This is a genomic window from Desulfobulbus elongatus DSM 2908 (assembly GCF_000621145.1).
Lineage (GTDB): Bacteria > Desulfobacterota > Desulfobulbia > Desulfobulbales > Desulfobulbaceae > Desulfobulbus > Desulfobulbus elongatus.
Map to the genome: position 1 here is coordinate 1 of NZ_JHZB01000019.1, position 57,188 is coordinate 57,188.

Consider the following 57,188-nt stretch of genomic DNA (forward strand, 5'->3'; position numbering starts at 1 on the left):
ATGAACAGCATCCGAAAATAGACTCCGGGCGGAATGGAGGGCCTTCCCTTGCTGGCAAAACACGGGGCGCAGAGCTCTTCCGCCCAAGAGTCGAAACCATCCTTGGCGAGAAGATCGTTGAGCCGGGAGTAAAAGGGATGCCCTTGGCCCTTGGGAAGCTGATGCTGGTTGACCCACATTGTCTGTTGCTTGGGTTTGCGTCTACCAATCGCCATACGGTAATAACTCCTTGTTGTGAAATGATAAAATCAATTTACCGCACATGGGGATTGGGGCAATAGGTTTTACAGGGTTACGGGGTTTTTCAACGGGCTGTTAGAGACTTTAAATGACAAATTTCTTGGAAATCCATGCTCGAATTTGAAGGGAAAAAGGCCGTGGTCACCGGTGCCACCCGCGGTATCGGCCGGGCGATCACCGAGGCCCTGCTGGCAGGAGGGGCTTCTGTGACCGGGATTTACGGCGGCAACCAAGAGGCGGCCGAGGCCATGGCCGGCGACAACGTCCGCCATGGCGAACGGCTGCGGCTTGCCCGGCTCGATGTCGCCGCCTACGCTGCCGTGGCCGCCTTCTTCGCCCAACTGGAAGCGGAGTGGGACACCCTCGATATCCTGGTGAACAACGCCGGCATCCGCCGCGACGCCGTGGTGGCCATGATGCGGGAGGAGGACTGGCGGCGGGTGCTCGACGTCAACCTCACCGGCGGCTACGCCATGTCCAAATGCGCCCTGCCGCTGATGCTCAAGCAAAAATACGGCCGCATCGTCTTCATGACCTCGCCCATGGGCCATCTCGGTTTCGCCGGCCAGGCCAACTACGCCGCCTCCAAGGCCGGCCAGATCGGGCTGATGAAATCGCTTTCCAAGGAGGTGGGCAAGCGCGGCATCACGGTCAACTGCGTCTCGCCCGGCTTCATCGCCACCGAACTGATCAACGATCTGTCCGAGGCCCAGGTGAAGGAATACAGGAAAATGGTCCCGGCGAACCGGTTCGGCACCCCGGCCGAGGTGGCCGAGGCAGTGCTCTTTCTGGCCGGGGACCGCGCCGCCTACATCAGCGGCGCGGTGCTCGAGGTGACGGGAGGCCTGTGATGCCGCCATCGGCCGATCCGTTCATCCTGGACCGCATCCCCCACCGGCCGCCCTTTCTCTGGCTGGACCGGGTGCTCGAAATCAGCGGCGGCACCATCCGGGCGGAAACGACCGTCCGGCGCGACCTGCCGCTTTTCCAGGGCCATTATCCCGACTATCCGCTGATGCCCGGCGTGCTCCTCTGCGAGGCGGTGTTCCAGGCCGGCGCCCTGCTGATCGGGGAATTGATGCGCGGCGAGGAGGTGGTGCCAGGGAGCGGCGTGCCGGTGCTGACCCGGATCATGGGCGCCAAATTCAAGCGAGAGGTGCGGCCGGGCGATACCCTGGACATCTCCGCCACCCTGGTCGAGCGCCTGGGGCCGGCCTGGCTGCTCAAGGGATCGGTCCGGGTGGGCGGCAAGACGGCGGTGCAGGTAGAGTTCGCCTGTGCCCGCAAAGAGGGGGCCTGAATGGATTTTCTCCAGCTTGCCGGCAAAACCATCGTGGTGTTCGGGCTGGCCAACAAAAAATCGGTGGCCTGCGCCATCGGCCGGGTGCTGGCGGAAGCCGGGGCCAGGGTGATCCACGTGGTCCGCAGCGAGCAGCGTGCGCAGACCGCGGCCAATCTCTTTCCGGATAGCCCGGTTTTCTGCTGCGATGTCGAGGACGAGGCCAACATCGTCCGGGTGCGGGACGAGATCGCCGACCGGATCGAGGCGCCGCTCGACGGTATCGTCCATTCCATCGCCTTTGCCAACTATTCCGAAGGGATGCGGCCCTTCCACGCCACCCTCAAACGGGATTTCCTCCAGGCCATGGACACCTCCTGCTTCTCTTTCATCGGCATCGCCAACCATTTCAAGGATCTGCTGGCGCGGCAGGCCTCGCTGGTGACCATCTCCATCTCCACTACCCGCATGGCCGCCGAAAACTACGGCTACATGGCCCCGGTCAAGGCGGCGCTGGAATCCTCGCTCTGTTTCCTCGCCAAGAGCTTTGCCGCCTTCTCCGAAATCCGCTTCAACGCCGTCTGCCCCGGCCTGCTCAAGACCTCGGCCTCGGCGGGCATCCCCAACTACATCGACAGCTATCTCTTTGCCGAGCAGGCCACCCTGCGGAAGAGGGCGGTGCAGACCGGGGAGGCCGCCAACGTGGCTGCCTTCCTGCTGTCGCCGCGCTCCTCGGGGATAACCGGGCAGTGCCTGGTGGTGGACGCCGGCATGGGCATGAACTATTTCGACGCCGCGATCGTCGCCAGAACGGTCGGGTGAAGGAGGCGCCGTGCAGCCGTGGCCGATGCTCGCCCGCCTGTGGCAGATGATCATCCACACCAAGGATGTCTTCCTCTCGCCGACCACGCCGCTGCCGGTGAAGATCGTCCTGGCGCTTGGCCTGCTCTATACCCTGTCGCCCTACGATCTGATCCCCGAGTGGGTGCCGGTGTTCGGGGTGATGGACGACCTCGCCCTGGCCGCCCTGCTGATCGCCTGGGCCAACAGTTTCGAGGTGCCCAAATGACGCGGGACGGAGCGGTGGCGGCATGAATCTGCGTTACAGCCGGGTTTGTCTGCACGAGTTCGGCTATCAATTGCCGCCGGTGGAGCTGTCGTCGACAACCATCGAGGAGCGGCTCGGGCCGCTGTACGAGCGGCTGAAACTGCCGGCCGGCCGGTTGGAACTGATGACCGGCATCGCCGCCCGTCGGCTGTGGCAACCGGGGACCCGGCCGAGCGCAGGTGCGGCGGCGGCGGGTGCGGCGGCCATCGCCAGGGCCGGGATCGATGTTGCCGAACTGGAGTGCCTGCTTTTCACCTCGGTGAGCCGCGACATGATGGAGCCGGCCACTGCCGCCTTTGTCCATCGCGCCCTCGGCCTGCCGCCGGACTGCCTGCTGTTCGACATCTCCAACGCCTGCCTCGGCTTTCTCGACGGGATGGTCATGCTGGCCAACATGCTGGAAATGGGCCAGGTGCGGGCCGGGCTGGTGGTGGCGGGCGAGACCGCGGAAAACCTGATCGACTCCACCCTCGCCCACCTGCTCGCCGACACCACGCTGACCCGCAAGACCATCAAGCCGCTCTTCGCCTCGCTGACCATCGGCTCCGGTGCCGTGGCCCTGGTGATGAGCCGCAGCGACTGCCGCGATACCGGTCACTATCTGCGCGGCGGCGCCTGCCGGGCCAATACCGCCCACAACGACCTCTGTCAGGGCGGCCAGAACGCGGAGCAGGGCACGCTGATGTCCACCGACTCGGAGCAGTTGCTGGAAAAGGGCATCGAGACCGCCGCCGCCTGCTGGCGTTCTTTCCAGACTGCCCTGGGCTGGGACAAGGGCGCCATCGACCGGTTTTTCTGCCACCAGGTGGGCAAGGCCCATGCCCAGATGCTGTTCGAGACCCTCCAGCTCGATCCGGCGCGAAATTTCGAGACCCTGCCGACCCTGGGCAATGTCGGTTCGGTTTCGGCGCCGATCACCATGGCCCTGGGCATCGAGCAGGGCGCTCTGGTGCCGGGGCAGCGGGCCGCGATTCTGGGGATCGGCTCGGGCATCAACGCCCTCATGCTGGGGATCGACTGGTGAGGGAGCACATGGCCGAGCTGGCGGAATATCCGTTTACGCCGCGGTTTTTCGACATCGACGGCCACCGCATGGCCTATCTCGACGAGGGGTACGGCCTGCCGGTGGTCATGGTCCACGGCAATCCCTCCTGGTCCTACCTCTACCGCAACCTGGTCCTCGGCCTGCGCGACCGCTGCCGCTGCATTGTGCCCGATCACATGGGCTGCGGCTTTTCCGACAAGCCGCAGGCCTATCCCTATTGCCTGGCCACCCACATCGATAACCTCGAACGGCTGCTCGACCATCTCGGCATCACCCGTTGCGTGCTGGCGGTGCACGACTGGGGCGGCGCCATCGGCATGGGCTGGGCTGGCCGCCATCCGGACCGGGTCGCCGGCCTCGTGGTGTTCAATACGGCTGCGTTCCGGTCGCACCGCCTGCCGCTGCGCATCGCCGTCTGCCGCTGGCCGCTGCTGGGGCCGTTGCTGGTGCGCGGCTTGAACGGTTTTGCCCGCGCCGCCACAATCATGGCGGTCAACCGGCCCATGCGTCCGCAGATCGCCCGTTCCTTTCTCGCCCCTTACGACAGTTGGCAAAACCGCATCGCCCTGCTGCGCTTTGTCCAGGATATTCCCATGCACCCGGATCATCCCTCCTGGCCCGCGCTGGTGGCGGTGGAGGAGGGGCTTGCCCGGCTGGAGCACTGTCCTATGCTCCTCTGCTGGGGCGGCCGCGACTTCTGCTTCAACGATCATTTTTATGAGGAATGGCGCCGGCGTTTTCCGCGTGCGCGCGCCCACCATTTCCCGCATGCCGGCCACTATGTGCTCGAGGATGCGCTGGCCGCGATCCAGCCGCTGATGGCGGCCTTTCTTTGCCGCCTTGGGGGGGCGCGATGACCGACTGCAATATCGCCGCCGCGCTTCAGGACACGGCCGCCGCCCAACCCGACCGGATCGGTCTGGTCGCCTTGGAAGACGGGCAGTGGCGCGAGTGGACCTTTGCCCAGCTCAGAGACAACTGCGACGGTTTTGCCGCGGCCTTGCACGCCGAGGGTGTCCGCCGTGGCGACCGGGTGATGCTGATGGTGCGGCCGTCGATGGCCTTCGTCTGCCTGACTTTCGCCCTGTTTCAACTGGGGGCGGTGATCATCCTCATCGATCCGGGCATGGGCTACAAGAACCTGCTGCGCTGCATCGGCTCGGTGCGGCCGGATATCCTGGTCGGCATCCCCCAGGCCATCGCCTTCAGCCGGCTCTTTCGTCGGCCCTTTGCCACGGTGCGCAGGCGGATCGCGGTCGGCCGGGTCTGGTGGCTGCCGGGCAAGGCTCTTGAACCGCAACCGGCCGGAACCGGCGACCTGCCCCGGTTCCAGGCCGCGGCAGCCGATCCGGCGGCCATCATCTTTACCACCGGTTCCACCGGCCCGCCCAAGGGCGTGGCCTACACCCACGGCATCTTCCATGCCCAGCTGCGCCTGATCCGCGACTACTACGGCATCGGGCCGGGCGACGTCGATCAGCCCGGTTTTCCGCTGTTCGGCCTGTTTGCCGCCGCCCTCGGCGCCAAGGCGGTGATCCCGGACATGGACCCGACCCGACCGGCCCGGGTCGATCCGGAAAAATTCGTCCGCACCCTGCTGGCGCACCGGGTGACCTACTCCTTCGGTTCGCCGGCGATCTGGAACGTGGTCAGCCGCTATTGCCTGGAAAAGAAGATCGTGCTGCCGGTGCAGAAGGTCCTGATGGCCGGCGCCCCGGTCTCGGGCGAGCTGGTGGCACGGGTCCAGCGCATCCTGCCCGAGACGGCCCTGATTTTCACTCCCTACGGCGCCACCGAGAGTCTGCCGGTGGCCTCCATCGAGGGGCGGGAAATCGTCGGCGAGACCTGGCCCCTGACCCGCACCGGCCACGGGGCCTGCGTCGGCCGCGCCCTGCCCGGCATCGACGTGCGGATCATCGAGCCGGTGGAGGGAGCGATCGGCTCCTGGCAGGAGGTGCGGGAGGTCGGGCCAGGCGTTATCGGCGAGATCGTGGTGCGCGGGCCAGTGGTCACCCGCCTCTATGCCGACAACGGGGCGGAGACCCGGCTGGCCAAGATCGTCGACGGCGAAGGCTTCTGGCACCGGATGGGCGACATGGGCTCTGTCGACGACCAGGGCCGGCTGTGGTTCTGCGGCCGCAAGGCCCATCGGGTGCCCACGGCCGGGGCAATGCTCTACACCATCCAGTGCGAGGCGATTTTCAACGAGCACCCGCTGGTCCGGCGCGCGGCCCTGGTCGGCCTGGGGGCCTGCCCGGAGAGGAAGACGCCGGTGATCGTGGTGGAACCGGAGGGGCCGGTTGGCGATCAGGAGCGGCTGTTTGCCGAACTGCGGGAATTAGCCCAGGCCAATCCCCTGACCGCGCAGATCGAACATTTCCTGATCCACCGTTCCTTTCCGGTGGACATCCGCCATAACGCCAAGATATTCCGGGAACAGCTGGCGGCATGGGCGGCCAAGCGGGTGCAACTGCCCTGCGGGTGATGAGGGCTGACCGTCCGGTCCGGACTGCGGGAACAGGGAGAGGCAATGGCGACTGAGCAGAAAATGCAGAGTGCGACGATGCGGAAGGTGGTGGTGACCGGTGGCGGCGGTTTCATCGGCAGGGCTTTGGTGCAGGCCCTGGTCGGACGCGGCGTCGAGGTAAGGGTGATCGGCCGCACCCCCTATCCGGACCTGGCTGCCCAGGGCGTGCGCTGCATCCGAGGCGACATCCGCGAGCGGAGCACCTTCGAGGATGCCCTGCGCGGTTGCGACACGGTTTTCCACACGGCCGCCAAGGCGGGCATCTGGGGGCCGCGCCAGGAATATTTCGCCATCAACCATATTGGCACGGTGCACGTCATCGCCGCCTGCCGCGCCCAGGGGGTGCCGCGTCTGGTTTATACTTCGACCCCATCGGTGGCCTTCGATCGGGACAATCTCGACGGCGTGGATGAATCGGCTCCCTATGCCAAGCGGCCGCTGTGTGCCTACGCCGCTGCCAAGATTCTGGCCGAGCAGGCCGTGCTGGCGGCCAACGAGTCGGAACTGCGGACCATCGCCCTCCGGCCGCATCTGGTCTGGGGACCGGGGGACCACCACCTCATCCCCCGCCTGCTGGAGCGGGGCCGGGCCGGGCAACTGAAGATCGTCGGCACCGGCGACAACCGGGTCGACATCGCCTTTATCGACAACGTGGTCCACGCCCATCTGCTGGCAGCGGAAAACCTGGGGACGACAGGGAGCGGCGCCGGCCAGGCCTTTTTCATCGGCCAGGAAGAGCCGGTGGCGCTGTGGCAGTGGATCAACGGGCTCTTTGTCCGGCTCGACATCCCGCCGGTGACCCGGAGGGTGCCGCTGGCCGTCGCCTATGGCGCCGGGATGATGCTGGAGGGCATCCATGGTGCGCTCAAAATAACCAGCGAACCCCGGATGACCCGGTTTCTTGCCTGCCAACTGGCCAAATCCCATTGGTTCAGCCACAGGAAGGCGGAACAGCTGCTCGGCTATCGCCCGCTGGTCACCACGGACGAGGGGATCGAGCGGCTGGTGAACTGGCTGCGCAAGGGCGACGATCGACCGGCATGACCGCTCGCTCAAGGCAATCCGGGCGGAAAATAATCTTGGCAATTCACCGGGAGTACGCTATTCTGTCGTGCTTCTTTCAATGCAGGGAAGGACGCGGCATCCCGGACCGGGTTGTCAGCGGATCGCCTGCAAAAAAGGGTGTGCGGACGAGCAACAAGCATAACTGAAAAATCCTATAAATTTTATTTAAAAAGGTTTGACAGCCGAACCATTTTTCAGTAGTTATCCGGACGGAAGATGAACCGTCATTCACTTGTCTGGGCGGGTATTTGCCATATTTTCAGCAATAAGGGGATGTTAGTATGATTTCGGTTGATGTTACGCTGTTGATGCACATCGTCAATATGATTGTGCTGATGTTCGTTCTCAATGCGATTCTCTACAAGCCGGTGCTGGGGATTCTCGAGAAACGGGCGCAAAAGATCGAATCGCTCAACGGCGATGTGGCGCAATTTGAGCAGAACGCCCGTCAGCGGCAGGCCGAACTGGACCAGAAAATGCGGGAAGCGAGCAACAAGGCGAAGAAAGCGCTCGACGGAGCCCGGGCTCAGGCCCAGGCCGCCGGTGCCGAGAAACTGGCCGCCATTCGCAAGGAATCCGACAGCATCAAGGAAAAACAACTGGCCGACCTCCGGGCGCAGATCGAGGGGGCCAGAAAGGAGCTTCAGGAAAATGCCGCGGGTTTTGCCCAGGCAATGGCAGGAAAGATACTTGGAAGGAGTCTGGACGCATGAGAGCTTGGAACACAACACTACTGCCGGTGCTGCTGGCGCTGTTGATTGGTGCGTTGCCGCCCGCTTTTGCCGTGGCGTCCGACGCCCCGGCGGCCGGCGCGCATCAGGAAGTGCAGGCGGCCGCACACTCGGCGGCTGCGGCAGGGCATCAGGTAGCGGCTGAGGGGCATGGAGCTGCGGCCGCCGGGCACGGCGACGCCCATGGCAGCGATCCGCTGTCGCCGGAAAAATTGAAGGACCTGTTCTGGCGGACGGTCAACTTTCTGGCGCTCGTCATCATCCTGGTGAAGTTCGGCGCCAAGCCGATCATGTCGGGTCTGAGCGGCCGGCAGCAGCAAATCCGGGAGGAACTTGCCGATCTCACCGCGCGCCGCGACGAGGCCGAGCGCTCCTACCATGAGTTCGAGGCGAAGCTGGCCGGCATGGAAAAGGAGATGGAGTTGATCGTCGAGCGGGCCATTGCCCAGGCGCAGGTGGAAAAGGAGCGCATCCTGGCGGATGCGGAGAAGGCTGCGGACGATATCAAGCGCCAGGCGGAAGCGGCGGTCCAGGCCGAACTGGAAGACGCCAAGCGGCGTCTCCGGGAAGAGATCGCGGATCAGGCCGCGGCCATGGCGGAGGAGCTGATCGTAAAAAACCTGACCCCGGCGGACCAGGTGGCGATCACGGAACAGTATCTTGAACGGGTGGGTGCGGTACAGTGAGACAGACAATACTAGCACGTCGCTATGCGAAGGCGCTCTTTTCCTTGGGAAAGGAGCAGGGAACAACGGAAGACTACAGCGCCAGGCTCAAGGCGATCGCCGAACTCTATGCCGATGATGCCGCCGGTGTCAGCGATGCCGTGACCAATCCGCTCTATCCGTTGGATGTCCGGCAGAAGGTCATGGCCAAAATCGCCGAGTCGGTGCAGGCCGACGCCATGCTGACCAGTTTCCTCAAGCTGCTCATCGAGAAGAAGAGGGCGGACATTCTGCCCGACATCGCCGAGGCGATGCAGGCCATGGTGGACAAGGACCAGAATATCAGCCATGGCATCATTGTTTCGGCCGTCGAGCTCGATGGCGGCCTGATGGAGAAGATCCAGGCCACCCTGGAAAAATTGACGGGAAATAAGGTTATACTTGAAACCCAGGTTGATCCGTCCATTATCGGCGGTATTATTGCCAAGGTTGGTGACTTGGTGCTGGACGGAAGTATAAAGACGCAACTGAATGGATTAAAGGAATCTATCAAGGGGAGAGAATAATCAATGCAGATCAAAGCAGAAGAAATCAGCCAGATTATCAAGGACCAAATCGCTGGCTATAAAGCGGATATCGACCTGAAGGAAACCGGTACCGTTCTGTCGGTGGGCGACGGTATTGCCCGCGTCTATGGCGTCGAGAATTGCCAGGCCATGGAACTGCTTGAATTCCCCGGCAATATTTTTGGTTTGGCTCTGAACCTTGAAGAGGACAACGTTGGCTGCGCCATCCTGGGCGACGTTCGCGACATCAAGGAAGGCGACATCGTCAAACGGACCGGTAAGATCGCCATGGTGCCGGTGGGTCCGGAAATGGAAGGCCGTGTTGTCGACGGCATCGGTCAACCGATTGACGGCAAGGGACCGATCACTGCCAAGGAATCCCGCAAGATCGAAGTGTTGGCCCCTGGCGTTATCGCCCGGAAGAGCGTGCATGAGCCGTGCTATACCGGTGCCAAGGCGGTCGACGCCATGACCCCGGTCGGCCGCGGCCAGCGCGAACTGGTCATCGGCGACCGTCAGATCGGTAAAACCGCCCTGTGCGTCGATGCCATCATTGCCCAGAAGAACACCGACGTCCACTGCATTTACGTGGCCATCGGCCAGAAGAAATCGACGGTTGCCCTGGTGGTCGAGGCGCTCCGCAAGCATGGCGCCATGGAGTACACCACCGTCGTCGCCGCTTGCGCGTCCGATCCCGCGCCGATGCAGTACGTCTCCGCCTTCGCCGGCTGCGCCATGGGCGAGTACTTCCGCGACAACGGCCAGCATGCCCTGATCATCTATGATGATCTCTCCAAGCAGGCCGTCTCCTACCGTGAGCTGTCCCTGCTGCTGCGCCGTCCTCCGGGACGCGAGGCCTATCCCGGCGACATCTTCTTCAACCACTCCCGCCTGCTGGAACGCGCCTCCAAGCTGAGCGACGAACTGGGCGCCGGCTCCCTGACCGCCCTGCCGATCATCGAAACCCAGGCCGGCGACGTGTCCGCCTTCATTCCGACCAACGTTATTTCGATCACCGACGGTCAGGTCTATCTGGAACCGAGCCTGTTCTTCGCCGGTATCCGTCCGGCGATCAACGTCGGTCTTTCCGTTTCCCGCGTTGGTGGTGCCGCCCAGGTCAAGGCCATGAAGCAGGTCGCCGGAACCCTGCGGCTCGACCTGGCCCAGTATCGCGAGCTGGCCGCCTTTGCGAGTTTCGGTTCTGATCTCGACGCCGCGACCCAGGCCCAGCTGACCCGCGGTGAGCGCTTGGTCGAGATTCTCAAGCAGCCCCAGTATCAGCCGCTGCCGATGGAAAAGCAGGTCACCATCATTTTTGCCGGCACCAAGGGCTTTTTGGACAAGTTCCCGGTCAATGTCCTCGCCGACTACGAGAAGGAACTCTACAGCTACATCGAGACCAACGAGGCCTCCATTTTCAATGAACTGCGGGAAAAACAGGTTATTTCTCCCGAACTGGAAGAGAAGATGAAGAAGACACTGGCGACCTTTGGCGAAACCTTCAAGGCGACAAAGGGCCTGAACTGAGTGCAGGAGGGGTAGACGCTCATGCCTGGACTAAAGGACGTTAAGGAAAAGATCAAGGGTGTCAAGAAAACCGCGCAGATCACCAAGGCCATGAACATGGTGGCCTCGGCCAAACTGCGCGGCGCCCAGGAGAAGATGGAGCGGTTCCGCCCCTACGCCGGCAAATTTGCCGAGACCATGCGCGATCTTTCCGGTGGCATGGAAAACGGCGATTTGCCCCTGATGGAGGTCCGCGAGGTCAAGAAGGTGGAGATTCTCGTTGTCACCTCCGACCGTGGGCTGTGCGGCAGCTTTAACGCCAATATCATCAAGACGGCTGAACGGCTACGCAAGCAGTATGAGGCCGAGGGAAAGGCCGTCAGCTTTGTCACTGTCGGCAAGAAGGGAACACAGGCCCTCAAGAAGAGCGGCAAGCTGCGGGTCCATTTCAACGATATCATGGGCTCGTTTCAGATGTTCAATGCCCGCGAGATTTCGCAGAATATTACCGAGGCTTTTCTCAATGGCGAAAGCGATCAGGTCGACATCGTCTATGGCCGCTTTCATTCGGTGGCGGTGCAGAAACCCGAGCGGGAGGATCTCTTGCCGATCAAGCCCGTGACGGATGGTGAAGGGACCGCATCCGGTAAGGCGGAAATGTCGGGGTCGTATACCTACGAGCCCGATCCGGGGGAGATCATGGAGGTGCTGCTCCCGCTCTTCCTGAATGTGCAGATTTACCATGCCATGCTGGAAGTGGGCGCCAGCGAGCATGCCGCCCGGATGACGGCCATGGATAACGCCACCAATGCATGCAAGGACATGATCACGCAATTGACCCGCCTGTACAACAAAGCGCGTCAGGCTGCGGTCACCAGCGAGTTGATGGATATTGTAGGCGGCGCCGAGGCGCTCAAAGGATAATCAGGATCTTACAGGCTATTGTACATGTTTAAAGGAGGCCTTCTCAAATGGGTGAAGCACGCATAGGAAAAATTATTCAGGTCATCGGGCCTGTTGTCGACGTCGAGTTCGAGCCGGGCTATCTGCCCGACATCATGAACGCCCTGTTCATTTCCAACCCGGCCATCAGCGACGTGCCGGACAACCTGGTCTGCGAAGTGGCCCAGCATCTGGGCGACAATGTCGTCCGGACGGTCGCCATGGACCAGACCGACGGTTTGATGCGCGGTATGCCGGTCAAGGATACCGGCGGCCCGATCACCATTCCGGTCGGCTCACCTGCCTTGGGCCGGATTATGAACGTCGTCGGTCGCCCGGTCGACGGACTCGGCCCGATCGTTTCCGAGAAGAACATGGCCATCCATCGTCCCGCGCCGGCGTTTACCGAGCAGGATACCGAGGTCAACGTTCTTGAGACCGGCATCAAGGTCATCGACCTGCTGGTGCCGTTCCCACGCGGCGGCAAGATGGGCCTGTTCGGCGGCGCCGGCTGCGGCAAGACCGTTATCATGATGGAGATGGTCAACAACATCGCCATGCAGCACGGCGGTATTTCGGTCTTCTGCGGTGTCGGCGAGCGGACCCGCGAGGGCAACGACCTCTACAACGAGATGAAGGAGTCCGGCGTATTGCCCAAGGCGGCCCTGGTGTACGGCCAGATGACCGAACCGCCCGGAGCGCGGTCGCGCGTCGCCCTGACCGGTTTGACCGCAGCCGAATATTTCCGCGATGAAGAGGGCCAGGACGTGCTCTTCTTCGTCGACAACATCTTCCGCTTCACCCAGGCAGGTTCCGAGGTGTCCGCGTTGCTTGGCCGCATCCCTTCTGCGGTCGGCTATCAGCCTACTCTGGCCACCGACCTCGGCGCCCTGCAGGAGCGCATCACTTCGACCACCAAGGGATCGATCACCGCCGTGCAGTGCGTCTATGTTCCGGCCGACGACCTGACCGACCCGGCGCCGGCCACCACCTTCGCCCATCTCGACGGCACGGTCGTTTTGTCCCGTCAGATTGCCGAGCTGGGCATCTACCCGGCGGTGGATCCGCTTGACTCCACCTCCCGCATCCTCGATCCCAACGTGGTCGGCCAGGAACACTATGCCACCGCCCGCGGGGTCCAGGTCGCCTTGCAGAAATACAAGGAGTTGCAGGACATCATCGCCATCCTCGGCATGGATGAGTTGTCCGAGGAGGATCAGTTGACCGTTGCCCGTGCCCGCAAGGTGCAGCGTTTTCTGTCGCAGCCCTTTCATGTCGCGGAAGTCTTCACCGGCTTCCCCGGCAAGTACTGCAAGGTCGAGGATACGGTCCGCGGCTTCAAGGAGATCCTGGACGGAAAGCACGACGATCTCCCTGAGACCGCCTTCTACATGGTTGGCAACATCGAAGAAGCCGTGGAAAAAGCCGCTGCCCAACGAGCCAAGGCTTGATCACATCGACGCTGAAGCGAGGTAAAGTTCATGGCGCAAATTCATCTGGAAGTTGTCACACCCAATGGTGCCGTGGTCAGTGAGGATGTCGATATCGTCACTGCTCCCGGTGTTGGCGGTGAGTTTGGCGTGCTGGCCAATCATGCCCCCTTCTTGAGCACCATCCGGACAGGGACGCTCAGTTTCAAGAAAGATCGGATGACGAAATATTTGATGGTAACCGGTGGGTTCACCGAAGTATCGAACAACAAGATCACCTTCTTGGTGGAAGGTGCCGAGTTCGGTCAGGATATCGACGTGGACCGGGCACTGCGGGCAAAAGAGCGAGCCGAAAAGCGGCTGGTTCAGATGCAGCAGGCTACCGAAAAAATCAACCGTGTCCGGGCGGAGGCCGCGTTGCAGCGGGCTTTGGCCCGTATCCACACCGCCGAATTGACCCGGCACTGATTTCTCCACTGTCATTTCAATAAAAAAAGCCGCCCCGCACGGGCGGCTTTTTTTATTGGCGGTTTCGTGAAATAAGGGGCTGACGCTCGGTTGGTTTACAGGGTGATGGCGGCGGTGTGGTGGTGGTCAACATAGGCCGCTATACCGGCGGCTAGGTGGGCGGCGATGGCGTCGAGATAGCGTTCGTTCTGGAGGAGCCTTGCCTCCTCGGGATTGGTGATGAAGGCAATCTCGGCCAGGATGGCGGGCATTTCCGCGCCGATCAGGACATAAAACGGGGCCTGTTTGACGCCGAGATCGCGGGGTTTGTAGAGGCCGCTCAAACCGGAAATGAGGTTGGACTGCACAGACCGGGCCAGTCGGGTCGATTCGTCGATCTTGGAATTCTGCATCAGGGTCGACAAAATGTCCTGCAACTCGCCGATGCTGTGGGTCGAGGTGGCGTTTTCCAGCGCCGCAACCCGCATGGCATTGGCATCGGTGGCGAGGTTGAGGAAGTAGGTCTCGATGCCGCTTTTGCTGCGATCTGAATGGGCGTTGGTGTGAATGGAGATGAAGAGATCGCTTTTGTGCGTATTGGCGATGGCCGTGCGCTCCTCGAGCGGTATGAAAATATCCTTGGTCCGGGTCAGCACAACGTCGTAGCGGTAGGTTTCCTTGAGTATTTTCGCAACCTTCTTCGAGATGGTGAGCACAATATCCTTCTCTTTGAGGCCAAAGGCCATGGCTCCGGGATCCTTGCCGCCGTGTCCCGGATCAATCACGATCGTGCGAACGCCGAGCCCCAATTGCTGTGCCAGCGACAGTTTTTCCTGCGATTTGCCCTTTATCGCTGGAGGAGGCGTGGCGGCATCAACGCGGGGGGGACGTTTCTTTTGTTCCGTGAGGCTGACGACGGGCGGCTGCGCCAGTACCGATGCGACGGCAGGCCGCTTGTCTTTGTCGGCGGGTTGAACGGGCTGCGGCCCGACGGGAAGGGGGGCCTGGGCTTCAGCGGATTGTGCCTCCTTGACGACCGCAGTGCCGCCGCGGATATCGACGACGACCCTGAAGGGATCGGTGAGGCTGAACGCCTTGTATTCCGATAAGGACGTGAGATCCAGGATAACGCGTGCGGTTTCGTCGTCAAGCTGCTCGGGCCGGACGGATTTGAGCAGCCCATGTCGCACAGGTAGAGGCTGTCGGAGTTTTGGCGCGATATAGCTCCTGGCGAGATCGATGACAAGCCGGCGAAGCCGTCCGTCGCCCTGCTGATCCAGTACCTGCGCCGTAAAGGCCACAGGTGCGGCGGGCTGGAGGACAATCCGGCAATAATCCTCCGACGCCCAGTATTTGACGGGGGGAAGGGAGGCGAGATGTTGCGGTGCCGGCGATTCGGTAGCCTGCGCCGGTGATTGTGGCTTTGCCGGTTCAAACTTCTTGGGACTGACCTTTGCCCTTGCCTTTTCGACCTGATCCCCCTGGGGATAGAAGGTGATGATTTTGCGATACAGCTCACTGGCCAACGCTTCCTTGCCGGGAGTCATGCCAGCGCATACCGCCGCCTCAAAGAGGGCATCGTCGGCAAGGGTATGGCCGGGATAGAGATCCGCCAATTCAAGAAAGCTGCTGCGAGCGCTTTCCAGGTCCTGCGGCATCCTGAAGAGATCGAACATCCGTCGGTACGTTCTGGCCTCCATAAACAGGCTGGTAGGGCCAAGAACGCCCTTGCGTTCCGACACATGAATGGCACGGAACATTCGGGCGCAGTTGAGCCAATTGCCCCGCGCTTTGCCGAGGGAGTTCTCCTGCTCGAGACGGGCCGCGTATTCCTTTGTCCCCTTGTACCGCTGCTCGGCGGTCAGCGTGTCGGTACGATCGACCTTGATGCCCGCCCTGGGGGCGGAAAAGGCCGACCCTGCGGCGGCGATGAGCAGCAGGACGGCAACGAACAGAAACACCACTCCTCTGGAACGGGTGGAAAGTAGGGGGGCACAGAGCTGCACGGGCATGGATGAAACGTGAACGATGTGTTAATTCGTTGAAAAAATTATCTAATTGGAGCTCCTCCCGCTGGGGGAATACTGACGGGTTCTTAAAATTATCCGCACTATACAGCATTTACACGCCAAGGTAAAAGAAATTGTACTTCATGGCACCCAAAGTTAAAAAAATTTAAACGGAGCCGGTAAAGAGCATGCGACCGGCGCGCCGTTTCAGGAAAAAAAGGAAGGGCGGCCGCTCAACGATTGGACGTATCGAGACCGGCAAGGGCTTGGTAGAGAAGATCGAGGGCCTGTTTGGGAGTCAGCTCGTCGGGGTTGACAGAAGCCAGCAGTGAGAGCACGGGGTGGGACGGCGGCGCAAACAGCGGGAGTTGGCGGGGCTCGTTTTTTTTGCTCTTGCTGCCGGTGGCGATGGCGGGTTGCCCCTGGAGGTTGAATTCTCCTCGTTCGATATTTTTCAGAATCTCAGAGGCACGGGCAATGACGTGGGCAGGCACGCCGGCAAGGGACGCCACTTGGATGCCGTAGCTGCGGTTGGTGGCGCCTTTGACCAGTTTGTGGAGAAAGATGATGGTGTTGTTCCATTCCTTGACGGCGATCGAATAATTCTGGATCCGGGGATTGGTTGCCGCCAGGTCGGTCAACTCGTGGTAGTGGGTGGCGAAAAGGGTTTTGATGCCGACGCCATTTTTCTGGGCCAGTTCTTCCGCCACGGCCCAGGCGATGGCCAGACCGTCGTAGGTTGAGGTGCCGCGGCCGATCTCGTCGAGAATGACTAGACTGTTTTCGGTGGCATTGTTCAGGATATTGGCGGTTTCGTTCATCTCCACCATGAAGGTCGACTGGCCGCGCCGCAGATCGTCCATGGCCCCGACCCGGGTGAAGATGCGGTCCACCAGGCAGATGTCGGCCGATTCGGCCGGGACGAAGCTGCCGAGATGGGCCATGAGGACGATCAGGGCGGTCTGCCGCAGCACCGTCGACTTGCCGGCCATGTTGGGGCCGGTGATGATCAGGATTTCGTCCTGCTCCTGGTCGAGGTGCACATCGTTGGGGACAAAACGACCGGGCTCCAGGGCGCGTTCGATGACGGGGTGCCGTCCCTCGGTGATGGTGAGGGCGCGGTCGCTGTTGATCGTCGGACGGCAGTAGCGGTGGCGGCTCGCCAGTTCGGCGAAGCAGGCGAGCACATCGATCCGGGCCAGCAGGTCGGCCACGGCCAGCAGCCGCTGGTTGTGCGCGACGAGCTGCCCCCGGACATCGAGAAAGAGCTCGTATTCGAGTTCCAGCCGCCGTTCCTGGGCAGTGGCGATGGAGTTTTCCAGTTCCTTGAGTTCAGGGGTGATGAACCGCTCGGCATTGACCAGGGTCTGCTTGCGGATGAAATAGTCGGGCAGGGCTTCGGCCTGGCTGCGGCTCACCTCGAAATAATAGCCGAAGACCTTGTTGTAGCCGACCTTGAGCTTGGCCAGGCCGGAACGCTCCCGCTCGCTGTTTTCCAGGGCGAGGATCAGCTGCTTGCCGTCGCGGAGGAGCACGATGAGGCGGTCGAGTTCGGCGTTGTATCCCTCCCGGATCAGGTTGCCTTCCCGCAGGCTGATGGGGGCGTCGTCGCGGATGGCGGCGTCGATGAGCTGATGCAGGTCGGCCAGGAGGTCGAACTCGGCGGCCATGGCCTGCGCCAGGGGGGAAGTGCAGCCGGTCAGCAGCGCATGCAGCGCGGGCAGTTGCGCCAGTGAGGTTTTGATGGCGGTCATGTCGCGGGCATTGCCGTGGCCGAGCACCAGGCGGCTGCACAACCGTTCCAGATCGTAGACCGAAGCGAGCAGATCACGCATGGCCGTCCTGGTGTCGGGTTGCCGGATCAGTTCCTGGACGCTGGTCAGGCGGGCCTCGATCTGTTCCTTTTCCTGAAGCGGGAACAGCAGCCAGCGGCGGAGCAGGCGGGCACCCATGGGCGTGGCGGTCCGGTCGAGCACGGCGAGCAGCGAGCCTTCCCGCTGGCCGCCGACGAGCGTTTCCGTCAGTTCCAGATTGCGGCGGGAGGCGTCGTCGATGATCAGGTAACCGCCGTGGTTGAGGGGGCTGAGCTGCCTGATGTGGGAGAGTTCGGATTTCTGCGTCTCCTTGAGGTAGAGCAGCAGGGCGCCGGCGGCGCTGATGGCGGCGGTGTAGGCGGCGCAGCCGAATCCGGCCAGATTGGCGGTGCGGAAGTGCTCGGTGAGCGTCACGAGGGCCGAGCGGAAGTCGAAGTGCACGTCGGGCCGTCCGGTTACGCAGAGCTGCCCCAGATGGGCGGTGAGCAGGTCGGTCAAGCCCGTCCACTCCTCGACTTCCGATTGGGCCAGGAGCAGCTCCGCCGGCCGCAGGCGGGTGAATTCGTCGATCAACGGGGCCGGGTCGCTGGCGGTGAAGACGACCTCGCTCACCTGAAACCGGCCGGTGGAGACATCGACCACCGCCAGGCCGGCCAGCATTTCCTTGGCCGATTTGCGGTCGAACGAGGCGGCGCAGACGTAGCAGTCCGCCTTGGCGTCGAGCAACTGGTCGTCGGTGGTCACGCCGGGGCTGACCACCCGGACCACTTCCCTGCGGACAATGCCCTTGGCCTCCTTGGGGTCCTCGACCTGCTCGCAAATGGCGACCCGGTGGCCGGCCTTGATCATCCGGGCCAGGTAGCCGGTCACCGCGTGAAACGGCACGCCGCACATCGGAATTTTGTTGACCTCGTCCTTGGCGCTGCGCGAAGTCAGGGTGATGCCCAGGACCTTGGCGGCGGTGACGGCGTCGTCGAAGAACATCTCGTAAAAATCGCCCATGCGATAGAAGAGGATGGTGTCCGGATACTGTCCCTTGATCTCCAGATACTGCTGGAGCATGGGCGTGATCTTGGGCGGCGCGGCGTTCATGGGGCAGGGGCGGGCATCAGGTCGAGAAAATCCGGGGCGAGCAGGTCGAAGGTCCGCTCGATGTGCTGGGGGATGGTGCGGACCTCGGCGCAGACGGTCATGAAATTGTGGTCGTCCTGCCAGCGGGGCACGAAGTGGAAGTGGAGATGGTCGGCGATGCCGGCGCCGGCCGCCGCCCCCAGATTGAGGCCGATGTTGATGCCGTCCGGGTGCAGATGCCGCCGGAGAATGGTGCAGCAGGCGGCGAGCATGGCCATCAGCCGGCTGTTTTCCTGCGGGGTGAGTTCGGTGAGGTCGGCAAGGTGCCGCCGGGGCGCCAGGAGCAGATGGCCGTTGGCGTAGGGAAAACGGTTCAGGAGGACCACGGTCAGCTCATCGCGAAAGAGAAGAAGCTGCGACTTGTCCTGGACAGCGGTGTCGGGCGGTTCGAACAGGCAGCCCTGCGCCCTGGCCGTCGTGCCGAGGACGTGCTCCATCCGCCAGGGGGCCCACAACACCTTCATCGGGCAAGGGGCAGGGTGACAATCCGGGCGGCGAGTTCGTCGCCGGCCTCGAGAAGGGCATAGGTCGCCGGCGCGCCGTAGGGGCCGGTGGCGCGGAAACTGCCCGGATTGAGAAAAAGGGTTGTGCCGTAGCGATGGCAGGCAGGTCGGTGGGTGTGGCCGGAGATGATGCAGTTGGCTTCGGGAAAGAGGCGCCAGAGCGCGTCCTCGCTATCGGGGCCCAACCGGGCGCCGTGGGTGATGCCAATGGTGAACGGCCCCAGGGAGAACTGCATCTGCTCCGAATGGCGGCTGCGCATGCTCGTCTCGCACATATTGCCGCAGACCGCATACACGGTCCTGCCCCGGAAGGCGTCCAGAACCGGCAGCGCCGTCACGTCGCCGGCATGGATAATGACATCGCAGTCGGCAAAACACGCCTCGACCCGCCGGAGGAACTGGCTGTCGGGCCGGCTGAGATGGGTGTCGGAAAGAACGCCTGCGCGGATCATCAGATATGGTGCGGTCGGTGAGAAGCTGTCATGAAAGGGCAATCTATAAACATTGCCCGGCGAACACAAGAGAAGAGCGCGTTTGCCGGATAATTTTGCCGGCCATGCAGGAAGCAGTTGCAAAAAAAACGGCAGTACCGTAACATGGCGCCTCTTTAAGGAAACCAATTCATAATGAGTGAAGGACGAATCTATGTATACAGCCTCCGATTTACGCAAGGGCCTGAAAATTCAAATTGATGGCGAGCCCTATATTGTCACCGAGTTCGATTTCTCCAAACCCGGCAAGGGACAGGCCCTGTACCGGACCAAGATGCGGAATATGATCACCGGCGTCCAGTTCACCCAGACCTATCGCTCCAACGATAAATTCGATCGGCCGAACCTCGAAGAGCGCACAATGCAGTTTTTGTATGCCCAGGACAACGAATACCATTTCATGGACACCTCCTCCTACGAGCAGATTTTTCTGACCGGGGAGCAGTTGGGCGACAACCTTAATTTTCTCATCGACAACATGGAGGTGGAAGTATTGTTCTTCGGCGACCGCCCCATCGATATCACCCTGCCTACCTTCGTCAACCTCGAGGTGACCGTGGCCGACCCCTGGGCCAAGGGCGACACCTCCGGCTCCGACACCAAGCCCGTGACCGTGCAGACCGGCTTTCAGCTTCAGGTGCCGCCCTTTGTCGAACAGGGCGATAAAATTCAGATCGACACCAGAACGGGCACCTACATCACCAGGGTGAAAGAATAACCCGGCATGCTCTCCCCGAAAGGCCTGCGGCAGCGATCCGACCTGCTGCAGGCCATCCGTTCGTTTTTTCTCGAACGCGACTACATCGAAGTCGACACCCCGCTCCGCCTGCCGGTCCTGATCCCCGAAGCCCATCTCATTCCCTTTGCCAGCGAGGACTGCTTGCTGCACACCTCGCCGGAACTGTGCATGAAACGGCTGCTCGCCCGCGGCTGCGACCGTATTTTTCAGATCTGCCACTGTTTCCGCAAGGAAGAACGCGGCCGCTTGCACCAGACGGAATTCGCCATGCTCGAATGGTATCACAAGGGCTGGGATTACTTCGATCTGATGCGGCAATGCGAGGAACTGATCGGGACCCTGACGCGCATGGTGTCCGGTTTTGCCGGCATTGCCGACGACAACCGCCTGTGCCGGGGAGACAGGCGGGTGACGCTGACCCCGCCGTGGGAGCGCCTGCCGGTTGCCGAGGCCTTTCGGCGGCATGCCGGGATTTCGGCTGCGGAGGCACTCCGCGCCGGCAGTTTTGACGAGGTCCTGGTGACCGGGGTCGAGCCCAACCTGGGCTGGGACCGGCCGACGTTCCTCTACGATTACCCGGTCGAACTGGGGTCGCTTGCCCGCCGGAATCAACAGAACCCGGCGGTGGCGGAGCGGTTTGAACTCTATATCACCGGGGTGGAAGTGGCCAACGGCTTTTCCGAGCTGGTCGATCCGCAGGAGCAGCGGCAGCGCTTTCTGCGGGAGATCGAGGCGGTGCAGCGGGCGGGAAGAACGGCCGGGATGCCGGAGAAGCTGCTGGCGGAACTGGACCTGATCGGCGAAACGGCCGGTATCGCCCTGGGATTGGACCGGTTGTGCATGCTGCTGATGGGCCAAACCGACATCGCCCTGGCCACCCCATTTATTTTTGAGGAATTGTAAGCTCCTTCCTTGTCTTTTTCGCCCCCTTAACTACCATACACTGTAGCAGCAGGGACCACGGCATCGCCCGGCACGCTGATTACCTCGCGCTCGGGCAGCAGCAGTGCGGTCAGACGGCCGCCATACACGGCGCCGGTGTCGATCCCGATTTTATCCGCCGCCCAGTAGGGCTCGGCAAAGACCGTGTGACCGAAGACGACCGGCTTGCCGAGATCACAAGCGCTGGCGAGAAAAGAGTCGCGCGCCCACAGGCACCATTGGGCCGTCTGCTGGCTGAGATGGCGGCCGGGTTGGAGGCCTGCATGCACATAGACGGCGTGCCGATCCTCCCAGAAGAGGGGCAGGCTGCGGAAGAAAGCAAGGTGGTCGGCGGGAACGCGTCGTAGTTTTTCTTCCTGCGTTGCCGATGCCGAGAGGCCATAGCTGGCCAACGTCTGTTCGCCCCCGACCTGAAGGAACAGGCTGCTGTCGCCGCCGGTGAGATACTGATAAAAGAGAAAGTCGTGGTTCCCCATGAGCGGCACAAGCCGGGGATGCCGGGTGCTCAGCGACAGGATGGTGCTCACCACGGCCTTGGAATCCGGCCCCCGGTCGACGTAATCGCCGAGGAACACAAGGGTATCCGCCCGGTGGCACACCTTGCCCAGCAAGTGGATGAGCGCAGTGTGGCAGCCGTGAATATCTCCGATCACGCAGGTTGTTGAGCTTGCTGTCGACATGTTGGTTGATGGCTGAAAAAAAACGCTTTGAAAAAATATGAATAATCAGCAGCGTCAGTTGATCAAGAAATATGTTGATCTCGTCCTCGGTAGGTGGCGTCTCATCGCCAGCAGTTTGCTGTTGGCGATAACCATTGGTTTGGGATACTACATTGTCGTTCCCAAGCTCTACCAGAGCACCGCCTTGCTCAGTTATGAGCAGCAGCAGATCAATCCCGGAAAAATGGACCCGGAGCAGGGAAATGTGAAGCTGCGGGAATCCCTGGCCACGTTACGGGAACTTGTAACCAGTCGCAACAGCCTTGAAAAGGTCATCCTGCAGTTTTCCCTGTACGAGGAGGCAAGGAAGAACCTGCCGATCGAAGATGTCATCGAGGGCATGCGCAGGAATATCGAGATAGAGCCGGCCAAGCAGGGCGACATCTTCAGCGTGTCTTTTCAAGGAGAGGATCCGCAGAAGGTGGCCAAGGTCACCAACGCGCTGGCCGCGCTGTTCATCGAAGAAAACCTGAAGTACCGCGAAGAACGGGCCACGGAAACCTCGAAATATACCCAGAGCGAGTTGGCCCTGGCGAAAAAGGTGCTGGACGAAAAAGAACAGCAGATGCGGGATTACAAGCTGAAATATTTCAACGAAATGCCGGAACAGCGGCAAAGCAACCTCTCGCAGCTCCAAGCCCTCATGAAGCAGAACCAGGACATCCAGAATTCGATTCAGGAACTCGAGCGGACCAAGGTCCTGGTCCAGGAGCAGATGAACATGCAGCGAAGCCTTGCCTCGCTCCGTGCCACCAGCGGCGATCCGGCGCACCCTTCCGTGCGGCAAACTGAAAGCGATGCGGATCGATTGCTGCGTTTGCAGGCGTATCTGGAGGAATTGCAGGGAAAATACACGGAGAACCATCCGGAGGTCCGGCGCACCAAACAGCAGATCCTGCAATTGGAAGGAAAAGTGGGAAAAGGGGGAGGCGCCCGACAGACCGCGTCACCAGGCGCGAGCAGGGCATCACTGGCCGCGAGCCTGGAAGCCGGCAGGATTGAGGCGCAGCTGAAACAGCTGGATATCAACATTCAGCAATTACGGGAGGCGCAGGCAAAAATTCCGCCGCAAATCGATCAGTACCAGAAATGGATTGCAGCGGTGCCCACCCGGGAGGCAGAGTGGACAAGTTTTACGCGCGATTACAGTGAGTTGCGCCGCCATTACGACCAGCTGGTCGCCCAGAACCTGCAGGCGCAATCCGTGGAGAACCTTGAACGGAACCAAAAGGGGAGCAAATTTAAAATCGTCGACTCGGCCCGTCTTCCCGAAAAACCGTTCAAACCCAATTTCCTGAAAATATTGTTGGTGGCCGTTGCGGCCGGATTGGGTGCGAGTTTCGGGTATGTCCTGTTGCTCGACTTCATCGACACCTCGTTCAAGAATGTCGGCGAGTTGGAGGAATATATCGGCGTGCCGGTCATCTGTTCCATCCCTTTTATCGAAAAGGAGGCCGAAACCAGAAGGGAGCGGATGGTCTTTCGGGTCAGCTTTGTCCTCATTGCTGGGTATGCGGTACTGTTGATGGGGGCCATCGCGTTCATGTGGATCAAGGGCATGGTCATTGTCTGACGTCATTTCCCGGTTCTTGCGAGTAAACGCAGCATGTATACTAAATATTACGGCCTGACCAAAAAGCCTTTTGCCCTGACCCCCGATCCGGCTGCGGTGTTCATGAGCGAGACACACCAGGAAGGGTTGGCCATCCTCAAGTACGGCATTCTCAGCAAAAAATGTTTTCTGGTGCTGACCGCCGACGTCGGCTCGGGCAAGACAACCCTGTTACAGGCCCTCGTGAACTCGCTGGAGCAGAATGTCCATCTCTGTCTCCTCAATAATCCGATCCTCCGTCGTGACGAGTTCTTTTCCTACATCGCCGCCAAACTTGGCCTGCGTTGGGACGGCAACAAGGCCCTGTTTCTGATCGAATTCGGCAACCTGCTCAGGGAATGCTACGCGAAGAACGAGCGGGTGCTGCTGATTTTCGATGAAGCCCATGTCTTTCCCGTCGATCTGCTGGAGGAGATCCGCCTGCTTTCCAATCTGGAGGAAAAGGGTCAGGACGTGCTGTCGATTTTCCTGGTGGGGCAGCCGGAACTCAATGAGCGCATGAGCGACGACCGACTGCTGCCCCTGCGTCAGCGCATCGGCATCCGCTTCCACCTCCACCGGTTCACCCTCGATGAAACCCGGCAATATATCCTGTTTCGTTTGCGGCACGCAGGAGCCCGCCATCTCAACATTTTTTCCGAGGAAGCCATTGCCGAGGTGCATCGGGTGAGCCAGGGAACCCCCCGGCTGATCAATATTATCTGCGATCATGCCCTCCTCTCGGGATTTGCGGAAGGCAAGCCGGTGATTGATGCGGGGTTGGTCAGGGAGAGTGTCGACGATCTCCACTTCCCCGGCGAAGAGCATCCCCTGCCCGTCGCCGTGCCGGCCGCGCCCAGCACACTGGCCCGACTCGCCAAACTGGGGGGGATCGCCGTCTTGGCCATCCTGGCGATTCTCGTCGTGATGGAAATGTTGCCGGCCACCCGGGGCATTTCCCTTCTTGGCAGGATACTGCCCGAATCGTTGTCGCAGTATCTGCATCTTTCATGGTAGCCGGAGGATTTTGTGGGAAAGGTATTCAAGGCATTGAAGCGGGCTGACGAAACGATGGCCATGGAAATGGAGACAACGCCGGGACCGGTCGCGCCCGCCAGTGCCCCCCGGGAAACCGAAGCGATCGTGTCCACTCCGCCACCACCGCTCACTGGCGCGGCCTTTGCGCACTATCCCGGTCAATGGGATGACCGGTTGATTTTGGCCACCGCGACCACCGGTCCGGTGGTGGAAAGCATACGCGCCCTGCGGACGCGCATCCTGTTCCCGTCGTCGGGAAAAATTCCCCGGACCATTCTGGTGACCAGCGCCTCTCCCGGTGAAGGAAAGAGCTTCGTGTGTGCCAATCTGGGGATCTCCCTTGCCCAAGGGGTGGACAACTACTGCCTGCTGGTGGACTGCGATCTGCGCAAACCGTCGCAGCACACCCTTTTCGGCCTGGGCAATACGGCGGGGCTGTCCGACTATCTCCGCCAGAGGAAGCAAATACCGGAGCTGCTGGTTTCGTCCGGTGTGGAAAAACTCTCTCTCTTGCCGGCCGGTCCCCGTTCCGTCAATGCCGCCGAACTCCTGGGGTCGGCCGCCATGACCAGTCTGGTGGACGAACTGGCCCAGCGATATGATGACCGCATCGTCCTTCTCGACAGTCCGCCGCTGCATGCCGCCAGCGAAACGACGGTCCTGGCGCAGCATGTGGACGGGGTTGTGCTGGTGGTCCGTCATGGCGCCTCCCGGCGCGAATATGTGAAAGCCCTGGCGGACGCCATCGGCCGCGACAAGATCTTGGGGGTCGTTTTCAATGCCTATCGGGCGACTATGCTCGATTACAAGGTGTTCGGCTACTATGAGTATCAGAAAAACTATTATTACGACGAACACTGACTCCTTCCGACCCTTCCTCCGTGGGACGATATGAGGCGAGATTCCTGCGTCCCATCATTTTTTCTGTAGCTGAAGCATCATTCAACTGATATGTTTTTGGGTCTTTTTCACAGAGACGGGGTGGGCGGCCCGCCTGGCCTCAGGTTTTGCTCAACAACGCGACGGCAGTACGGACCAAGAAAGGATGCATCATGCGAACAGCACGAAAAAAGATGACGGGACAGGAAGCGCTGCACGTCCTGTTGGCGGGCAACAGGCGGTTTGTCTCGGGAAAGCTCGAGCATCCCAATCACTGCGAAGAATCGCGCAGGGGCCTTGTTGCCGGGCAGGAACCGATAGCGGTGGTGCTCGCCTGTGCCGATGCACGGGTGCCTCCGGTCGACATCTTCGACCAGGGGCTGGGCGACTTATTCATCCTGCGCGTCGCGGGCAACATCGTCAACGATCATATCCTGGGCAGTATCGAATATGCGGTCGCCCATCTCCACACACCGCTGGTCATGGTGTTGGGCCACTCTTCCTGCGGTGCCGTCAGCGCGGTGGCGCAGGGGGTCAGGTTGGAGGGACACATCGCCAGCCTGACCCCATCGATCGATGCGGCCCTGAAAAGAACCAAGGGACAGGACGGCCACTGGACCGATAACGCCGCCAAGGAACTGGCCAGGGCCACGGCCAGGAAGATCGCGGATTCGGAACCCATTGTCGCCGATTTGGTGAAGGAGGAAAAGGTGCTTGTCGTTGCCGCCTATTACGATCTGGCCACCGGCGAGGTCGTCGTGCTGTGACCATCATCTGGGGGCGTCCATGGATGGGATGCCGCCCGCACACCCCGGACAGGGGGTGGCCCCTCCGTGCTCCGAAGCGCCCGCCCGCTCAGCGGCGACGCCGTCCATATGCCACCAGCACTTCAATATGCTGGTTTTCTTTTGTTTTATCTCTCATTTTTTTCCTGAAAAAACATGCGTTGGGGTTGCCTCTCCCGTTTGTTCTGTGCTAGGTTTGTGGTACAGACTCCATCCTGTTGTATCGGTTTGTTGATGCAGTGAGCGTGACGCATGGCATTTCCCCTCAATGATGTCCTCCTCCTGTTGAAAGACGAGGTCCGCGGATATCAGGTCCCCGTGGTCGATCTGATCGCCGCCCAAACCCACGATCCCTTCAAGATCCTGGTGGCCACCCTGCTGTCGGCGCGGACCAAGGACGAGGTGACCGCCGCCGCCTCGCGCCGGCTCTTTGCCCGGGCGGGAACGGTTGAGGCCTTGGCCCTCCTGACGGTCGCGGAGTTGGAGCAGCTGATTTATCCGGTGGGATTTTATCACAATAAGGCCCGCTTTCTCAGCCAGTTGCCGGCAGTGCTGCAGGAACGGTTCGGCGGCGCCGTCCCCGGAGATATGGATTCCCTGCTCACCTTGCCCGGCGTCGGCCGTAAAACGGCCAATCTGGTGCTGGCGGTGGCCTTCAATAAACCGGCCATCTGCGTGGACACCCATGTGCATCGCATCATGAACATCTGGGGAGTGGTCCGGACCGAGACTCCGCTCCAGACCGAGATGGCCCTGCGGCAGATACTGCCGGAGCCCTCTTGGGGGGAAGTCAATTCCATTCTGGTCGCCTTCGGCCAAGGAACGTGCACGCCCGTGCGACCGCACTGCGATCGCTGCGTGATCGCGACCCGGTGCCCCCGCATCGGCGTGACGCCGCGGACCGTCAAGGCGGCCGGCGAGAGGTCGGCCATGCCGCAGACGACGGAGAAGAAATTTGTTTCCTGGAATGTCAATGGGGTGCGGGCAGCCATGAAAAACGGGTTGCTGGAGGTGTTGCGCGACCTTGACGCCGACATTGTCGCCCTGCAGGAAATCAAGGTCCAGCCGGAGCAGTTGCCGGAGCAGTTGCGGAGCGTCGACGGCTATCAGGTGTTCTGGAATCCGGCGAAGAAGAAGGGGTACTCCGGCACGGCGATCCTGACCAAGACGGCGCCGCTTCAGGTCTGGTACGGACTGGACGTCCCTCGATTCGACGAGGAAGGACGGGTGCTCACCCTTGAGTTCGCCGACTTTTATTTCATCAACGTTTATGCCCCCAATGCGCAACCCGAGTTGAAGCGCCTTTCCTTCAAGCAGGACTTCAACCAGGCCCTGCTCGCCCACATGGATCGCCTCGCCCGGACCAAATCGTTGGTACTCTGCGGCGATCTGAACGTGGCCCACAAGGAGATCGATCTGGCCAATCCCAAGGCCAACGTGAAGAATCCCGGTTTCTCCCCGGAGGAGCGGGCCTGGATGGACGCGATCACCGCAGCCGGCTACATCGATACCTTCAGGAAATTCGATCCCTCGCCGGAGCGCTACACCTGGTGGAGCTACCGCTTCAACGCCCGGGCGAAGAACATCGGCTGGAGAATCGATTATTTCATCGTCGACCAGGCCAGTGGCGACCGTGTCGTCGACGCGGCCATTCATGATGAAGTCACCGGCTCGGATCACTGTCCGGTGAGCATGGTTTTCCGCTGACGACCGGTGTGTCATGAAGCCGTACCGCATTGTCATCGCCGACGATCACAGCCTCATCCGCCAGGGGCTGAAGAGTCTCATCCGCACGAATTCCTCCCTGGCCATCGTCGCGGAAGCGGGCAACGGCGTCGAATTGCTGGAATGTCTGCGCCAGCATCCCCCGGACATGGTGATCCTGGACATCACCATGCCGCAGCTCAACGGCATCGAGGCGGTGCGGAAAATACGGCAGCAGTTTCCGGAAATGGCCGTGCTGATCCTGACCATGCATTCCGGCAGCCATCATTTCTATCAGGCCATGGCCGCCGGCGCCCACGGCTACCTGATCAAGGACGATTCCGACAGCGAACTGCTGACGGCCATCCGCACCATCCGCGGGGGGAAGTCGTATATTTCCTCGCAGTTGTCGCCGGAGGTCACCGGCGAGGTGATCGCCGGTTTCCGGGATCAGACCAAGACGCCGTTTTTCTGCCTGAGCGACCGGGAGCGACAGGTGCTGCATCTGGTGGTTCGGGGGTTCTCAAGTCGGGCGATCGGCGAGAAACTGCGCCTCAGTCCGCGGACCATCGACCATCATCGGGCGAGTCTGCTGAAAAAGTTCAAAATGAAAAATACCGTTGATCTGGTCAATCATGTGATCAGCAGCGGCATGCTCTCCTTTGACGAGGAACCGTGAATTTTTTCGGTTTTCTATGTGCAGGTTTTTTCTTGGATATCTCTTCTGTTTTCCGTTGGTTATCTCTGGTAGTCCGTATAATTACCTAATCGTTATTAGGTGATTCCCACAATTGTTTTTTCTGCCTTCCTGGACTTAAGTACGATCTCCGAACCGGTTGCGTCTCGGGGGACGGCGCGATCTGAATATCCATCAACAGAAGCGAGAACAGTCCATGAACAAAAACGACCTCATTGCATCCATTGCGGATTCGGCGAAGATCAGTAAAAGAGCTGCGGCTCAGGGGCTGGATGGCATGCTGACCACCTTGTTCGCCGCCATCAGGGAGGGAAAACGCGTTACCTTGACCGGGTTCGGTAGTTTCACCATTGTGGAACGCGCCTCCCGGACCGGCAGAAATCCGAAAACCGGCGAAACCGTGCCCATCCCCTCGCGTCGGGTGGTCAAGTTCCGGCCGGGAAAGGAACTCTCAAGGAAAATTCAATAAGGAAAATTTTGTTGTCGCCGGGGCGGCACAGCGGTCTCAACGGATACCGTTTTGTGCCGCTTTTTTGTGTCGCCACCACCACAACACCGGGGCGGCGGCCATCATCACCAGACAGAGCAGCTGCCCCATCGACAGGACCGACCCGATCAGGCCGATCTGCGGGTCGGGCTCGCGAACGAATTCGACCGCGAACCGGAAACAGCCGTAGAAGCCGAGAAAAAGGGCCAGCAGGCAGCCGTGCGGCCAGCGGAGCGAGTGTGCCGATTGCCAGGGCCTGGCCTTGACGGCCCACAGGATGGCAAAAAGCACCAGCCCTTCGAGCAGCGCTTCGTAAAGCTGCGAGGGGTGCCGGGGCAAAGGACCGCCCTCGGGAAAGACCATGCCCCAGGGGACCAGGGTGATCCGGCCGAAGAGTTCGCCGTTGATGAAGTTGCCCAGACGGCCGAAGAACAGGCCGAAGGGCGCGGTGACGATGAACAGGTCGGCGGCCTTCCAGAAATCGAGCCTGGTGCGGCGGCAGAAGAGAGCGCCGGCCAGGATCGCCCCCAGACAGCCGCCGTGAAACGACATGCCGCCGGTCCAGATGGCCGGGATGGCAAGCGGGTGGGCAAGATAATAGGCCGGATTGTAGAACAGGACATATCCCAGTCGGCCGCCGATCACCACCCCCAGGATCAGGATCAGGTGCAGGTCGTCGAGCCGGTCGCGCAACTGCTGCCAGTGAAACCGTCTGGCCTGGTACAGGACCAGCAGGTAGGCGGCGGCAAAGCCGATGACATACATCAGGCCGTACCAGCGGATCTGGATCGGCCCCACGGAGAGCAGCACCGGATCGATGGCGGGATAGGGGAGCATGGTGGTTCCTGCGGTGTCGGTTAGAGGAGGCCCAGGCGCTTGAGATGGACCTGGAGGACGGAAAGCGCTGCCGGCGTGACGCCGGATATCCGGGACGCCTGTCCCAGGGAGCGGGGCTGCACCCGGCTCAGTTTCTCCACGACCTCGTTGGAAAGGCCGGGCAGGCCCTTGTAGACCAGATCCGGCGGCAGTTCGATGCGTTCGAGTTTCTTGAAGCGGGCGATCTGCTCCTCCTGCCGGCGAATATAGCCCTCGTATTTCACCTGCAATTCGATCTCGTCGCGCAAGGCGAGGGCCTGCGGCGGCAGCGGCAGTTCCGGGGCCACCGCACCGGCCAACTCCGCCAATTGGCGCAGGCGGATCTCCGGCCGGCGGAGGATGTCCGCCAGGGTGACGGCCTGGCTGATGGCCGGCGAGTTATGCCGGGCGAGAAAGTCGTTCACCGCGCCTTGCGGTTTGACGCGGGTTTCGTGCAGCAGGCGCACCGTCTCCTCGATGCAGTCCCGCTTGCGCTGAAAGGCTTGCCAAGTGGATGCATCCACCAGGCCGATCCGGTGGCCGGTCTGCCGCAGCCGCATGTCGGCGTTGTCTTCCCGCAAGAGCAGGCGGTATTCCGCCCGCGAGGTAAAAAGACGATAGGGTTCCTTGGTCCCCAGGGTGACCAGGTCGTCGATCAGCACGCCGAGATAGGCCTGGGAGCGGTCGAGCACCACCGGCGCCTCGCCCCGCACATACTGGACGGCGTTGATGGCGGCCATCAGGCCCTGGCCGGCGGCCTCCTCGTAGCCGGAGGTACCGTTGATCTGGCCGGCCAGAAAGAGGCCGCCGATCAGTTTCGTCTCCAGTGACGGCTTCAGTTCCCGCGGATCGATATAGTCGTACTCGATGGCGTAGCCGGGGCGGATAATGCGCGCCTGTTCCAGTCCGGGAATGGAATGGACCATGGCGATCTGGGTGGCCAGGGGCAGGCTGGTGGGGATGCCGTTGGGATAGACTTCGATGGTTTCCAGGCCCTCGGGCTCGAGAAAGATCTGGTGGCGCGGCTTTTCCGGAAAGCGCATCACCTTGTCCTCGATCGACGGGCAGTAGCGGGCGCCCACGCCCTCGATGATGCCGGCGTACATCGGCGACTGATCGATGGATCCGCGGATGATTTCGTGGGTACGCTCGTTGGTGTAGGTGATGTAACAGGGCCGTTGGGGGAGCGGCGGCGCGCCTGTGGAGGAGAAGGAAAAGAGGGCGGGCTCGTCGTCGGTGTCCTGGGCCTCCAGCCGGGAATAGTCGATGGTGTTGCCGTCCAGCCGGGGCGTGGTGCCGGTCTTCATCCGGCCCACGGCGAAACCGGTGGCGGCGAACCACTGGGCCAGCTTGGTCGAGGGCGCGTCGCCCATCCGGCCGGCGGGAAAATGTTTCAGGCCGATGTGGATCAGGCCGTTGAGAAAGGTGCCGGTGGCAACCACGATCGCCTGCACCCGGACCCGCTCGTCCAGGGAGGTGCGCAGGCCGGTCACCCTGCCGTTCTCGACCAGGATTTCATCGACCATGGCCTGCCGGATGGCCAGGTTGGGCTGGTTTTCCAGCACATGCTTCATGCGCAGCCGGTACAGAAGCCGGTCGGCCTGGGCCCTGGAGGAGCGAACGGCCGGCCCCTTGCTGGTGTTGAGCCGCCGGAACTGGATGCCGGTGGCATCGATGTTTTTGGCCATTTCACCGCCCAGGGCGTCGATCTCCTTGACCAGATGGCCCTTGGCCAGGCCGCCGATGGCGGGGTTGCAGGACATGGCCCCGATGGTGTCGGCGTTGATGATGCACACCAGGGTGCGGCAGCCCATGCGGGCCGCGGCCAGCGCCGCCTCGCAGCCGGCGTGGCCCGCGCCGATGACGGCGATGTCGAAGTCAGTCATGGTGATTCAGGGCGACGAAAGTGTCCGGCAAAAAAATTGACGAATCGCGGTGGGCCGGGCAAGGTCCTGCGCGTCGGCTACGAAAAAAACGCTATTATACGGTATCGGCCCCTATTTGCAAGCATCCTGGCCGGAAAGCGCGCCACCGGGCAAGGCGGGCGGAGCGGCGGCGCCGGACCCGCCCGCCCGGCTCAGCGCCGGGAACAGTCCGGGTGCCAGCTGATGTAGGCCCAGGTGGGGACATGGCGGGGATGGAGCGAAATCGAGCCGTCCCCGTGGCTGGCGGCGATGGAGCGGAGGTACTCACGCAATCGGGTGCTTTCATGCTCGTCCAGATCCTGGAACATCCACTGGTAGCGGCTGAGGGCCTCGTCCAGCGACCGGTAGCGGGCCGTTTCTTCCAGGCGGATGAAATCGATGGTGGCCGGACAGCCCATCTGGTAGAGGAGATTGACGGTGTAGATGTAATCCGGGCCGGGGTCCAGGGGACGGCCGACCGCGGCGAAGGCGTCGGGATCGTGGGGCCCGGAACCGACCCGGTCGGTCACCGCCACCTTGTGCACGGCAAATTCGTTCAGCCGGCGGAGGGCGGCGGCCAGGTCGGCGACGGCCAGCGAACGCGAGGCGATGACCAGATCGTGCGGCACGATGCCGTGCCCGCGCCAGTCGTCGTCCCAGGAGAGGGGAAAGGTGGTGATGTTGGCGAGTCGGGACTGCCTCGCCCGGTCGGCCAGGATGTGGAGCATCTTGGTCGAAAAATCAATGCAGGTGACGGCCCGCACCTGCGCCGCCAACGGCAGCGCCAGGGTGCCGGGGCCGCTGCCCACATCGAGCACGGACCAGGCCGGCTCCGGCTTGAGCAGGGCGAGGAAAGTGTCGGCATAGACCGATTGCCCGGTGCGCCGGGCAAAGGAGGCGGCCCGTTCGTTCCAATCGGTGGCGCCCTTGGAGTGCCATGATCTTTCTGCGTGTGCCTGTTGCCAGAGGAGGTTCCAGTTGATGTCCTGGTATCGTCGGAGGGGCATGGCGTACCTTGGCCGGGGTGAAATAATTTGACAGATCCCGTGCTCTATGATTAAAATAGGCCTCTTTTTCAGGAGCGCGCAATCGGCCGTTTCCGGGGCTGCTTGTGGCGAAGACCGCTGCTGCATTTTTTCCACCAGCGCGCAGGGCGGTCCCAAAAGAGCACGCATAAGCAGCAAGCGCTTCCACTCCCTCTCCTCTATTAAACAGATTGTCAGCAAGAAAGGAATTGGATTATGAGCAAGAGGACGTTCCAGCCCAGCACCACCAAACGCGCCCGCACCCACGGATTCCTGGTCCGCATGAAAACCCGTACCGGCCGGGCGGTGATCAAGAGACGAAGAGCAAAAGGCCGCAAGCAGTTGGCGCCCTGAACCGCTTGGATCGCTGCACGCTTCCGAAACAACATCTGCTGCGAACAACCGGGGAGTTTCAGCGCGTCTACCGATCCGGCCGGCGGCTTCGGGGAGAGGGGTTCGCCCTGATCTTCCTGCCCAACGCCTTGGCGCACAACCGACTGGGGATCAGTGTGCACCGCAAGGCAGGCAACGCTGTGCGGCGCAACCGGATCAAGCGATTGATCCGGGAGGTCTTCCGTCTGCACCGCGATCGGTTCCCGCCGTCCGCCGATATCGTTTTCACCGTCCGCCCCGAATTCGCCATCAACAGTCTGCTGGACATGCATGCCAGTGTGGTTCGCCTTATCGGGGCCTGATCAGGTGCAAGACGATGCCCGTAACGAAGCAACATAACGACAACACTTCGGAAACGGCGTCCCGGTCCCGCCGATGGCGAGCTGTGCCCGGACGCTGTCTGATTGCGTTGTTCAGGGGATACCAGTACTTCGTCTCCCCTCTTTTCCCTCCCTCCTGCCGTTTCGTGCCCACCTGTTCCCAGTATGCGATCGAGGCTGTCGCCAAATACGGCGCCATCCGGGGGACAGGGCTGGCGCTCTGGCGGATAGCGCGCTGCCATCCCTTTTCCCGGGGCGGCTATGATCCGGTCCGATGAGCCGCCGCAGTAGCGCTTCGTTTCCTTCCAATCAAGACCCCTGCCGCCGCAGAGGGTTGCAAAGGTACCTCCATGGATCTCAATAGAGCTTTTCTGGCCGTTGTTCTCTCGCTGTTCATTCTGGTTGGCTTCCAGTACCTCTTCCCCCCCGCTCCGCCTCAGCAGACGCCCGCCGGCCCGCCGGCGCAGCAGGCCACAGAGCAGGCCGCCGTCCAGCCGCCTCAGGCGCAGATGCAGGCACCCACCGCGCCCGCCGGCGCGGTCCAGCCGGTGGCCGTGGACCCGAAGGCCCGGGACATCACGGTGGAGACGCCGTTGTATGCCGTGGTCATCAACGAGCAGGGCGGCGGGTTCAAGAGTTTTGTCCTCAAGGAATACCGCAACAAGATGGACAAGGATTCCGGGCCAATGCAGTTGCTTTTCGACAAGGGACCCGGCAGCCTGCCCGTGCTCTTTTCCCTCGACAACGGCAGCGGCGCCGTCCTGCCCCTGTTCAAGGCGGACAAGACCGCCGTCACGCTCGGCAAGGAAAACGAGACGGCCCAACTGACCATGACCGCCACCCTGGCTGAAGGACTCACCGTGGTCCGCACTCTGACCTTCCGCAGCGACAGCTATCTCATCAACGTCGACTACAAGGTTCAGAACACCAGCGACAGGCCGGCGCAGGTCTCGCCCGCCCTGACGCTGACCAACGAGCCCTTCGCCCACGCCGCGGGCAGCAGCGAGTTCCTGTTTTACGGACCCGCCGCCTTTGTCAACGGCGAACTGGTGGAAACCAAGCCGAAGAAGCTGACCGAAGGGCCGGTGGTGCTCCAGGGCAAGGTGAGCTGGACCGGCTTTGTCGACAGCTATTTCATGACCGCCGTGGTGCCGACCGGCGGCAATGCGGTGACCGTGACCCTGCAGGGCTCGGACAAGCAGGTGCGCACCGTGGTTTCCGAAGGCATCCAGGGCATCGGCAGCCATGAAACCAAGTCGTATGCCTACACCCTCTATTTTGGTCCCAAGAAGCTGAAAATCCTTGAAGCAGCCGGCAGCGATCTGGCCAAGTCGGTGGATTTCGGCTGGTTCGACGTGCTCGGCAAGCCGATGCTGTGGCTGCTGAATTTCTTTCATCAGTACAGCGGCAACTACGGCGTGGCCATTATTCTGCTGACCGTGCTGATCAAGCTGCTCTTCTGGCCGATTACCCAGAAAGGTATGAAGTCGATGAAGAACATGCAGAAACTTCAGCCCAAGATCGCCAAGATCCGGGAACGGTACAAAAACGATCCGGCCGCGATGAATCAGGAGGTCATGACCCTGTACAAGACCTACAAGGTCAATCCGGTGGGCGGCTGCCTACCGATGCTGATTCAGATTCCCTTCTTCTTTGCCCTGTACCGGGTGCTGATGGCGGCCATCGAACTGCGGCACGCCCCCTTCATGCTGTGGATCAACGACCTCTCCGCCCCGGACCGGCTGTGGATCGGCTTCGACATCCCCTACCTGCACGGCATCCCGGTCCTGACCCTGCTGATGGGGGCGTCCATGTACTTTCAGCAGAAGATGACGCCAACCACGGCCGATCCGATGCAGGCGCGGATGATGCAGTTTCTGCCGCTCGTGTTCACCGTCATGTTCATCAATTTTGCATCGGGCCTGGTGCTGTACTGGTTTGTCAACAATCTGCTGTCGATGCTGCAACAGTATCTCATCAACCGGCAAAACAAGGCCTGATTTCAGGTGGGCGATAGGTGCATCATGGCGAAAGGACAAGACTTTTACGGTAAGGATATCGCCGAGGTCATCGAACGGGCCTGCAAAACCCTCGGGGTGTCTCGGGAAGATCTCGATATCGAGGTGCTGGAAACCGGATCGGCCGGTATTTTCGGCTTGTGCAAGAAAAAGGCCCACATCCGGGTGCAGCGCAAGGCCGTTTCCATGATCGAGGCCATCGAGGCCGCCGCCGACGCCGCGCCGGCGGAAAAGCCGGCCGCACCCGGCAAAGCTGCGCCGGCGCCCCAGGAGGATGCCGGGGAGCGGGGCGTTCGCGACGAGGTGTCCGACTCCGCGGCAATGGTTGCAGAGAGCGTCCCCGTCGATGAACCCGCGCCGGCTGTTGCCCCCGAGGCGGCCGTCGGTTCGGAGCAGCGGGAGGACGACGACGAGGAGCAGGACGGCGAGGCGGAGGATTTCGAGGAGGAAGCACCGATCGAACCGCCATCGGAGGAGAGCCTAGCCGCCATTCAGGCCGACCTGGACCGGCTGCTGACCCTGATGGGATTGCCTTCGGCGGTGCGGGTGATGTTCGAGGACAACACCGTGCACTGCACCATCACCGGACCGCACGAGGCCCATATCGTCGGCCCCGAAGGGCGGACGCTGGACAGCCTGCAGTACCTGCTGCGCAAGATGGTGGCCCGGCATCTGCCTGACAGAATCATGCTGTCCCTCAACGCCGGCGACTTCCGCGAACGGCGGGCCGAGGAGCTGAAGATGCGGGCGGTCGAACTGGCGGCCCAGGTCAAGGCAGACGGCAAGACCCAGGCCATCCCGGCCCTCAATCCGTCGGAGCGGCGGGTGGTACACATGGTGCTGCAGGAGGACAAGGGCGTGCGCAGCCGGTCGGTGGGCGAGGGCCTGTTCAAAAAGGTCCTGATCTACAAGCCCGGCAAGGGCCGGCGGCCGACGCCGAAGAAACGGCGGGGAGGCCAGGGTGGCCGCTCATCCGGCGACTGAGACCATCGCCGCCATCGCCACGGCACCGGGCACCGGCGGTATCGGCATTATCCGGATCTCCGGGCCGGACGCCCTGGCGCTGCTCCGGGCCGTCTTTGTTCCCCGCACCCTCCGAAGCCATTTCACCAGCCACACCCTCTATTACGGCACGATCGTCGACCGCCAGGGCCGGATGCTCGACGAGGCCCTGGCGGTCTACATGCTGGCCCCGCACACCTATACCCGTGAAGATGTGGTCGAGCTGCATTGCCACGGCTCCTATCTCGTCCTCCAGGCCATCCTCCGCACGGTCATCGCCTGGGGCTGCCGGCTTGCCGAGCCGGGCGAATTCACCAAACGGGCCTTTCTCGCCGGCCGTATCGATCTGACCCGCGCCGAGGCGGTGATCGACCTGCTTCAGGCGCAGACCGAAGCCGGCGCCCGGCTGGCGGCCAATCAGCTCCAGGGCCAGCTCTTCGACCGGCTGGAAGCGGTCAGACAGCGGTTGATCGGCTTTCTGGCCCTCCTGGAGGTGGCCATCGATTTTCCCGACGACGACGTGGAAATCTTCGATACCACCCTGGCCGCTACGCAGTTGCAGACCGGGGTGATCGCCCCCCTGGAGCAATTAATCGCCCTGGCCGAGCAGGGCAGGATCGTCCGCGAGGGCGTCAAGGTGGTCATCGCCGGCCGGCCAAACGTGGGCAAGTCCAGCCTGCTCAACGCCCTGCTGCGGGAGGAGCGGGCGCTGGTGACCCCGGTTCCCGGAACCACTCGCGATACCGTCGAGGAGCGGATCGACATCCACGGCATCCCGGTGCATCTGGTCGACACCGCCGGCATCCGCCGGCACGAGGATGCGGTGGAGGCACTCGGCATCGAACGGGCGCGCCGCAAGCTGGCCGAGGCCGATCTGGTGCTGTTCGTGGTGGATGCCAGTGCCGGCATGGAGCCGCGGGACCGCGAGCTGTACGAGACGGTCCGGGAGAAGCGGCATCTGGTGGTGCTCAACAAGTGCGATCTGGTGGCCGCCGGACAGGTGCAGGCCCTGGCCGGAACCTTCGCCGGTGCCACGGTGGTGACGATCTCGGCCCGCCAGGGCGAAGGTATCGAGGCCTTGCAGGAGGCAGTCTATCAGATATTGATTGCCGGGAGCGGCTTCACCGACCAGATCGACTGCGCGCCTAACACACGCCACCGGGCGGTGCTCGTGCGGAGCGTGGAAGCGTGCCAACGATTCGGCCGGGCCATGGCCACCGGCGCACCCGTCGACCTGCTGGCGGTCGAGGTGCAGACGGCGCTCGATGAGTTGGGCGACATCACCGGCCTGACCACCCCGGACGAGGTCCTCGATGCGGTGTTCAGCCAATTCTGTATCGGTAAATAAGGGACGGATTGGGCAAAAACGCTTGTTCCCGGTTTACCGCAGTGGCGCGGCAAACCGGGAAATCCAGATGGCGGGTAGCAGCGCCGTGAAACGGTTTACTGCTGGGTGAAGCTGTCGGCAAAGAGCTGGTTGATGGCGGCGATGCCGTCGTCGCTGAGGTAGCGGGTGCCCGAGCCGACAAAGGTGCTGTAGCAGATTTTAGGGCTGTCTTCCTTCCAGGCCCCTTCCTTCCAGGTGAACCACTGCCGGCGCGGCTGGTCGTAGACGTGCAGCGGTCGGTTGAACAGCTTGGCCAGTTCCACCGCCCAGCCGGTGCCGCCCTTCACCGAGTTGTCCTCCAGGATGGTGCCGATCACAAAGACCTGGTGCCCCTTGTTGACCATGTGAAAGATCGTCTGGAGCACCCGGCGGATCTTTTCGGTTTCATAATAGGTCCGGTTCATCATGCGCGACGCCAGTTCCATGCTGATGTCGCCCCGTCGCAACTCCTCCTCGCTCAGGACCACGGTATTGCGGTCACGGTTGAGGCGATGGCCGTCGAAGGAGAAGATCACCTCCTGGACCCCATATTTTTCGGCATTCTCGCCAAAAAGGGTTTCCGCCCCCTTCAGTCCCCCGTGGTACAGCGTGCAGTCGTGTGCGTTCATGTCCTTTTCCTTGTGTGGTTGTTGGGCAAAAGTCCGGCCCTGTTCACCGGTTTTCGCGGGTATCTCGAAAAATATATTGTTTTGACAACTACTTGGTGGCCTTGAGGAACACCCGGCAGGGCGCCGGATACCCCTCAACAGTAAGCGCGGGATTGTTCTTGTCAATGAAATCTTCGTAGGATTCGAAGTCCATCCAGTCGGTCCGCCGCTGTTCGGCGCTGCTCATGGCGTGCTCGCAGAACAGCCGGACCTCCCGGAAGCCGGTGCGGGCCATCCAGTTGGCCAGACAGGCCCCGGTGGGCACGAACCAGGTGCCGGGAACCTTGGCGTAGGTGGAGCGGGGAAAGAGCGCCATCGGCGCCTCGCCCGGAATGGCTTGCGATTCGACGATCAGCCAGCCGCCGGGCTTGAGTGCGGCGTGGAGATCGCGCAGGGCCTCCAGCGGCGAAGGCCGGTGGTAGAGGATGCCCAGGCAGAAAATAACGTCGAAGCATTCGGGAAAAAGCGGCAGATGCTCGATGCCCAGCAGTTCCACCCGGAGGTTCTGCTGGCCGGCAAAGGCGTTGAGGGTGTGAAAGGTGTAATAGTGCTGGACATAGGGCTCGAATCCGAGCACCAGGGCCGGCCGGTGATGCGCCATGCGGAACATGTAGTAGCCGTTATTGCAGCCGATGTCGGCCACGGCCTTGTTCGTCAGGTCGGGCAGTTCGGGCACGATCCGGTTCCACTTCCGTTCGCTGCGCCATTCGGCGTCGACATCGATGCCGAAGACGGAAAACGGGCCCTTGCGCCAGGGCATGAAGCCGCGCAGGACCTGGCGGACTTCATCCTGCTGCGCCGGCTCCAGATCGGCGGCGGTACCGATGCGGACCACATCGCCGGAAAAATCGCACGAGGAGGCCCGCAGGTGCCGCACCGCCTGGAACAGGTTGCGGTAGCGGAGAAAGCCCTTCTTTTCCTGGTTGACCCAGGCGGATTTCTCCGCCAGCACCGATCTGAGCCGATCCCGGTCGGCCAAGGGGAATGCCTGGGGCAGATCCATGGCTCAGCGCTTGAGGGCAACGATGGCGGTAAAGTTGAACCATTTGAAGAACGGTTCGATTTCCGTAAAACCGGCCTCCCGCAGCAGCGCCACATTCTCCTCCAGGGAAAAGGGAATGAGCACGTTCTCCAGCGCCTCCCGCTTGGCCGCGATTTCCAGCTCCGAGTAGCCCTGCTGCTTCTTGAACGCATGGTAGATGTCGATGAAGTCGCGGTTGAGCCTGCCGGCGGAGGAGATGGTTTTTTCGCTCAGAAAGAAGAGGCCGCCCGCGGGCAGCGCCTCGTGGATGCGGCGGACAAAGGGCTGCCGGGTCAACGGCCGGAGAAATTGGAGGGTGTAGTTGCAGATGAGGGCCGACGCCGGCGGCAGGGGGCAGGAGGTGATGTCGGCCTCGACGAAGTGCAGGACCTCGCTTTTGTTGAACATGGCGCTTTTGCGGCGCGCCTTGGCGAGCATGGCCGGGGCGTTGTCCATGCCCACATAGCGCAGATGCAGCTCCGGCAGCCTCCGGGCCAGTTCGAGGAGCGTGGTGCCGGTCGAGCAGCCCAGGTCGCAGACGGTGGCGCCGGTGGTGAGATGGCTGGCCAAGAGTTGCGCCATGCCGTCGACCACCGTACGGTAATAGGGGATCGAGCGGTTGAGCATGTCGTCGAACACGTCAGCGACCCGGTCGTTGAAGGTGAAATCCTCGGCGACCGTTCCGGCGGTGTAGAGGCTGTCCTCGGCGGCAGTCATGGGTTCGCGACCGTTCGGCTGGGATGGGTGCACAGGCGGTAATTCGGGGCGTGGCGGCAAGAGGGGAAGGTTATCTGAAGCCGTTGGGGTTGGCTGCCTGCCAGCTCCAGGTGTCGGCGCACATGGTGTCGAGCCCCCGTTGGGCCTGCCAGCCCAGCTCGCGTTGGGCGAGCGACGGGTCGGCATAGCACTGGGCGATGTCGCCGGCCCGGCGGGGGGCGATGCGGTAGGGAATCGGCCGGCCGCACGCTTGGGCGAAGGCGGCGACCATCTCCAGGACCGAATAGCCCCGGCCGGTGCCCAGGTTGTAGATGGCCACGCCGGGCCGGTCGTGCAGCTTTTCCAGGGCATGCAGGTGGCCGAGCGCCAGGTCGACCACATGGATGAAGTCGCGCACGCCGGTGCCGTCCGGGGTGGGATAGTCGTTGCCGAAGACCGAGAGTTCCGGCAGCTTGCCCACCGCCACCTGGGCGATATAGGGCACGAGATTGTTGGGGATGCCGTTGGGGTCCTCGCCGATCCGGCCGCTGGCATGGGCACCGACCGGGTTGAAATAGCGCAGGAGGATCACGTTCCACCGGGCATCGGCCCTGTGCAGATCGCGCAGGATCTCCTCGGTCATCAGTTTGGTGCGGCCATAGGGATTGGTGCAGGACAGCGGGAAATCCTCGCGGATGGGCACCGAGGCCGGATCGCCGTAAACGGTGGCCGAGGAGGAAAAGACGATGTTGGTCACGCCCCGCTCGGCCATGATCTGGCAGAGGTTGAGGGTGGCGCCCAGGTTGTTGTGGTAGTAGAGCCACGGCTTGGTCACCGACTCGCCCACCGCCTTGAGCCCGGCGAAATGGATCACCGCCGTCGCCTCCGGTGTCTGGAGGAACACGTCGCGCAGCCTGTCCGCATCGAGCAGATCGACCTCGAAAAAGGCCAGTGATTTTCCGGTGATTTCCTCCACCCGTCGCAGCGATTCCCGGCTGCTGTTGCAGAGGTTGTCGATCACCGTGACCCGGTGGCCCGCATCGAGCAGTTCCAGGCAGGTGTGGCTGCCGATGTAGCCGGCGCCGCCGGTGACAATGACATGCATGGTTTTTTCCCTCGGGGCAGATGCCTTTCTCCACCGGCCGGTCGCAAAGCACGTCGACGCGGCCGCCGATTTCTGCTATCTTTTAACCTGTCTGGATGGTGTTTGTCTTGCAAAAAGGAAGGGCCGCCGCGCCATCGATTCGTAGCTGCGGACCGGTGGAGTCGGCGCCCGGGCAGGTCGGCGCCAGACGTATTCAATCATCAAGCACGAACAGAAGAGGACACAATGCCGTACGTCAGCATTCGGGTGGCTGGAAAGCTCACCAGGGAACAGAAACAGAAGATCGCCAAAGGGGTCACCGACGTGATCTCCGAAGCCGCCAACAAACCGAAGGAATCCATCCTGCTTTTCATTGACGAGGAAAGCCGGGAGAACATTGCCAAGGGCGGAGTGCTGATCGAGGATATGTAGGCGCATGGACCAGGGGACGGTTGACCGGCTGGAGCACCTGCGGGAGCAGATCCGCTTTCACGCCCACCGCTACTATGTGCTCGACGATCCGGTGATCGCCGACGGTGAGTATGATGCCCTGTTTCGGGAGCTGCTGGAGTTGGAGGCGGCCCATCCCGAACTGGTAACCCCGGATTCGCCGAGTCATCGGGTCGGCGGGCCGCCCCTGGACGCCTTTGCTCCGGCCGAGCATGTGTCGCCCATGCTCAGTCTGGACAATATCTTCAGTGCCGGCGAGTTTGCCGCCTTCAAGGAGAGGGTGCGGCGCTATCTGAAGACGGACGAGCCGCTCCGGTTCGTGACCGAGCCCAAACTCGACGGGCTGGCGGTGGATCTGGTGTACCGGCAGGGCGTGCTCGCGGTGGGCTCCACCAGGGGCGACGGACTGGTCGGGGAGAATATCACCGCCCAGTTGAAGACCGTGGCGTCGATCCCGCTGAAACTCCTTGCCCCTGACGGCGCCGCGATTCCGGAGGAACTGGTGGTCAGGGGCGAGGTCTTTCTGCCCAGGCAGGGTTTCGCGCAGCTCAACCGGCAGCGCGAGCGGGAGGGCGAGGCGCCCTTTGCCAATCCGCGCAACGCCGCCGCCGGTTCGCTCCGCCAGCTCGACCCGAAAATCACCGCCCGGCGGCCCCTGGCCTTTTACGTCTATGGCGTCGGCAATCCGGAGGTGGTGGCGGCTCCCGGCCAGGAGGCGCTGCTGGCCCAGCTCGGGCGTTTCGGTTTTCCGGTCAACACTCTGATCAGGGTCTGTCGCGACCGGGAGGAAGTGGAGGCCCGCTATCAGCACCTGATGGCCATTCGCCATGAGCTGGAGTATGAGATCGACGGCATGGTGGTCAAGGTGGACGATATGGGCTTGCAGCAGCGCCTGGGGGCGACCGCGCGTGCCCCCCGCTGGGCGGTGGCCTGGAAGTTCCCGGCCGTGCAGGCGACCACCGTGATCGAGGCGGTCGAATTCCAGGTGGGGCGGACCGGCGCGGTGACGCCGGTGGCCCATTTGCGGCCGGTCGAGGTCAACGGCGCGGTGGTCAGGCGGGCGACGCTCCACAACCGGGACGAGATCGAGCGCAAGGATCTGCGGGTCCACGACACGGTGCTCGTGCAGCGGGCCGGCGATGTCATCCCGGAAATCGTCAAGGTGATTGTCGAGCAGCGCAACGGCCGGGAGCAGCCGATCGTCTTCCCCACCGCCTGTCCCGAATGCGGCGATCCGCTGCTGGCGGCGGCCGGGGAGGCGGTGATCCGGTGCGGCAACCGCTATTGCCCGGCCCAGAATCTCCAGAAGCTGATCCATTTTGCCGGCAAGAGCGGCCTGGATATCGAGGGCCTGGGCAAAAAGAACGTCGAGCAACTGGTCAACGAAGGCCTGATCCGCACCATCCCCGATTTTTTCCGGCTCGATGCGGATCGACTGGCCCGCCTCGACGGCTGGGGCGAGAAATCGGCCGAGAATGTCCTGGCGGCCGTTGCGGCCAGGAAAACCCTGGGACTGGCCCAGTTGATCGGCGCCTTGGGCATCCGGCATGTGGGCGAAGTGACCGCCGGCCTGCTGGCCCGGCGCTTTGCCGATCTGCAGCAGCTGATGACGGCAGACAAGGAACAATTGCAGCACATCGAGGGCATCGGCGAGCAGACGGCGGAGTCGCTCTGCGCCTATTTCGAGGATCAGGAAAACAGAGAAATGATCGCCCAACTCGCCGACCTGGGCGTGGTGGTGCTGGCCGAGATGACGGAGGAGACCAGCCGGACGTCCTTGGACGGGCGGGTTTTCCTGTTCACCGGCACCCTGCAGACGCTCTCCCGGGACGAGGCCAAGCAGTTGGTCAAGGCCCACGGCGGCCAGGTGGCCACGAGCATCAGCCAGCGCGTGACCGATGTCGTTGTCGGCGACAAGGCGGGGAGCAAGAAGAGAAAGGCCGAGGAACTGGGGCTGGCGATTCTGTCGGAGGAAGCGTTCCTCGTGCTGATTTCAGGAGAGAGCGCGGGATGAGCCGAAAACGGATCAGGGCCACCGTGCATGGCCGGGTGCAACGGGTGGCTTTTCGCGAATACACCCGGCGGGAAGCAGCCCGGCTCGGTGTTTCCGGCTGGGTGCAGAATCAGGCCGACGGCACGGTGCTCGTGCTCTGCGAAGGAGAGGTGGCTCGGGTGGATGCCCTCGTGGCCTGGCTGTCGACCGGTCCCCCCTATGCCATCGTCACCCGCATCGATTTGAAAGAAGAAGAACCCCAAGGAACAACCGGGCCCCTGGAGATCCGGTACGCCTCCTGAAGGGAAGTGCCGGCGGCCGGCGGAGCGATCGGGCCACTGCGCCGTCAATTCAACCTGTCTGTGGAGAGCCCATGCAAAAAGTCCACATCCCCACCGGCGAACCCGCCGGACGTATCGCGTGCCAGCAGTGCGGCAATGCGAAGCATTTCGTCGAAATTGCCGAGAATGTGCTGGTGACGACCCATTATCTGCAAAACACCGACGGGTCGTTCACGCCGGAGGACAACACCACCGAAATATTTGGTGAGGTGAAATTTCTATGCGGGAAATGCGGAGCGGACCTGACCCGCTTCCATGCCCATTTTCTGGAAATGTCGTTTTAAAACAGCCCAGCCCGGTCAGGGCCGGGCGATTGCCCGCCGTTGCGACGGCGGATGCAGGCATAAAAAAAAGGCTGCCCGAACAGGCAGCCTTTTTCTTGCACCACAAAGAAACAATCGGTCGATCAGACACAACCGGTCGGTTTCGGCAGTCCGGCCATTTTGCAGGCACCCTTGCCGGGTCCGGACGGGAACAGCTCGTAGATGCGTTTCAGCGGGAAACCGGTGGTCTTGGAGAGAATACGAACCATGGGAGCAATACCGTTCTTCTTGTAATACTCCTGGAGGGCATCGATAACTTTCTGATGCTCGTCGGTGATGTCGGCGATACCTTCAACGGTCTTGACGTAGTCGACCCAGTTCTCATCCCACTCTTCAGCACCCTTCAACAGGAAGCCGTCTTCGTCCACCTCGTAGGATTTGCCCTTGTGCTCAATAGTTGCCATGTGTTCCTCCTTGGCCAGTGTGTTTAAGCTATGGTGAATAATTGGAAGCCTAATCTAAAAATCCCCCGTTTAATACTATAGGGGGTGTGCTTTGTCAAGCAAACACCCTGTTTTTTTTGAATGGCGATTCAGCCGTTGGTTTGCCGTTTTTTGAGTGCATTTTTCTCTGGTAACTTGCTGACAAATTGAACATAATGCGCCCTCCAAAAAATCAGGATACCGTCGAATTGTTCGCGAGGTTGCTTTTATCATGCTGAATATACTCAGGAAAAATGCACAATCGGTCGTCGTGCAGGCGATTGTGGTCATCATTGCCGTGGTGTTCATCTTTTGGGGCGTCGGAGGGAACATGAAGGACAACCCCAACGCCCTGGCCGTGGTCAATGGCAAGGAGATACCGTATCGCGACTTCCAGCAGCAGTATGAACGGATGGTCGAGGCATACAAGCAGCAGTTCGGGGGGCAACTGCCCCAGGGGCTTCTTCAGGGTATGGAGCTGAAGGAACAGGTCCTGGATCAACTGGTCCAGGAGGAGTTGCTGCGGCAGGGCGCCGAAAAGGCGGGGATTATGGTCAGCAAGGAGGCGATTCAGCGCAAGATCCAGGAAATGGCCGTCTTCAACGTCAACGGACGGTTCGATCTCGCCAACTACCAGGCTGTGCTGGAGCGGAACAGGCTTTCGCCCTCCTCGTTTGAGGCGGGCATCCGCAACGACCTGCTCATGAACCGGGTCCTCGGTTCCTTGGGCGCGTTCACCGTTGTGCCCGCACAGGAGGTGCAGAACTGGATCGAATATATCGGCCAGGAAGTCAAATTGGCCTATGGAGCGGTGCGGAGCGACGACTACATCGCCCAGGTCCAGGTGACCGACGATGCCCTGGCAGCCTGGTACGAAACGGCGAAGCAACGATACATGACCGCGCCCCAGTGCAAATTGCTCTATCTCGCCTTCCCGTTTGACGACGATCTGGGGCAGGTGGCGGTCAATGACGAGGCAATCAGGACCTATTATCAGGAACATGCAGAAAACTACAACGTGCCGGAAAAGCGGCGGGTGCGGCATATTCTCTTCAGAATGACCGACGAGGATTCCCCGGAAACCAGGAATGCAAAGAAGGCGGAAGCGGAAAAGATCCTGGCCCGGATCAAGGCAGGGGAGGACTTCGCCAAGCTCGCCGGCCAATTCTCCGAGGACGGAAGCAAGGCCAAGGGCGGCGATCTGGGCTTTTTTGCGCGGGGCCAGATGGTCCCGTCCTTCGAGGACAGCGCCTTTGCCCTGAGCAGGGGCGAGGTCAGCGGCGTGGTCGAGAGCCCGTTCGGTTTCCACATCCTCAAACTCGAGGAGATCGTGCCGGCCAAGACGCATACCCTGAAAGAGGCGACGCCCTCCATCCGCAAGGCGCTGGAACAACAGGGCGTGAAGGCGATCACCTTCAAACGGGCCTCGGCCGCCTATGAAGCCGTCATCAGGGCCGGGAGCATGGCCAACTACAGCGGCACGCAGGGCGCCCATCCGGTTCGGCGGACCGATTTCTTCACGCGGGATACGCCGCCCAAGGAGGGGATGGCCGCGGATCCCGCCTTTGTGCAGACGGCCTTCGGGCTACGCAAGGGGGAGTTGAGTTCCCTGGTCGAGACCGCGGACGGCTATGCCATCCTGTTTGTCGACGATGCCAGGGAGTCGGCGGTTCCCGGCCTCGATACGGTCCGTGACCGGGCGGTTGCCGAGTACAGAAAGGAAAAGAGCGTCGAATTGGCCAGGGGCACCGCCGAGGAACTGCTGCAAAAGGCCCGGGAACAGAAAAGCTGGCCCGGGGCTCTGCCGCGTCAGGAAAGCGACTATCTGCAACGGAGCGGTCCGGCCGGCGCCGTGCCCGAGGAGCTTCGGCGGGATGCCTTTTTGCAGGCTGGCAGGGATATCTTTCCCGAAAAAGTGCTCGCCGTCGGCTCTGTTTTTTACCTGTATCAGATCCTCGATGCCCGCCAGGGCAAGGGCGAGATGGATGCCGCCAAGCGCCGTCTCCTTGAACAACAGCTCCAGGAAGCCGGAAAAAATGTGTTGATGGCCGACTGGCTCGGTCAATTGCGAAAAGAGGCGTACATCTGGACCAACGCCAGAATGCTGCAATGAGAGCAGTGCACCCGTGACTTCCCTTTCCGGCCGGCGCAGACGCCGGATTTTCGGACCGGGAGGATACTCTTGGATGGATCGCGGGAACGGCCCGGAACCGCAGAAGATGCGGGATGCGGCCCGCCCCGTTGACGTCCGGAAGGTTGTTTCAGGCGGACAAAAGGCGTTTTGAAAGAATTGAGTACACCTCTTCTATCGGCATCGACGGTTTCCTCTCCGGGGAAGGTCGTTGACCTGCAGGCGGTCGCCGCCCTTCCCGAAGCGGAGCAATTGCTGCTGCAATTCGTCTCTGTTGTCTATGAGCCTGTTTCCTCAGGTTTTCTTGGGCGTTGCCTGGTGGGGATCGATCCCTCTTTGTTTGGCGACCGTCGCCCCAGCAGCGAGGAGATCGGCGAGATGGTCGCCCGGCTGCGGCGCACGGGCTTCCTGAACGCCAAAAATCAGTGTCCGCCGGTGCTGGCCGAGTTGCTCACCCGCCAGACCGTTGCCCGGAAACGATTTTCCCGGCTCGCCTCCCTGATCGAGAAATCCGCGCCGGTCGACTACATGCACGGCAAATGGCCGACCCGATGCTGGCGGGCCCTGCGGCAGTTCCGGATCGGTTTGTACAGCCAGAATTTCGACAAGCTGGACGAGGCCCTCGCGTTTCTCGAACGGGAGGGCCACCACCATCTTGAGACGGAGCCGCCTGCGGTGCTGGTGGCGGCCCGGGCCTTTGATCCGGAGTGGTTCGCCTCCCTGCCCGGCTCGCTCCAATTTTTTCTCCTGGACCAGGTGATCCGGTACTCGCAGGAGCAACTGCACCATTTCCCCGCCATCTTCGCCTATCTGGAAAACGAGTGGGTCCAGACCGTTCCGCCGGACGAACGAATTCCCTTTCGCCGCCTGCTGGCCGGTTCCTATCTGCTGCAAGGGCGGCTGGACGATCTCCGGTTGCTGCTGGAGCGGCACGGCGGCTCCTTTCTCGGTTCAGGGTTCGCGGGGACGGTGGTCTTTCTGGCCGGCGACACCGAGACGGCCCTGGAGCTTTTTGCCGAGGACCTGCGCCATCTGCAGCAGTATACCGGTGCGCAACCCTGCTTTTTCTTCGGCATTACCGGCCTGTTCTGCATTTTTGCCCTGCTGGCCCGCGACGGCGAGGGCGACCGCGAGCGCGCCCGCGAGGCGGTGGGCACGGTCCTGGACCGCTGCCGTGACGGGTGCGCCGAGGAGATGCCGTTCCGTTTCCTCGACGCGGTTCTCCGGGCAAACGACGAAGCCCTCCCCGACATGCTGGCGCTCACCGAAGGCCTGGCCGCCGACGGCCGCAGCCTGAGCTCCCTGGTGGCCCTGTTGTCGCTCCATTGGATGGGAGTGGAAGTTCCCGCCGATTTCCAGGAAATGTTGCAGCATCTGCATCACCGGGCGCGCGAAAGCGGTTTGCTCTGGGTGGCGATGGAATCGGCGGAATTGCTCGCCACCCTGGACGCTTGCCGGGCCGGCATGGGGGAAGTGGCTCGGGAATTGGCCAAGGCGCTCAACTGCCGTCTCCTCACCCACATCATCGAGTCCGACGCCCCCTGGAAGCAAAGTTTGCAGGAGCTGATCGAGGTGACCAGCCGGATCCGGGAACCAGAGCGGTCGACCCGGCTCTGCTGGCTGGTCGATCATGTCAACGGGTCCCTGGAATTGCTCCCCAGGGAGCAGAAACGCTCGGCCGCCGGCGGGTGGACGAAGGGGCGGAGCATTGCCCTGCAGCGCCTGTTGCTCGACCGCGAGATCGATTACCTGACCAGCCAGGACCGGGCGATCTGCGCCGCGCTCACCCGCCTGGAAGATTTCGGCGGTAAGAACGGCGGCTATGTCTTTGATTCGGACAAGGCCCTGCCGGCCCTGGTCGGCCATCCCCTGGTCTTCCTCAAACGTTCGCCGCAGATACCGGTGGAGATCGTGGCCGGCGAGCCCGAACTGGTGGTCGAACGTCGGGGCGAGTCGCTTTTCATCCATTTCTTCCAGGACATCGGCGAGGGCGCGGTGGCGGTCTGGCCGGAAACCCCCACCCGTTTCCGCATCATTCGCATCGGCGAGGAGCATCGGAAGGTCGCTGAGATAACTGGGCATGGCGGCCTGCTCGTTCCCCTGGCCGCCAGCCGGCAGTTGCTGGATGCCATCGGCAACATCGCCTCCTTCATGACCGTCCATTCGGCCATTGAGGTCCCCGGCGAGGAGATCGCCGCCGAACTGGTGGAGAGCGACTCCACCATCCGCATGCACATCATTCCCTATGGCAGTGGTTTCAGGATCGAACTCTTTGTCCGGCCATTCGGAGACGGCGGCCCCTACCTCAAGCCCGGCGTCGGGGTGGCGAACCTGGTGTGCGAGATCAACGGCACGCGGCTGCGGACCAAGCGCAACCTGCGCGTGGAGGAGCAGAAGGCGCGGGAGATCGAGGAGTCCTGCCCCATGCTCGACCTGGCCATCGATTTCGAGCAGGAGAACAAGCGGGAGTGGCATCTGGTCGATCCCGAGGAGTGCTTGCAGGTGCTGCTGGAGATCGAGGAAATCAAGGACCGGATCATCCTGGAATGGCCGGAGGGGGAAAAGCTGGCCGTGCGCCGGCAGGCCGGGATCAATCAACTGAACCTGAATATCCGCACCAGCCAACAGGATTGGTTTTCGCTTTCGGGGCAGTTGCGCATCGATCAGGACGAGGTCATGGAGCTCAAGACCCTGCTCGACAAGGTCCGCGAGACCAGGAGCCGCTTCATCCCCATGGGCGAGGGGCAGTTCCTCGCCCTGACCCAGGAGTTCCGCAACCGGCTCGAGGAACTCATCCTCTACGGCACCAGCCAGCCGGGCAACGAACAGGAGGTGAAGATTCATCCACTGGCGGCCATCGCCCTGGAGGAACTCACCCATCAGGCACAGACCAAGGCTGATCAGGGCTGGCGGCAACGGTTGCACGCCATTGCCGAGTCCCAGCAGCTGACGCCCAAGGTCCCCTCGACCCTGAAGGCGGAGTTGCGCGATTATCAGAAGGAAGGGTTTGTCTGGATGAGCCGTCTGGCCCATCTCGGAGTCGGCGCCTGTCTGGCCGACGACATGGGCCTGGGCAAGACCCTGCAATCGATTGCCGTGGTCCTCAGCCTGGCCCACCTCGGACCGTCGCTGGTGGTCGCCCCCACCTCGGTGTGCATGAACTGGGAGGCCGAGGTGCACCGTTTCGCGCCGACGCTCACCTTTCACATGTTTTCGGAATCCAACCGGAACGAGATCATCCCCTCCCTGGGGAAATTCGACGTGCTGGTCACCAGCTACACCCTGATGCAGCAGGAGATCGAACTGCTGGCCCGGGTCAAGTGGCAATCGATCGTGCTGGACGAGGCCCAGGCGATCAAGAACGCGGCCACCAAACGATCCAAAGCGGCGATGCGCCTGGACGGCCGCTTCCGCCTGATCACCACCGGTACGCCGATCGAAAACCACCTGGGCGAGTTATGGAACCTGTTCGGTTTCATCAACCCCGGCCTGCTGGGCACCTTCAAGCAGTTCAACCGACGGTTCGGCATCCCCATCGAGAAATACCACGACCGGGAAGCGAGGCGGACGCTGAAGAAACTGATCCGGCCCTTCATGCTGCGGCGGATCAAGTCGCAGGTCTTGGAAGAATTGCCGCCCCGGACCGAGATCACCCTGCGGGTGGAGATGCAGCCCGAGGAAATGCAGTTCTACGAGGCCCTTCGGCAGCAGGCCATCGAGAACATCGAGGGGAGCAGCGAGAAAACGGGGCGGCACCTGCGGATTCTGGCGGAGATCATGCGGTTGCGGCGGGCCTGCTGCAACCCCAGGCTGATCAACGAGCAGATCGACATCCCCTCGACCAAACTCCAGGTCTTCGCGGAAACGGTGGAGGAACTACTGGGCGGCGGCCACAAGGCCCTGGTGTTCAGTCAGTTCACCGGCCATCTGGCACTGATCCGCACCTTTCTCGACGGACGGGGCATCGCCTACAAATATCTGGACGGCGCCACGCCCATCAAGGAACGGCAGGAGCAGGTGGAAAGCTTTCAGGCGGGCGAGGGTGATCTGTTTCTGATCAGTCTGAAGGCCGGCGGCCTGGGACTGAATCTGACCGCCGCCGATTATGTCATCCACATGGATCCCTGGTGGAATCCGGCGGTCGAGGATCAGGCCGCCGACCGGGCGCACCGGATCGGCCAGAAACGCCCGGTGACCGTGTATCGCCTGGTCACCGCCAACACCATCGAGGAAAAGATCGTGCGCCTCCACCAGGAAAAGCGCGACCTGGCCAACTCGCTTCTCGAGGGGGCCGATGTCAGTTCGCGGATCAGCGCCGAGGAACTGCTCGAACTGATCCGCTCCAATTGATCATTTTTCTTCCCCACCCAATCCCCGCAGCGGCGCCATTACGCCGACCAGCTTGGCCGGCAGCTTGGGCAGGCCGCTGATCAGGGACACAATCACCGAGGCCGCATAGGGAACGGCCTGAATGGCCAGGACCGAGGCCCAGATGCGGACGTCGAGCATGTCGCTGTCCTTGCGCATCATCACGCCGATAATGGCCAGGACCAGGGCGATGACGAACAGCAGTTCCTCGCGGGCATCGCCCAGCGCCTTGACGATGGCATTGGCCTGCGCGTTCTTCGGGGTTCGAAAAAAGCCGATCCGGCGGGTGATGAAACCGGTGAGCATGGCCCGGGCGATGGTGTGGGAAAGGGCCAGGCCGGCAAGCCCTGCTGCCAAGCTCTGCAGGCGGGTGGCGGTCACCCTGGAGCGGTAGAGGAAGAACATCTTGAAACTCTTGAAGAAAAACAGCATCACCGGCAGGGAGGCAAAAGCGATGTGGGGCGGCGACAGATAGTCGGAAAAGAGGATCATGCCCCATGACCAGCCCAGGGCCAGTATGTTGAACAGCATGTTGATGCCGTCGGCGAACCAGGGCAGCCAGCCGGCCAGGAAGTGATAGCGCTGGCCCCGGGTGAGCCCGGTCCGTTCCAGGCCGAACATGGCCATCATGTGATGGCGGAGGATGAGCACCGAACCATAGGCCCAGCGGAACCGCTGCTTCTTGTAGTCGAGGAAGGTGTCCGGCATCAGCCCCTTGCCGAAGCTGTGGGGGACGTAGCTGGCCGCATATCCTTTTTCGAAGATGCGCAGGCCCAGTTCCGCATCCTCGGTGATGCACCATTCGGCCCAGCCGCCGACTTCGTCGAGCACCCGGCGCCGGACCATGGTCATGGTGCCGTGCTGGATGATGGCGTTGCGCTCGTTGCGGGTCACCATGCCAATCTGGAAAAAACCGCGGTATTCGGCCAGACACATGGCCTTGAAGGCGTTCTCGTCGCCGTCGCGGTAGTCCTGCGGGGCCTGGACGATGGCCAGATTCTCGTCGGCGAACTGGGGCACCAGGGCGCGCAGCCAGTCGGGTTCGACCACATAGTCGCTGTCGATCACCGCCACCACCCCGGCTGCGGGATCGGTCTGCCTCAGGGCGTAGTTGAGGGCGCCCGCCTTGAATCCGGCCAGAGGATCCACATGGAAGAAACGAAAGCGCGGCCCCAGGCTCTGGCAATGGGCGGCCACCGGCTCCCACACGGCCGGATCCTTGGTGTTGTTGTCGATGATCAGGACCTCGAACCGCGGATAATCGAGGGCGGCCAGGGCATTGATCGTTTCGATCATCATGGCCGGCGGTTCGTTGTAGGCCGGCACGTGGATCGAAACCATGGGCAGGGCCTCGTCGGCCACCGATTCCGGTGGCGCCGGTTGCGGCAGGCGCCGCCATTTTTTGATCCACAGGGATTCGGCCCATTCGTGCGCCTCGGCCAGGATGACCAGAATGGCGCCGGTGGCGGCGAACAGAAGCACCACCCCCACCACCAGCGTCGAGACGGTCATGTACTGCTGTTGAAAATCATAGACCATCCACACGACAAAGGTGGTGATGCCATAGGCGATGATGGCCAAAAAACCGCGGCCGCGGTCGAGGAGTCCCTTGCTGTCCCGGAACAGCAGCAGGAGGAGGAGCACCGCCAGAACGATACTGATGGCCGCCAGTTCGCGCCATTCAGGGATGCGGATGACGGGCTGGATGAACTCGAATTTCGGTTGCCGGTCGTCGTTGTACACCCCCCAAAGGCTGCCGGCCTCGCCTTCCAGTTCCTTCTTCCAGATCTGGTCGAAGGCTTCCATGATGTAGTAGGTATAGTTGTTCTTCTCGGCCACATCGAGAAAGCGACGGAGGAACTTGGCCTGGTTGGCCGGACTCGCCACGGCTTTCTGCCGGATGCGGCCGCCGCTGGGCCAGCCCACCTCGGAAATGACGATTTCCTTGCCGGGATAGCGCTGCTTGAGTTCGTTGTAGCGCATCACGCAGTAGTCGACCGCCTCGTCCACGGGAATGCCCTCCCAATAGGGCAGAAAATGGACCGCGATGAAATCGACATGCTCAACCAGTTGCGGGTACTGGAGCCAGACATGCCAGGGCTCGGCGATGCTCACCGGTATTTTGATGGATTTCTTGACGGTGTTGACATATTCGATCATCTGGTTCACGCTCAGATCGGCCCGCAGGATGACCTCGTTGCCGACCAGCACGCGAATGATGTTGCGATGGTTTTCGTGGTATACCTTGATCAACCTGGCGATCTCCTCCTCGTTTCTTTCGAGATCGGGGGTGAGCCAGGCGCCGAGCACGACGTTGAGGCCGCGGGCCGCCGCCAGCCGCGGAATCTCGGCCAGGGTGTCTTCCACGGTGTACGCCCGCACCGCGTGGACATCGCCGGCCAGAATGGCCAGATCCCGGTCGATCTGCTCGACGGTCGGGTAAATCCGCTTGCTGGGGGATTGGCCCTCGCGGAAGGGGGAGAAGGAAAACCCCTGAATTTTCGAGGGCCAGGAGGGTTCCATGTCGGGCGCATTGACCACCTTCCAAAGGAGAATGGCCAAACAGCTCATGAGAATGGTTATGATCAGACCGGAACGGTTCATAAGGTGCGTATCGGTTCGAATGATGAGCGATAGGGCGGCGTAGACCAGGACAGGAAAACCGAGACCGGTTTCTTTTCCAGGGCTGCCGGGTATGCCGCGGTGGACGGTGCCGGCACGGCGACGGACTGTGCGATGATTAAATGAAAAGCGCGGGACAGTCAAGAACCATCTCGCCTAATTGTCGATAATGACAGCGAGAATGATCTCGGCACCGACCGGTGGTCCCAGGGGGCTGCCGACGATGTCGTCCCCGTGCGGTATCGCTGCTCAGGCGGAAGCGTTGTGACGCAGGGGGCGGTCGGACATCAGTGAGCGGAGGAGGCGCCATGAATGGATATCCTGCTGCAGAAGATGGAGGGAGAAGTGATGCAGGGCGGCCATCGCTTCGGCAAGCGCGTGCCTGGGAAAGTGCAGGCGCTGCAGCCGGTCAAGCTCGAAGGACTGCGCGCTGGCGAGGAGGCGGATGGTCTGGACCGACAGGTGGAGGGCATGGCTGCTTCGATCCGAAGAACAGGCGCTGCACACGAGGGCGCCTGAACCGGGCAGAAAGATGTAGCGGTGTTGCGCCCGGACCGGTTGGTGACAGGCCGAGCAGCGGCTCAGTTCCGGACGGTAGCCGACCGTTTCCAGGAGGTGCAGATGGGCGAAGAGGACGATCTGGTGCGGCATCTTCCCCTGATCCAGGGCGGCGAGCGCCCAGGCGAGCAGGAGGTACAGCCGCCGGTCGGGGTCGTGGTCGCGGGTGAAGCGCACGATGAGTTCGCCCAGATACATGGCGGCGGCATATCTGCGGAAATCGGTGCGGAGCGACAGGTGAGCGGCCAGGAGTTCGGCCTCGCTGATCAGCAGTAATCCCGCCGGACTGCGGGGCGGCCGATAAAAGATGCGGAGAAGGGAAAACTCCTCGAGCTTGTTGACGAAGCGTTGCTTGCTCTTCTTCGCTCCCTTGGCGATGCCGGTCACTCTCCCGAGATCGGCACCGTAGAAGGTCACCAGTTTGTCCGCTTCGCCGTATTCAGCAACGCGCAAAATGATTCCGCAGGTGCTGCGGAGCGTCATGGAACGGGCGTGGACGGGGGAGCAGGCGGCAGGCGGAGCCGGAAATGGCCGGCGGAGCCGTCCGGAAAGGGAATCTGGGCCCCGTTCAGTTGCAATTCGGCGCTGTCGGGTTGAAAGAATTCAAGGAACACCTGTTTTTCCGCTTCCCAGAGCACGCTTGCCCCCTTGGGGTACGTGTGCTCAAGGGCGGGCTTGTCGTCGAGGGCGACAAGAACCCGGCTGTCTTTTTTGAAGAATGCCTGAATTTGGACATTGTTGTGCTGACCGCCGTTACTGGTTGCCGGATCGGCCGGGTGGAAGAGGCTGGTCGAGGATGCCGTGGGAGAGGAAACCTTGTTGATCAGGAAGGCGAAGGGATTCCAGGAAAAATAAAAACAGAAGGCGGTGAAGGAACTGACAATGAGCAGGAGCAGGAGAGCGGCGATGGCGGCCGAGGAAACATGGGTCGGCTCAGCCAGCCTTTTCGGCATCAGTTGCTGTTCGCGCAGACATTGCTGCAACGGGGTGCACTGCGGCCGCTTGCCTCCATCCCGTTCGAGGAAGAACCGGTCGGCGAGGGGGCGACCGTCCACGCCCAAAAAGGCGGCGTACAGCATGATCTGTCCCCTGGTGAAGGAGTCGGCCGGCAGTCGTTCGAAGGCCATGGCCTCGATCGCCTGCAGGTTGGTTGTCGAGATTTTGGTGGCGTCAGCCACCTCTTCCAAGGTCAGCGATTGCTCCTGACGCAACTGCCGGAGCTGTTCGCCTGCCGAAAGAGGGGCATCGGCAGGGGGCGGAGAAGGAAGCTCCTCAACGTTCATAGAAAACACAGTCACTCGAAGGGGAGGCACAGGCGTCCGCAAGGAGATGCCGCTGCCGCCGTTGTCCCAGGGGATCCCGCACCGGCCGTGGCCAAGCGGGGAAATCAGAGAATCTTGATATAGGCCTTTTCCCGGATGGAAGTCAACCAGTCCTTGAAGCGCTGCTCCATGGCCTGCTGGTACAGTTTTTCCCGAATCCGGTCCTTGACCTCGTCGAACGGTTCACGGGCGACCGCTTGGCCTTCCTGGCTGGAGACGAGTTTGAAGAAATGGTAACCGTTTTCGGTCTCGACGATCCGGCTGACCTCGCCGGGTTTGAGGTGAACGACGGCATCACGGATGAAGGAGGCCAATTCGTCTTGCTGAAAATGCCCCAGGTCGCCGCCGTCACGGGCAGAGGGCAGATCGGAATATTCCTTCGCCGCTTCCTTGAAATCCTTGCCTTTCATCACGAGGTCGCGGGCTTTTTCCGCTTTTTCCTTGGCCTCGTCCTGCGAAGGGATGGCGCCGCCCTGGTCTTCGGTTCCCCAGATGCATCCGATCTGCAGGAGATAGTAATCCCCGCCGCCGACCACGGTGGTGTAATGCGTGTTGTAGTAGTCGAGTACAGCGCTCTCCGGGATGACCACCTTGGTCCGCACCTCGTGATTGATCAGTTTCGAACTCAGCAACTGCTCCCGCAGTTCCTCGCGGTACTGTTTCTCGCTCATGCCTTCCGCGGCGATTTCCCGGCGGAATTGCTCCGCGGTGGCGTTGTTGTTGGTCAGTATCCGCTGAAAAGCGTTGTCCACTTCCTGGTCGCTGACCTGGATGTTGAGTTTCTTGGCCTCCTGAACGATGAGCCGTTTGTCGATCAGCTTGTCGATCACCGCGAGCCGAGCCTGTTGCAGCGTCGGGGCCAGACGGTCCGTCGGCGTCTCGTCCGATATTTTCTTGAAAAAGGCCTTGCCGAGTTCGTTCACCTCGGAAAGCGTGATGGTATCGTCATTGACGATGGCAACGCTGCGGTCAATGACGTTGGCCGAGGCACCGGACGAAAAGAGCAGCAGCAGAAATGAGATACAGGCAAAAGCGGTTCGTGATACCATGAGCGCATGAACAGTCGAGGATGTTTGGCAACCGGAAATTCCGATCATGACGAACAACACGTTGGACTATCTACCCGGAACACGGTAAAGGTGCAACGGTTTTCAGGGAAGGCCCCCATCCGTTCACAGAAAAAGACGCACATACCTTGCACTATGGCGTCCATCTTGCTAGGATGA

53 protein-coding genes and 2 pseudogenes are annotated in these 57,188 nt (G+C 61.8%); 37 read left to right on the forward strand and 18 right to left on the reverse strand.

Going from position 1 to position 57,188, the window contains the following annotated elements; all coding sequences use genetic code 11:
* Positions 1–215, reverse strand: a pseudogene (locus Q362_RS23580) (transposase); the annotation flags it as partial.
* A gap of 135 nt (positions 216–350) precedes the next feature.
* Between Q362_RS23580 and fabG the strand changes: the two are divergent.
* From fabG to Q362_RS0110670, 15 genes are all read left to right on the forward strand, one after another.
* Complete coding sequence (gene fabG / locus Q362_RS0110600) at positions 351–1,091, forward strand: 3-oxoacyl-ACP reductase FabG (protein WP_028318670.1); 741 nt, start codon at positions 351–353, stop codon at positions 1,089–1,091.
* Entirely contained in the window at positions 1,091–1,540 is a 450-nt protein-coding gene (locus Q362_RS0110605; RefSeq protein WP_035216420.1) for a 3-hydroxyacyl-ACP dehydratase FabZ family protein, read from the forward strand. The genes fabG and Q362_RS0110605 overlap by 1 nt, the downstream gene beginning before the upstream one ends.
* The gene (locus Q362_RS0110610) at positions 1,541–2,341 is read left to right on the forward strand and encodes an enoyl-ACP reductase FabI (protein ID WP_028318672.1); all 801 of its coding nucleotides are present in this window, start codon (positions 1,541–1,543) and stop codon (positions 2,339–2,341) included.
* Between the two features lie 10 nt (positions 2,342–2,351).
* Positions 2,352–2,588, forward strand: a complete 237-nt coding sequence (locus Q362_RS20215; protein ID WP_157470035.1) for a YkvA family protein — start codon at positions 2,352–2,354, stop codon at positions 2,586–2,588.
* Between the two features lie 22 nt (positions 2,589–2,610).
* Positions 2,611–3,651 carry a 3-oxoacyl-ACP synthase III gene (locus tag Q362_RS0110620; RefSeq protein ID WP_051554118.1) on the forward strand — a complete coding sequence of 347 codons (1,041 nt, stop codon included), beginning with the start codon at positions 2,611–2,613 and terminating at the stop codon, positions 3,649–3,651.
* 8 nt (positions 3,652–3,659) lie between these two features.
* The gene (locus Q362_RS0110625; protein ID WP_035216421.1) at positions 3,660–4,529 is read left to right on the forward strand and encodes an alpha/beta fold hydrolase; all 870 of its coding nucleotides are present in this window, start codon (positions 3,660–3,662) and stop codon (positions 4,527–4,529) included.
* The gene (locus Q362_RS0110630) at positions 4,526–6,157 is read left to right on the forward strand and encodes a fatty acid CoA ligase family protein (RefSeq protein WP_028318675.1); all 1,632 of its coding nucleotides are present in this window, start codon (positions 4,526–4,528) and stop codon (positions 6,155–6,157) included. The genes Q362_RS0110625 and Q362_RS0110630 overlap by 4 nt, the downstream gene beginning before the upstream one ends.
* Before the next feature lie 45 nt (positions 6,158–6,202).
* The gene (locus tag Q362_RS0110635) at positions 6,203–7,243 is read left to right on the forward strand and encodes an NAD-dependent epimerase/dehydratase family protein (protein ID WP_245590206.1); all 1,041 of its coding nucleotides are present in this window, start codon (positions 6,203–6,205) and stop codon (positions 7,241–7,243) included.
* Between the two features lie 302 nt (positions 7,244–7,545).
* Entirely contained in the window at positions 7,546–7,977 is a 432-nt protein-coding gene (locus Q362_RS0110640) for a F0F1 ATP synthase subunit B (protein WP_028318677.1), read from the forward strand.
* Positions 7,974–8,681: a F0F1 ATP synthase subunit B gene (locus Q362_RS0110645; protein WP_084312574.1), complete on the forward strand. Its 708-nt coding sequence runs from the start codon at positions 7,974–7,976 to the stop codon at positions 8,679–8,681. Before Q362_RS0110640 ends, Q362_RS0110645 begins: the two co-directional genes overlap by 4 nt.
* On the forward strand, positions 8,678–9,226 hold the full coding sequence (locus Q362_RS0110650; RefSeq protein ID WP_028318679.1) for a F0F1 ATP synthase subunit delta: 549 nt from the start codon (positions 8,678–8,680) through the stop codon (positions 9,224–9,226). The genes Q362_RS0110645 and Q362_RS0110650 overlap by 4 nt, the downstream gene beginning before the upstream one ends.
* Before the next feature lie 3 nt (positions 9,227–9,229).
* Positions 9,230–10,753: a F0F1 ATP synthase subunit alpha gene (gene atpA / locus Q362_RS0110655; RefSeq protein WP_028318680.1), complete on the forward strand. Its 1,524-nt coding sequence runs from the start codon at positions 9,230–9,232 to the stop codon at positions 10,751–10,753.
* Between the two features lie 21 nt (positions 10,754–10,774).
* A complete protein-coding gene (gene atpG, locus Q362_RS0110660; RefSeq protein ID WP_028318681.1) occupies positions 10,775–11,656 on the forward strand; it encodes an ATP synthase F1 subunit gamma in 882 nt (293 codons plus the stop codon).
* 47 nt (positions 11,657–11,703) lie between these two features.
* Complete coding sequence (gene atpD / locus Q362_RS0110665) at positions 11,704–13,125, forward strand: F0F1 ATP synthase subunit beta (RefSeq protein WP_028318682.1); 1,422 nt, start codon at positions 11,704–11,706, stop codon at positions 13,123–13,125.
* A 30-nt stretch (positions 13,126–13,155) separates the two neighbouring features.
* Positions 13,156–13,572: a F0F1 ATP synthase subunit epsilon gene (locus Q362_RS0110670; protein ID WP_028318683.1), complete on the forward strand. Its 417-nt coding sequence runs from the start codon at positions 13,156–13,158 to the stop codon at positions 13,570–13,572.
* Positions 13,573–13,667: 95 nt separating this feature from the next.
* On the opposite strand, the gene Q362_RS20220 is transcribed toward Q362_RS0110670, so the two are convergent.
* From Q362_RS20220 to Q362_RS0110690, 4 genes are all read right to left on the reverse strand, one after another.
* Positions 13,668–15,512 (reverse strand): N-acetylmuramoyl-L-alanine amidase, encoded by a 1,845-nt coding sequence (locus Q362_RS20220; RefSeq protein WP_051554126.1) that lies wholly within the window; start codon positions 15,510–15,512, stop codon positions 13,668–13,670.
* 281 nt (positions 15,513–15,793) lie between these two features.
* Positions 15,794–18,466 carry a DNA mismatch repair protein MutS gene (mutS, locus tag Q362_RS0110680; RefSeq protein WP_028318684.1) on the reverse strand — a complete coding sequence of 891 codons (2,673 nt, stop codon included), beginning with the start codon at positions 18,464–18,466 and terminating at the stop codon, positions 15,794–15,796.
* The gene (locus Q362_RS0110685; protein ID WP_028318685.1) at positions 18,463–18,969 is read right to left on the reverse strand and encodes an HIT domain-containing protein; all 507 of its coding nucleotides are present in this window, start codon (positions 18,967–18,969) and stop codon (positions 18,463–18,465) included. The genes mutS and Q362_RS0110685 overlap by 4 nt, the downstream gene beginning before the upstream one ends.
* A complete protein-coding gene (locus tag Q362_RS0110690) occupies positions 18,966–19,460 on the reverse strand; it encodes a metallophosphoesterase family protein (RefSeq protein WP_035216423.1) in 495 nt (164 codons plus the stop codon). The genes Q362_RS0110685 and Q362_RS0110690 overlap by 4 nt, the downstream gene beginning before the upstream one ends.
* A gap of 193 nt (positions 19,461–19,653) precedes the next feature.
* On the opposite strand from Q362_RS0110690, the gene efp reads away from it, so the two are divergent.
* Together efp and epmA are read left to right on the forward strand one after the other, a co-directional pair.
* Positions 19,654–20,217, forward strand: coding sequence for an elongation factor P (gene efp, locus Q362_RS0110695; RefSeq protein ID WP_028318687.1), 564 nt, complete (start codon positions 19,654–19,656; stop codon positions 20,215–20,217).
* Between the two features lie 6 nt (positions 20,218–20,223).
* The gene (gene epmA / locus Q362_RS0110700) at positions 20,224–21,141 is read left to right on the forward strand and encodes an EF-P lysine aminoacylase EpmA (protein ID WP_028318688.1); all 918 of its coding nucleotides are present in this window, start codon (positions 20,224–20,226) and stop codon (positions 21,139–21,141) included.
* Positions 21,142–21,167: 26 nt separating this feature from the next.
* On the opposite strand, the gene Q362_RS0110705 is transcribed toward epmA, so the two are convergent.
* Positions 21,168–21,833: a metallophosphoesterase gene (locus Q362_RS0110705; RefSeq protein WP_051554128.1), complete on the reverse strand. Its 666-nt coding sequence runs from the start codon at positions 21,831–21,833 to the stop codon at positions 21,168–21,170.
* A gap of 64 nt (positions 21,834–21,897) precedes the next feature.
* Between Q362_RS0110705 and Q362_RS0110710 the strand changes: the two genes are divergently transcribed.
* The 8 genes and pseudogenes from Q362_RS0110710 to Q362_RS0110740 all read left to right on the forward strand — a co-directional run bounded on the left by Q362_RS0110710 (position 21,898) and on the right by Q362_RS0110740 (position 29,062).
* Entirely contained in the window at positions 21,898–23,472 is a 1,575-nt protein-coding gene (locus Q362_RS0110710) for a GumC family protein (protein WP_084312578.1), read from the forward strand.
* A 33-nt stretch (positions 23,473–23,505) separates the two neighbouring features.
* Positions 23,506–24,507, forward strand: coding sequence for an ExeA family protein (locus tag Q362_RS20225; RefSeq protein ID WP_084312580.1), 1,002 nt, complete (start codon positions 23,506–23,508; stop codon positions 24,505–24,507).
* A 12-nt stretch (positions 24,508–24,519) separates the two neighbouring features.
* Positions 24,520–25,389 (forward strand): CpsD/CapB family tyrosine-protein kinase, encoded by an 870-nt coding sequence (locus Q362_RS20230; RefSeq protein ID WP_051554129.1) that lies wholly within the window; start codon positions 24,520–24,522, stop codon positions 25,387–25,389.
* Positions 25,390–25,580: 191 nt separating this feature from the next.
* A complete protein-coding gene (locus Q362_RS0110725) occupies positions 25,581–26,174 on the forward strand; it encodes a carbonic anhydrase (RefSeq protein WP_028318691.1) in 594 nt (197 codons plus the stop codon).
* Between the two features lie 270 nt (positions 26,175–26,444).
* Positions 26,445–26,951 (forward strand): annotated as a pseudogene (locus tag Q362_RS24845) (endonuclease III domain-containing protein); the annotation flags it as partial.
* A 171-nt stretch (positions 26,952–27,122) separates the two neighbouring features.
* Positions 27,123–27,899: an exodeoxyribonuclease III gene (locus Q362_RS24850; RefSeq protein ID WP_028318692.1), complete on the forward strand. Its 777-nt coding sequence runs from the start codon at positions 27,123–27,125 to the stop codon at positions 27,897–27,899.
* Between the two features lie 13 nt (positions 27,900–27,912).
* Positions 27,913–28,575, forward strand: coding sequence for a response regulator (locus tag Q362_RS0110735; protein WP_028318693.1), 663 nt, complete (start codon positions 27,913–27,915; stop codon positions 28,573–28,575).
* Between the two features lie 157 nt (positions 28,576–28,732).
* Positions 28,733–29,062 carry an HU family DNA-binding protein gene (locus tag Q362_RS0110740; protein WP_281172882.1) on the forward strand — a complete coding sequence of 110 codons (330 nt, stop codon included), beginning with the start codon at positions 28,733–28,735 and terminating at the stop codon, positions 29,060–29,062.
* 36 nt (positions 29,063–29,098) lie between these two features.
* On the opposite strand, the gene lgt is transcribed toward Q362_RS0110740, so the two are convergent.
* From lgt to Q362_RS20235, 3 genes are all read right to left on the reverse strand, one after another.
* Complete coding sequence (gene lgt, locus Q362_RS0110745; protein ID WP_028318695.1) at positions 29,099–29,917, reverse strand: prolipoprotein diacylglyceryl transferase; 819 nt, start codon at positions 29,915–29,917, stop codon at positions 29,099–29,101.
* Between the two features lie 20 nt (positions 29,918–29,937).
* The gene (gene mnmG, locus Q362_RS0110750) at positions 29,938–31,821 is read right to left on the reverse strand and encodes a tRNA uridine-5-carboxymethylaminomethyl(34) synthesis enzyme MnmG (protein WP_035216424.1); all 1,884 of its coding nucleotides are present in this window, start codon (positions 31,819–31,821) and stop codon (positions 29,938–29,940) included.
* A 191-nt stretch (positions 31,822–32,012) separates the two neighbouring features.
* The gene (locus Q362_RS20235; protein WP_051554131.1) at positions 32,013–32,846 is read right to left on the reverse strand and encodes a class I SAM-dependent methyltransferase; all 834 of its coding nucleotides are present in this window, start codon (positions 32,844–32,846) and stop codon (positions 32,013–32,015) included.
* Positions 32,847–33,080: 234 nt separating this feature from the next.
* Here Q362_RS20235 and rpmH point away from each other — a divergent pair, with 234 nt between their 5' ends.
* From rpmH to mnmE, 6 genes are all read left to right on the forward strand, one after another.
* Positions 33,081–33,218, forward strand: a complete 138-nt coding sequence (rpmH, locus tag Q362_RS0110760) for a 50S ribosomal protein L34 (protein ID WP_028318697.1) — start codon at positions 33,081–33,083, stop codon at positions 33,216–33,218.
* Positions 33,219–33,223: 5 nt separating this feature from the next.
* A complete protein-coding gene (rnpA, locus tag Q362_RS20240) occupies positions 33,224–33,559 on the forward strand; it encodes a ribonuclease P protein component (RefSeq protein WP_084312586.1) in 336 nt (111 codons plus the stop codon).
* A gap of 83 nt (positions 33,560–33,642) precedes the next feature.
* The gene (yidD, locus tag Q362_RS22830) at positions 33,643–33,855 is read left to right on the forward strand and encodes a membrane protein insertion efficiency factor YidD (RefSeq protein WP_245590207.1); all 213 of its coding nucleotides are present in this window, start codon (positions 33,643–33,645) and stop codon (positions 33,853–33,855) included.
* 72 nt (positions 33,856–33,927) lie between these two features.
* Positions 33,928–35,577: a membrane protein insertase YidC gene (gene yidC / locus Q362_RS0110770; protein ID WP_028318698.1), complete on the forward strand. Its 1,650-nt coding sequence runs from the start codon at positions 33,928–33,930 to the stop codon at positions 35,575–35,577.
* 24 nt (positions 35,578–35,601) lie between these two features.
* Positions 35,602–36,579 (forward strand): Jag family protein, encoded by a 978-nt coding sequence (locus Q362_RS0110775; protein ID WP_028318699.1) that lies wholly within the window; start codon positions 35,602–35,604, stop codon positions 36,577–36,579.
* The gene (mnmE, locus tag Q362_RS0110780; protein WP_028318700.1) at positions 36,557–37,945 is read left to right on the forward strand and encodes a tRNA uridine-5-carboxymethylaminomethyl(34) synthesis GTPase MnmE; all 1,389 of its coding nucleotides are present in this window, start codon (positions 36,557–36,559) and stop codon (positions 37,943–37,945) included. Before Q362_RS0110775 ends, mnmE begins: the two co-directional genes overlap by 23 nt.
* Positions 37,946–38,040: 95 nt before the next feature.
* Here mnmE and Q362_RS0110785 read toward each other — a convergent pair whose 3' ends face one another.
* The 4 genes from Q362_RS0110785 to galE form a co-directional block, all read right to left on the reverse strand.
* On the reverse strand, positions 38,041–38,592 hold the full coding sequence (locus Q362_RS0110785) for a hypothetical protein (protein WP_028318701.1): 552 nt from the start codon (positions 38,590–38,592) through the stop codon (positions 38,041–38,043).
* A gap of 88 nt (positions 38,593–38,680) precedes the next feature.
* Positions 38,681–39,634 (reverse strand): tRNA 5-methoxyuridine(34)/uridine 5-oxyacetic acid(34) synthase CmoB, encoded by a 954-nt coding sequence (cmoB, locus tag Q362_RS0110790; RefSeq protein WP_028318702.1) that lies wholly within the window; start codon positions 39,632–39,634, stop codon positions 38,681–38,683.
* Between the two features lie 3 nt (positions 39,635–39,637).
* A complete protein-coding gene (cmoA, locus tag Q362_RS0110795; RefSeq protein WP_028318703.1) occupies positions 39,638–40,369 on the reverse strand; it encodes a carboxy-S-adenosyl-L-methionine synthase CmoA in 732 nt (243 codons plus the stop codon).
* 70 nt (positions 40,370–40,439) lie between these two features.
* On the reverse strand, positions 40,440–41,453 hold the full coding sequence (gene galE, locus Q362_RS0110800; protein ID WP_028318704.1) for a UDP-glucose 4-epimerase GalE: 1,014 nt from the start codon (positions 41,451–41,453) through the stop codon (positions 40,440–40,442).
* Positions 41,454–41,678: 225 nt separating this feature from the next.
* Here galE and Q362_RS0110810 point away from each other — a divergent pair, with 225 nt between their 5' ends.
* The 4 genes from Q362_RS0110810 (at position 41,679) to Q362_RS0110825 (ending at position 44,500) form a co-directional block, all read left to right on the forward strand.
* Positions 41,679–41,864 carry a tautomerase family protein gene (locus Q362_RS0110810; protein ID WP_028318705.1) on the forward strand — a complete coding sequence of 62 codons (186 nt, stop codon included), beginning with the start codon at positions 41,679–41,681 and terminating at the stop codon, positions 41,862–41,864.
* 4 nt (positions 41,865–41,868) lie between these two features.
* Positions 41,869–43,896 (forward strand): NAD-dependent DNA ligase LigA, encoded by a 2,028-nt coding sequence (gene ligA / locus Q362_RS0110815; protein ID WP_028318706.1) that lies wholly within the window; start codon positions 41,869–41,871, stop codon positions 43,894–43,896.
* Positions 43,893–44,177 (forward strand): acylphosphatase, encoded by a 285-nt coding sequence (locus Q362_RS20245; RefSeq protein ID WP_035216425.1) that lies wholly within the window; start codon positions 43,893–43,895, stop codon positions 44,175–44,177. Before ligA ends, Q362_RS20245 begins: the two co-directional genes overlap by 4 nt.
* Positions 44,178–44,248: 71 nt before the next feature.
* Positions 44,249–44,500 (forward strand): hypothetical protein, encoded by a 252-nt coding sequence (locus tag Q362_RS0110825; RefSeq protein ID WP_028318707.1) that lies wholly within the window; start codon positions 44,249–44,251, stop codon positions 44,498–44,500.
* Between the two features lie 122 nt (positions 44,501–44,622).
* Here Q362_RS0110825 and Q362_RS0110830 read toward each other — a convergent pair whose 3' ends face one another.
* A complete protein-coding gene (locus Q362_RS0110830) occupies positions 44,623–44,943 on the reverse strand; it encodes a TusE/DsrC/DsvC family sulfur relay protein (RefSeq protein ID WP_028318708.1) in 321 nt (106 codons plus the stop codon).
* Between the two features lie 250 nt (positions 44,944–45,193).
* Between Q362_RS0110830 and Q362_RS0110835 the strand changes: the two genes are divergently transcribed.
* Together Q362_RS0110835 and Q362_RS0110840 are read left to right on the forward strand one after the other, a co-directional pair.
* Positions 45,194–47,074 (forward strand): SurA N-terminal domain-containing protein, encoded by a 1,881-nt coding sequence (locus Q362_RS0110835; protein ID WP_028318709.1) that lies wholly within the window; start codon positions 45,194–45,196, stop codon positions 47,072–47,074.
* A gap of 168 nt (positions 47,075–47,242) precedes the next feature.
* Positions 47,243–51,442 (forward strand): DEAD/DEAH box helicase, encoded by a 4,200-nt coding sequence (locus Q362_RS0110840; protein ID WP_245590208.1) that lies wholly within the window; start codon positions 47,243–47,245, stop codon positions 51,440–51,442.
* On the opposite strand, the gene Q362_RS0110845 is transcribed toward Q362_RS0110840, so the two are convergent.
* The 4 genes from Q362_RS0110845 to Q362_RS0110860 form a co-directional block, all read right to left on the reverse strand.
* On the reverse strand, positions 51,443–54,064 hold the full coding sequence (locus tag Q362_RS0110845; protein WP_028318711.1) for a glycosyltransferase: 2,622 nt from the start codon (positions 54,062–54,064) through the stop codon (positions 51,443–51,445). It lies immediately after the preceding gene.
* A 267-nt stretch (positions 54,065–54,331) separates the two neighbouring features.
* On the reverse strand, positions 54,332–55,093 hold the full coding sequence (gene recO / locus Q362_RS0110850; RefSeq protein WP_169737408.1) for a DNA repair protein RecO: 762 nt from the start codon (positions 55,091–55,093) through the stop codon (positions 54,332–54,334).
* Between the two features lie 26 nt (positions 55,094–55,119).
* Positions 55,120–55,923, reverse strand: a complete 804-nt coding sequence (locus tag Q362_RS0110855; protein ID WP_084312590.1) for a helix-turn-helix domain-containing protein — start codon at positions 55,921–55,923, stop codon at positions 55,120–55,122.
* Positions 55,924–56,027: 104 nt separating this feature from the next.
* Entirely contained in the window at positions 56,028–57,011 is a 984-nt protein-coding gene (locus Q362_RS0110860) for a peptidylprolyl isomerase (protein WP_028318714.1), read from the reverse strand.
* Positions 57,012–57,188 lie beyond the last annotated feature (177 nt).

Bases quoted from the DNA above. Each gene is read 5' to 3' on its own strand.
- Q362_RS0110855 (WP_084312590.1), bottom strand. From the start codon at position 55,923: ATGAACGTTGAGGAGCTTCCTTCTCCGCCCCCTGCCGATGCCCCTCTT.
- Q362_RS0110625 (WP_035216421.1), top strand. From the start codon at position 3,660: ATGGCCGAGCTGGCGGAATATCCGTTTACGCCGCGGTTTTTCGACATC.
- Q362_RS0110630 (WP_028318675.1), top strand. From the start codon at position 4,526: ATGACCGACTGCAATATCGCCGCCGCGCTTCAGGACACGGCCGCCGCC.
- ligA (WP_028318706.1), top strand. From the start codon at position 41,869: ATGGACCAGGGGACGGTTGACCGGCTGGAGCACCTGCGGGAGCAGATC.
- mnmG (WP_035216424.1), bottom strand. From the start codon at position 31,821: ATGACTGACTTCGACATCGCCGTCATCGGCGCGGGCCACGCCGGCTGC.
- Q362_RS0110785 (WP_028318701.1), bottom strand. From the start codon at position 38,592: ATGAACGCACACGACTGCACGCTGTACCACGGGGGACTGAAGGGGGCG.
- Q362_RS0110830 (WP_028318708.1), bottom strand. From the start codon at position 44,943: ATGGCAACTATTGAGCACAAGGGCAAATCCTACGAGGTGGACGAAGAC.
- Q362_RS0110620 (WP_051554118.1), top strand. From the start codon at position 2,611: ATGAATCTGCGTTACAGCCGGGTTTGTCTGCACGAGTTCGGCTATCAA.
- mutS (WP_028318684.1), bottom strand. From the start codon at position 18,466: ATGAACGCCGCGCCGCCCAAGATCACGCCCATGCTCCAGCAGTATCTG.
- Q362_RS0110735 (WP_028318693.1), top strand. From the start codon at position 27,913: ATGAAGCCGTACCGCATTGTCATCGCCGACGATCACAGCCTCATCCGC.
- epmA (WP_028318688.1), top strand. From the start codon at position 20,224: ATGCTCTCCCCGAAAGGCCTGCGGCAGCGATCCGACCTGCTGCAGGCC.
- rpmH (WP_028318697.1), top strand. From the start codon at position 33,081: ATGAGCAAGAGGACGTTCCAGCCCAGCACCACCAAACGCGCCCGCACC.
- efp (WP_028318687.1), top strand. From the start codon at position 19,654: ATGTATACAGCCTCCGATTTACGCAAGGGCCTGAAAATTCAAATTGAT.
- atpA (WP_028318680.1), top strand. From the start codon at position 9,230: ATGCAGATCAAAGCAGAAGAAATCAGCCAGATTATCAAGGACCAAATC.
- Q362_RS20235 (WP_051554131.1), bottom strand. From the start codon at position 32,846: ATGCCCCTCCGACGATACCAGGACATCAACTGGAACCTCCTCTGGCAA.
- galE (WP_028318704.1), bottom strand. From the start codon at position 41,453: ATGCATGTCATTGTCACCGGCGGCGCCGGCTACATCGGCAGCCACACC.
- Q362_RS0110725 (WP_028318691.1), top strand. From the start codon at position 25,581: ATGCGAACAGCACGAAAAAAGATGACGGGACAGGAAGCGCTGCACGTC.
- Q362_RS0110645 (WP_084312574.1), top strand. From the start codon at position 7,974: ATGAGAGCTTGGAACACAACACTACTGCCGGTGCTGCTGGCGCTGTTG.
- atpD (WP_028318682.1), top strand. From the start codon at position 11,704: ATGGGTGAAGCACGCATAGGAAAAATTATTCAGGTCATCGGGCCTGTT.
- Q362_RS0110775 (WP_028318699.1), top strand. From the start codon at position 35,602: ATGGCGAAAGGACAAGACTTTTACGGTAAGGATATCGCCGAGGTCATC.
- Q362_RS0110670 (WP_028318683.1), top strand. From the start codon at position 13,156: ATGGCGCAAATTCATCTGGAAGTTGTCACACCCAATGGTGCCGTGGTC.
- atpG (WP_028318681.1), top strand. From the start codon at position 10,775: ATGCCTGGACTAAAGGACGTTAAGGAAAAGATCAAGGGTGTCAAGAAA.
- Q362_RS0110605 (WP_035216420.1), top strand. From the start codon at position 1,091: ATGCCGCCATCGGCCGATCCGTTCATCCTGGACCGCATCCCCCACCGG.
- Q362_RS0110860 (WP_028318714.1), bottom strand. From the start codon at position 57,011: ATGGTATCACGAACCGCTTTTGCCTGTATCTCATTTCTGCTGCTGCTC.
- Q362_RS0110845 (WP_028318711.1), bottom strand. From the start codon at position 54,064: ATGAACCGTTCCGGTCTGATCATAACCATTCTCATGAGCTGTTTGGCC.
- Q362_RS0110610 (WP_028318672.1), top strand. From the start codon at position 1,541: ATGGATTTTCTCCAGCTTGCCGGCAAAACCATCGTGGTGTTCGGGCTG.
- Q362_RS0110685 (WP_028318685.1), bottom strand. From the start codon at position 18,969: ATGAAGGTGTTGTGGGCCCCCTGGCGGATGGAGCACGTCCTCGGCACG.
- Q362_RS0110710 (WP_084312578.1), top strand. From the start codon at position 21,898: ATGAATAATCAGCAGCGTCAGTTGATCAAGAAATATGTTGATCTCGTC.
- cmoA (WP_028318703.1), bottom strand. From the start codon at position 40,369: ATGACTGCCGCCGAGGACAGCCTCTACACCGCCGGAACGGTCGCCGAG.
- lgt (WP_028318695.1), bottom strand. From the start codon at position 29,917: ATGCTCCCCTATCCCGCCATCGATCCGGTGCTGCTCTCCGTGGGGCCG.
- Q362_RS0110640 (WP_028318677.1), top strand. From the start codon at position 7,546: ATGATTTCGGTTGATGTTACGCTGTTGATGCACATCGTCAATATGATT.
- Q362_RS20225 (WP_084312580.1), top strand. From the start codon at position 23,506: ATGTATACTAAATATTACGGCCTGACCAAAAAGCCTTTTGCCCTGACC.
- Q362_RS24850 (WP_028318692.1), top strand. From the start codon at position 27,123: ATGCCGCAGACGACGGAGAAGAAATTTGTTTCCTGGAATGTCAATGGG.
- Q362_RS0110635 (WP_245590206.1), top strand. From the start codon at position 6,203: ATGGCGACTGAGCAGAAAATGCAGAGTGCGACGATGCGGAAGGTGGTG.
- Q362_RS0110835 (WP_028318709.1), top strand. From the start codon at position 45,194: ATGCTGAATATACTCAGGAAAAATGCACAATCGGTCGTCGTGCAGGCG.
- Q362_RS20245 (WP_035216425.1), top strand. From the start codon at position 43,893: ATGAGCCGAAAACGGATCAGGGCCACCGTGCATGGCCGGGTGCAACGG.
- Q362_RS0110810 (WP_028318705.1), top strand. From the start codon at position 41,679: ATGCCGTACGTCAGCATTCGGGTGGCTGGAAAGCTCACCAGGGAACAG.
- yidC (WP_028318698.1), top strand. From the start codon at position 33,928: ATGGATCTCAATAGAGCTTTTCTGGCCGTTGTTCTCTCGCTGTTCATT.
- fabG (WP_028318670.1), top strand. From the start codon at position 351: ATGCTCGAATTTGAAGGGAAAAAGGCCGTGGTCACCGGTGCCACCCGC.
- Q362_RS0110825 (WP_028318707.1), top strand. From the start codon at position 44,249: ATGCAAAAAGTCCACATCCCCACCGGCGAACCCGCCGGACGTATCGCG.
- cmoB (WP_028318702.1), bottom strand. From the start codon at position 39,634: ATGGATCTGCCCCAGGCATTCCCCTTGGCCGACCGGGATCGGCTCAGA.
- Q362_RS0110690 (WP_035216423.1), bottom strand. From the start codon at position 19,460: ATGATCCGCGCAGGCGTTCTTTCCGACACCCATCTCAGCCGGCCCGAC.